The organism is Nocardia sp. NPDC051570, from assembly GCF_044454005.1.
In the GTDB taxonomy this organism is placed as follows: Bacteria; Actinomycetota; Actinomycetes; order Mycobacteriales; family Mycobacteriaceae; genus Nocardia.
The window spans coordinates 1-50,888 of record NZ_JBITDI010000033.1 but is presented as its reverse complement, the minus strand read 5'-3'; the positions used below and the strand labels follow the sequence as shown (position 1 = coordinate 50,888).

The window sequence follows — 50,888 nt, the reverse complement described above, 5'->3', positions numbered from 1 at the left end:
TGAACGACCGGCGCTTGCGAGGAGGCATAGCGACATCCTTCCAGCAGGACCTCCGGTCCTGCCAAATCAGTGTCCACTATCCGGGGGAAACCTCACCCGCCGCACGCAGATCCTCCGGTTGCGGGTCGTTGTAGACGGTCAGCGAGACCGCGGGGTCGTGGCCGTGCCAGGCCGCGACGATGTGGGGATGAATACCGCGGGCGAGCATGAGAGTCACCGAGGTGTTGCGCAGGCCCTTCAAATGGATGCGGCGCAATCCGAGTCGACGCCGCAACCGGTGGAACTCGTCGGAATACCATTCGGGCCGAACAGGAGTGCCGTCTTCGTGCACCGCGATCAGCCGGTCATCCGACCACGGAATGCCCAGGGCCAGGCACTCGGTCCTCTGCAGCCGCTTCAGGTTTCGCAACGCCGCGGTCACGTCTGCGGGTGGCGGGAGGTCCCGGCGGCTCCGTTTCGATTTGGGCCCGTTCTCTTCTGTCTGGGTGCCGACCGTCACTCGTCCCCGGCGTATCCGGATCAGCGTTGCGTCGATGCGGGTCCAACGCAGCCCGAGAACCTCCGACCTTCGCAGGCCGTAGCAGGACAGCAGCCAGCACGCATACAGCCGTTCGTGGCGTAATCCTTCACGGAAACGCTCGATCTCGGCTGGCGTCCAGGATTTGCTCGTCTCGAGCTCGTCCTCGTCGAGGGCCTCGTCGCCGGGCCGCTCCACGAGGGCAATCACGTTGGGTTCCAACAAGCCCTGGTCGACGTAGGACTGTACGACCATCCTGAAACGGGTCAGAGTCGACCGGACGGTGACGGCCTTGACACCTGGTTCCGCCGGGACGAGAGTCGCCGGGTCGATCGCCACGTAGAACGCCCGTTGGGGGCGTGTGATCCTGCTGGCGCGGAGGAGGCCGGACAGGCACGTGTGGACGTCCTCGCCCGGGAACTCCGCTCTGATCTCGGCTGCCGACACCCCGTGCGGATGCTCCAGGATGAAGCCGGCGACGCGGGACATGAGCGAATCTGCCCGGTAGTGGCGTGGATTGACGCGTCCGTTGCCGAGCATCCACTCCACCAGTTCGTCGCCATCGGCCTTGGTGAGCTGTGTCAGGTTCTTGTGGCCGAGGCGCCGCCTGGCCGGCTTCAGGTCGTTGCGGTAGCCCTCCAACGTGTCGTCGGATGCGGCGGCGGCCCTGCAGCCACGCTTCGCACGCCTCGTCCACGGTGACATCCAGCGGTCGCTGATACCGGCCTTCCGCGACTTCAACTGTGATTCGGCGGTATTCGCGTCGTGCGTGGGTGAGAGTGGTGTAGGTGAAGCGGGGGCGGTCGCGGGAACCATCGGGTTTCAGGCCGACATCGATCTGGAAGTGATACGACTTGGATCCGTTTTTGGCGATCCGTACGTCGATCGGCTCCGACCTGCGGCCCTTCGTGGCTTCAGTCGAAGCGGAGTCTCGTGGGCGTGACATACGTTTCGAACCTCCTGTTCTTACGAGGTGTGGGGTGACGCGACTGGGCCGGACTGCGGCGATAACGTGTCGTCACCGAGACAGCGCAGATCGAATGGGATTAGTAGGCAAGGGAGTTGGCGGCCGCTGCGTTCGGTCGCGAAACGTGATCAAGGAAGGTAGGCCGATGGTGAACGTGTGTGCGGCAGCCTGAGAGTGTTTGTGATCTACGAGGGTTGGTTGTCCGAGACGGGGTCCTCTGGGCTGTCGTCGACCTGAGGAACTCGACGGATCCAGCTGGAAGGGACCCGCACACTGCGGCGTATTCGAACCGCGGGTATCTCGCCGGCGGCGCCGTGGACGGGGCACGCGCGTGAGGCGTTCACTATCAGTCGGTGCGCTGGTACTGATTACCGCCGTGTGGTCGAGCATGGCGACCGCGCACGCCGACCCCGACACGGCAACCTGCGCACCGATGATGATCGACGTGACCGGCGGACAGGTGAGCGCGACTCTGTGCACACCCGCAATGCCCACGGACACGGTCGTTCTGCTGCAACCCGGCGCATCCGTGGACCAGTGGTATTGGGAGGCAACGGGGGTCGAGCCCCAGTACTCGTTCACGCGGGCCATGAACACCGCGGGCTTCGCCACGATGGTGATCGATCGCCTCGGCAACGGCGCCAGCAGTCGGCCACCGAGCTGGACACTGACCGCGTCGACCGCCGCGCAGCAGCTGCTCGACGTCGCCGACGGCCTCCGGCACGGAAAGTTCGGCACTGCCTCCTACCGCACCGTCGTCGCCGGGGGCGTCTCGCTCAGCTCGGGGGACTGCGCTGATCGCCGCCGCGTCCGACACCCGACACCTTTTCGACGGGCTCCTGCTCACCGCGTTCTCCCACTCCCTCAGCTACCCCGACGCGCTGAGCACCGCGGCAATCTCGTTCCGGCCCGCCGTCATGCTGGACCCCGTCCGATTCGCCGGATACGACCCGGGCTACCTGACCACCGCCCCCGGCACCCGCGCCGACGCATTCGCCACCCCCGACACCGATCCCGATGTCCTCGCCGCGGACGAAGCTCACAAGGACGTATTCTCCCCCACCGAATTCGCCACCGCGTTGACCAGCATGATCCTGCCACTGGCACGAGACGTACACGTGCCGGTACTCATCGCCAACGGCACCGAAGACCGACTGTGTGCCGCGGTATGTGCGAGCAGCGAATCGTTGCAGCAGGCGGAGGTTCCGTGGTTCTCACCGGATGCCCATCTGCGGGCCTTCGTTCTGCCCGATTCGGGTCACGCGATCAACTTCGCTCGCGGAGCAGCCACGTACCAGGCGTCGTATGTGACTGGATCAATACCGCAGTCCGGCAGTGACGCGAACGGGCCGGGAGACACGGGCGTTGGGCTCCGGGGCGCACACTTCCACTTGTTTCACCCCAAACGGATGAACTGCGAGAATAGCTGTGCCTGATGGCAACTGGTGCTCCGCGTCACGGCACGAAAATCGGATCCACTGGCCGTCAGAGTGATTGGCGTAACGTGGCCAGGAGAGTGTTGTAGGCATCAATGAATTCCGCCGCCGCTTTCTCCGACAGCCGGTGGCTCCAGCCTGTTTCAGGGCAATCAGAAGTTCGGTAAGAGCGCGTGGGCCAGGCGAACGGCCGTCGTCGAGCACCGCGTTCCGATTTCGCGTGCACCCCGGGACGAGTACCGAATGCCGGGCGGTGGCGGTGGAACGCGATTTGGTGCAACTGGCCCAGCTGGCGGGGTTCGTCGTGCGGAACCGCGAGCACGCTAGCGGCGTTGTCGGCGCATCGGTCTTGGACGAACTGGTCACTGAGGTCGAGCAGAAGCAGTGGCTCGGCGATCCTGTCGGCGTCAACGCCGCCGATACCTCTGAGCTGATCGAACTGGACCCAAGGCAGCTGGCGGCGCATCGGGACGAATTCGACCGGTTGCCCGACTATTCGCGCAGTCGCGAAATCATCGACGCATTGCGTTGCTATGCGGTGACATGCATCCCGTACCCGAAGCGGACGGAGGCCACGTTCTGGACCGTCAGTTGTCTGCCGAAGGCGAGCGTTCGGCTGCGTGTCGATGGTGAACTACCCAGCTATTCGCACGGCGGCTGCGTATTACAACCTGGACGTGATGCGTCGCCGACAGTCCGGCCACAAGAATTCACACTGCCGCCAGTTAGCCCAAGCCGCTCGCACCGCCGACATGACCGGTTGTCAACGAACTAGCCTGGAACATCAGCCAGCTTGCCTGAGTCCTGTTTCCAGCGTCCTGTTTCCGGCGCCCTGTAATAGCCGCATATCGCGCATTCACCCGCGAGCGCATTTTGTCGCTACAGATTTGCCGTAACGGCCAGATGGCTCCCGTCAACTGGCCGTCAGTGGGAGTTCCAACTGGTCACTGACAGCTTGGGCAATACGAGAGCAATAGGGCCGTTGTCAGGGGTGATGCGGTCCAGCCGTGCAGCGCACTCAGTGGAAGATCCACGGTGAGAAGCTTGTTGAGGAAGCATTTCGTGATGGACCTGTCCGATGAGCGGCGTAGCTACGTCGTCCCATATCAATGACCGCTGTTGCCCTTGGAGCGACACGGCATGGTTGGAAAGCTATGCTGCCCAACGACGCAGCGGCTGACACGACCGATACTGAGGGGACCTCGTGTATCAAAAACTGGGGCATGTCGGGCCGACGCGTACACATTGCGGGATGGATTGTTGTGGGGTGCCGACTGCCCGATCCGTAGGCATGAGGTCATTGGTTCACGGTCAGCCATTGCCATTCGGTGAAGTTGTCCCAACTATGGTCAGCTCCATAACGGGTGCCATTGCCGGATGCCCCGGTCCCACCGAAAGGCACGACTGCGTTGTCGCTGATGGTCTGGTCGTTTACGTGTACGATTCCGGCGTCGAGCTGCTCGGCTATCGCCAGACCGCGTGCGACCGAGCCCGTGTGCACAGCGGCTACCAAGCCGTACTCTGTTCGGTTGGCTAGCGTGACTGCCTCTTCGGCGTCGACTACGACGATTACCGGAGCGACGGGGCCGAATATCTCTTCGGTGAAGGCTGGCATGCTCGGCGTGATGTTGGCCAGCACAGTCGGCCGGTAGTACAGGCCATGGTCGTGCCCGCCTGTGCGAAGCTCGGCATTTGCGGCCACACTGTCGGCGACGATCCGATCTACCCGCTGGAGCTGGGCTTCGTTGATCAACGGTCCGAGCGATGCTTCCGTGGTCCACGGATCACCGAGCGTGAGTTTCTCGGCCCGTCGCGTAAGTTCGTTCACGTACTCGTCTGCGATGGACTCAACGACGATGTGCCGGCCCGACGCCATGCATACCTGGCCCTGATGGAAGAACGTGCCCATGGCACCTGCCGCGGCGGCCAGCTCCAGGTCGGCGTCCTCCAGTACGATCAGCGCGTTGTTGCCCCCGAGTTCCAGTGAGTGTCGTTTGAGCGCACGACCCGCAACTGCTCCCACCTTCCTGCCGACCTCGGTCGATCCGGTGAAGGCGATCATGTGGACGTCCGGGTTGGCGGTGACGGCCTCGCCGGTTTCCGCATCACCGGGAACGATGTGCAGCACGTCCTCAGGGAGTCCGGCCGATCTCAGAATCGCGGAGAGCAGGAACCCTCCAGATACCGGGGTGTTGATATCCGGTTTGAGCACAACAGCATTGCCCAGCGCGAGCGCCGGAGCCACCGCGCGCACACCCAGCAGCATGGGGAAATTCCATGGACTGATCACGCCAACAACGCCGACTGGAACCCGGCGCGCGATGCTTCTTCGCGCCGGTTCTGATGGGAGGAGCTTGCCGTGCGGCTGCATCGGCAATGCCGCGGCGGTCCACATCTCGTCCAGCACTGCGCTGATCTCGGCAGCGGCCTTCTGCCTGGTCGAGCCACCCTCACGGACCAGCCACCGAGTCGCCTCGTCGGTGTGCTCGGTCAACAGGGTCGCAGCGCGTCGGAACAACTCCGATCGCTCGAGGGCAGGGACAGACCTCCAGGAGCGCTGTGCGTGGTGCGCGCGTGCTGCGGCTGCGCGCACGTCGTCCGACGACGCAACGCCAACGGTAGCGAGCGTTGTGCCAGTGGCTGGTTCGAGCACTTCGACTGTGCCGCCGGAGCAGATCCGCCAGCCATCGCTGTAGATCTTGCCGGGTAGTTCGTTTGTATTCACCAGATCGGACATCTGTGCCCCTGAGATTCGCTGGATGGGTGTTCAGCTTTGTCGACCATGGCCGGTGATGGGCACGTCCACGAGGAGCGGAGCGTCCCGGTGGGCGGCCTTGGTGATCGCCTCGGCCAGTTCGGCCGTGTTGTCGACGCGAACTCCGTCGATGCCGAAGAACTCGGCGGCCTTGGTGAAGTTCAGGCGGGTGGGGCTGAGATCGAGCCCGAGGTACCGGCCGGTCCGAGTCGACCTGCTGTGCCAGGAATCGAGCGTTTCCTTGAGCGTCCGGTACTCGCCGTTGTTCATGACCACGAAGGTGACCGGTAAGCGGTCTCGCCCGGCGTTCCACAGGCCCTGTAAACCGAACATTGTGCAGCCGTCACCGAGCACGGCTATGACAGGACGTTCCGGATTTCCGAGCCTTGACCCGATCGCGGCGCCGATGCCGTGTCCGAGGCCGCCCCCGATAGTGTGCACGTAGGACAGTGGTTTGTCCTGGCGCAGCACGTCCCGCAGCAGCACACCGCTGGTGATCGCTTCTTCGACCACGACGGCGTTGTCGGGCAGGTTGGCGGCGATCGTGTGGACCGCGGCCAGCGGTTCCAATGGCGCTCGGCCGTATCCAGACCGTGCCGCGACTTCCCGGTCCGCGCGGTATCTTCTGTGTCGCTCGTCCGCGTCCGCGATCCGTTCCGCGGCCTGCGGAACCCGGTTTAGCAATGAGTCGGCGAGTGCAGACAGCGTTGGTGTGATGTCGCCGACGAGGCCGAGTCGGACCCCGAAATTCCGGCCGATCTCGTTCGGATCGGAGTCGAGCTGGATCACGGTTGTCGTCGGGGGAACGGCCGGTCCGGGTGTGTAGTGGTGGGGCATGAATGCATGACACCCCACGATGAATACGACGTCGTGCGCGGACAGCACCCGGTTGATCTCGGCATTCTTCGGGACGAGCGCACCGGCGAACAACGGGTGATTGCCCGGGAAGTTCACGCCGTCGTTCATCGGCTGGTGATAGACGACAGCGCCGATGCGTTCGGCGACGTCGACGAGTGCTGACATCGCCCCCTCCCGGCCGACGCCATCACCGGCGACGATTGCAGGACGAGCCGCGGCTGCGAGCAGATCTGCGGTATCGGAGATCCGAGCAGCGGGCCCCAACGGTGTCGCCACCGTCCGGCTCGGCAGATCCACGGCAACATCCTCGGCCAACAGATCCATCGGGATAGCCAATAAAACCGGACCCGCTGGTGGGCGCGTTGCCAGCGCGAACGCGCGGCGCAGCAGAATCGGCAGGTCGAACGCGTGCTGGACGTCGAACGCATGCTTGACCGCAGGACGGGCTAACCCGACCAGGTCGCCGGACAGCATAGGGTCCTGCACCAGGTGTCGGCGGTCCTGCTGTCCGGCGGTGACAACCAGCGGTGTGCGTGATCGCGAGGCGTTGAGAAGGCCCACCAGACCGTTGGCGAGACCTGCCGCTATGTGCAGGCTGACGAAGGCCGGGCGGCGCGTGGCTCGCGCATAGCCATCTGCCATCGCGACTACAGAACCCTCGTGGACGCCGAGGATGTACTCGATGTCCCCGGCTTCGACCAGGGCGTCCAGGAACGGTAATTCGGTGGTTCCGGGGTTGCCGAACACCTTGGTCACCCCCTCGTCGCGGAGGACCTGCAACAGCGCTTCCACTGGTCTCATAGCCACTTCCTGCGAGTTAGTCCGGTCGGCGCCGGGCGCCACAGCAGGGGGCCGGGCTCTGAAGGGGATGTGCGGTTCGTGCGCCCAACTCGACCCGATCCCTGAGTCGTTGTAGGGCGGAGTGATAGAGCCGTGCGATGTCGTCGGCGATCTGCTTCTCGTCGCCCGGATTTGCCGTATTTACTGTGGCCGTCCATCGCACCGTCGATGCCTCGTTGTCGCCGTCAACGGTCAGGGTGGACTCGATGTGGACGCTAGGTTGACGGAACTCGAAGGTGTAGTACTGTGCCTCGTCGTCGTACCGCAGGATCCGTTCGATGGCGGAACCGCCGCTCTCGAATTCGATGTGGCGTACGTCGCCGTCGAGGTGCGAGATGGTCAGACCGGGCACCCAGTCCGCGATGTTCCCGGCATCGCCTGCAGTTCGCCAGGTGATGACTGCGCCGACATTGATGTCGACATGAGCTTCGACGTTGTGCATGTTCGTGTACTCCTCAGCCGAACTGGAATCCACTAGTTCGCCGTGGTCGACAGCGGGTTCCCCGACAGTTGCAACGCACCGGCGAGCAATTCGAAGGACCGCAACCGGTCGGCGAGGTCGTAGGTCATTGTGGTGACCATCAGTTCGTCGGCGCCGCTGCGGTGGACCAGGGCGGCCAGTTCGTCCCGGACGTGGTCCGGGGTCCCGACGACTTGACTGCGGGTCCAGGGTTCCACCAAGGCACGGTCCTCTTGGGACCATGGGAACGCCGCAGCCTCGTCGGGGTGGGGGAAGGTGGCCGTGCCGCCCCGGCGCAGCCGTAGCTGAACCAGTGCGGAAGGGGCGGTCAATCGGTGGGCCTGCTCGCCGTCCTCGGCGCAGACCACCGACACGCACACCATGGCGCAGGGCTCGGCCAATGCCTCCGAGGGCCGGAACGTCGACCGATAGACGTCCAATGCCGGCTCGATCTTGCTGGCGTCGAAGTGTCCGGCGAAGGCGAACGGAAGTCCACGCTGGCCAGCTACCCGTGCGCTGATGTCGGACGAACCGAGCAACCACACCGGCACTTTGCATCCGCGACCGGGGATCGCGGTGATGCCGGCGAGGCTCTGTTGGTCCTGCGCCTTCTCGGACAGTAGCGCGAGCAGTTCGTCGAACTGGCGTGGGAAGAAAACCGGTGAGGCGGCCTCCGGAGGTCGATGCAATGCTCGACTGGTTGTCGCGTCGGCGCCAGGTGCCCGGCCGATCCCGAGGTCGATACGTCCGGGGTGGAATGCGGCGAGGGTGCCGAACTGCTCGGCAACCACAAGCGGGGCATGGTTGGTCAGCAGCACGCCTCCGGAGCCGACCCGGATCCGTTCGGTGTGTGCGGCGACCTGTCCGATCGTGATCACCGGTGCGGAACTGGCGATGCCGCTCATATTGTGGTGCTCGGCCAACCAGATCCGGTGGTAGCCCAGCCGGTCCACTAGCTTGGCGACCTCGAGCGTGGCCCGCAATGCCTGTTCCGGTGTGCCCCCACTGGGAATCTCGGCCAGTTCCAGAACGGACAGAGGGATGGACGACAGGTCGGTCATGGCGCTCCTCATGAAAAAGAGAACTAGTAGTACACTGGTTAACAATACGCTGCGGGCTCGCTCATCGACCAGTCCATCTCGGCTCGCGCCTCTCGGTGTAAGCACGCGGCCCTTCCACAGCGTCCTCGCTATGCATTCGACGCTCCTCCCAGGCATAACGAGTCACGAACGCCTGGTTCAGGGGCAGGTGCGCAGAGGCAGCTGCGGCCTCCTTGACCGCGCGCACGGCAAGCGGCGCACACCGCAGCACATCGTCGAGCCATTTCTGCGTGGAGAAGTCCAGCTGCTCCGCGGGCACGACCTCGTTGACGAGTCCCAGTTCGTAGGCGCGGGCAGCGGTCATTGTCCGGCCGGTGACCAGATGCCCCATCGCCGCCTTGTAGGGAATCTGGCGTGTGAGACGGAATACGCCACCAGCGCCGCTCATCAGCCCGAATCGCGCTTCGGGTAGACCGAAGGTGGCGCGATCGGCGGCGACGATGACGTCACAGGAGAGGGCGATCTCGAAGCCGCCACCCAGTGCATAACCATCGACTTTGGCGATAATCGGTTTGGCCATCTGGAAGCGCTCGGTCAGCCGCGGCCAGCCCGGCTTGTCCCGACTGCCGAACGTCGCGGGCCCTCCGTTACCCACGCGGTCGCGTGCGGCGAGTTCCTTCAGGTCCTGGCCTACCGAGAAGGCCCGGTCGCCCTCACCGGTGAGCACCACTGCCCACACCTCGTCATCGTCCTCGACGTCGTCCCACACCTCGGCGAGTTCCGTGTGCATGCGCAGGTTCATCGCGTTGAGCACCTCGGGCCGGTCCAGGGTGACGAACGCAGCATGCCCCTTCTTCTCGTAGCGCACCACAGGCTTCACGCTCACGGTTCGGGCGCCCCCTTCGTCGACTGTGCTTTCGTGCTGAACTCGCCGACCTTGTCGGCGACGTCCTGGCTGTACAGGCGTATCGCCTGGGTGAGCGCGAATTCGGCCATATAGGTGCGGAATTCGTCGAGCGGTTCGATGGCCAGGTTGAGCATCCGCCGGTTCGGAACGACGGATGGGACAGCCAGCTGTGTTGCGCTCCGGGTGATCTGCTCGTCGAGTGCCTCCGGCGCCAGGACCTCGTCGCAGAGCAGGCGCGCTTCCGGGTCGGTCGCTCGGATGACGCGGCCACCGAGAATCACTTGCTTGGCCAGGCGCTCGCCCAGAACCCGACTGAGCCGGAGATTGGCCGCCCCGGGCACGATTCCCTCCTGTGCAGCGGGCAGACTGAAGTACGCGTCGTCGGCGGTCAGAACCCGGTCGAGGACGAGCAGAAGCTGCATTCCACCGCCGATGGCGAAGGTGTCCACCGCTGCCAGCCACGGTTTCTCTACAACGCGTTCGGACGGTGAACCGTCAGGGGCTAGCAGGATTCCTCGGAGCAATTTGTTGATCAGGCCGATCTCGCGACCCATCAGGAAGTTCACATACGAGATCCGGCCCTGATGCAGGTGCTTGAGGTTGATCCCGGCACTGAAGACGCGACGACCCGCGTAACGTGGATGCGTCATGGGGGCGCCTCGCAGTACTCCGACGCGTGTACCTTCGTCCAGTAGCACCAGATCCACCACGGTCTCCAGATCAGCTACCAAGCGGTTGTCCTCGGCATTGAGGCTGTCCTCGTTGTGAATGGTGATGTGGCCGATCGCGTCTCGGCGTTCGAGGTGCGCCGAGGCAAGTTCGACGCATCCGGTCCGGGCGAACTCTGACTGCAGCCCAAGAGCCCACTCAGTGGGGCGTTGCATAGCCTCGATGATGCGGGTTCCGGGCTCTGGAAGTCGCAGCAGTTCCCGCAGTAAGATGCCCTGGTCGATCTCCCTGCCTTCCTTGTACGCCTGGAGCAACTGCGCCTCGGCCGCCATCTGTTGGGCGGTGGGCGCCAGGCCAGGGAACTCCTGTGAAGCGGCCTCGGTGAGTTCCGGCAGCCGCAGGCCGTCGGGAAGTCGTTCGTACACAGTTGCGGCATGGGCGCGGAGGAACGCTGTCCTGCCCTGACGGGCAACCCGGTGGAGTTCGGCGGCGCGGCGCTGTTGGCCCGGGGACCGGTCCGGTCTGGCGGGCAGGTCGCCGAGCAGATCCTCGATCCGAGCGGTATGGTCGCGCAGCGCAGCCGCGTCTGAGGTGAGCCGCCCGGTGACTGTTGGGTCTGGCGGAATCTGGTGCGTACCATGCGAAGTCGTGGTCATGGCGCAACCGGTTCCTGGTCTCGCGTGGCGCGACGCAGCGTTCGGTCGCAGGCGGAGAGGTGGGTGCCCAGCGACTCGTCGAACCCGGTCGAAGACGCTTCCAACAGCAGCCGTCGCCGGACCGCGACCTCCGATCCGGCTAATGATCCGCTCCACGACCACAACTCGGTCAGTGCCGCGTCGACGTCGTCGGTGACCGTGTCTACCAGTCCGATACGACCGGCTGCGGAGGCGGTGAGGGGGGTGCCGAACAGCACGGTCCGACGTACGTTCGCGGCCCCGACTTGAGTGGCCAGTCGATGGATCGCCGTTCCCGGCCATGGTGTGCCACCGACGATTGGCAGTGCGAACTCGGTGCAGGGACGCGCGATTCGGTAATCGCAGACCAACAGGGCCTCGAACGCGGGACCGGTGCAATTCTGCTCGGCCACCGCGACGGTCAATGCAGGAGATCTTTCGAGCCTGCGTAGTGCTCCCTCCCACTTTTTGACCTGGCGCACGCCCACCGAGGCATGATCCGGGGTGGGCATGGACGAGCCGACCCGGACCAGCACCGCGCCCATATCGACGGCGTCCTCGATCCGGTCGCAAAACCGCTCCACCTCGCTGGTCAAGTCAGCCGAGAACGGAGGCAGCGAATTATCAATCCGCAGGACGCGGTCATCGGGGATTCTCGGGGCGGATGTTTCGAACACGTTCTCACCACTCTCGATGGCAGGCAGGGGATTTCCGAGCACGGGTGATCCGGAGGTCAGTACCGGACGAGGGCGGTCTCGATGGTGGACCCAGGCCCCATCGTCATCAGTACTCCGAAATCGCCCGGCTGGACCGATTTCTCGCGAAGTAGGCGTTGCAGGGAGAACAGGAACGACCCGCTGGACAGGTTGCCGTAGTCGCGAAGCACCTGGGTGGTGTGGCGCACGTCGTACCGACTCAGTCCCAGGTTCACCATCACCGAGTCAATGACCTTCTTGCCTCCGGAGTGGATCACCCAGTGCTGAATATCACTGCGCCGCAGGCTGGTTCCGGCCAGCAGGCCATCGATCACCAGTTCCGCGTGCGCACCAACGGTGTAGGGCACGTCCCGGTCGAGGTAGAAGCTGAACTTACCGTGCTCGTCGTCCCAGTCGTAGCGCATCGCGTCGATAGCGTCGGAGATGACACAACTGTTGAACTTCAGGATCGCGGGTGCCGGGCCCGCGGGCACCAGGCCGTCGGTGCACAGATCGGCGTCCGCCATCACTGCAACCGCTGCCGCGCCGTCGCCGAATAGGCTGTTGACCACCGACGTTCGCATCGTATCGTCAAAGACATAGGCGGCCGAGCTCGCCTCTATGCAGATCATCACAGCAAGTTTGCCGGGGTTGGCGCGTGCCCAACCGGCCACCGCGTTGAGGCCGTTGAGGCCCGCATTGCAGCCCATGCCGACAACGTCGACTCGGCCGATGTCCTGGCGCAACCCGAGTTCCTTGACCAGCAGCGCACTGAACCCGGGCGTGAGGAAACCGGTCGAGGTGACGCAGGCGAGGTAACCGATGTCGGTCAGCGCGGCGCCAATCGAGGCGACACAGTCAAATAGTGCCCGCCCCCCCATATTGATGCCCTGTGTCCGGTGCTTGCTCAGCAGTTCTCCCTGCGACTCCGTCCTCGGTTCGCCGTCGACCACCGGGGGCAGCGTGAGAAAACGGCGCTCGATCGCGCTGTTGAAAAAGGTAGATCGAATGCGAGTGTCGTCGATACCGAAGTAGTCCAGGACTTCCTGTTGCGAATAGGAATTATCCGGAGTTGCAGTGCCGATGCCCAGAATCCTCGGTGGCAGTTGCGCGGCAGGGACCTCCAGGGACCGTTTTTCGCGGACCGGATAAGCCATGACCTGCGTCATCGTAGTGCCTTTCGACTGATCGAGCGCTAGGTGCGATTGATGATGGGTGGTTCGCCGATTACTGCAAAGTCTTCGGTGAATGTTTTCCGGTGTCAACCACGGTTGTTCGCGAAGGCCGGGTGAACTGGGGTACAGGGGTTTTCCGACAATTACAGATAATGGCCGGTTAGGGGTTCGGCTGGCGCCGAAAGGCTGAGTTCTACCGGGACCGGCCGTATTCGACCGAGTGAATCGGCGCACCCATGCGCCGACCTCGGGGAATCACGCGAAATACGCGCACCACGCCCCTCGAACCGATCGTCCAGGGGTCAGGTAGGGGTTGGCGGTGGGCCGGGACTTGAGTTCGGTTCTTGTTGGCACGCAACAGATCTCAAGAAAGGGCCTTGGCGCCGATGAGTTCTATGAGACCCCACAGCGAGACCGAACCGCGACGCACCAATCTGGTAGACCAGTCCCGGCGGTATCAGGTGATATGGGAGAAGGTCCCCGAGCCTGCACGCGGCCGTGCCGGGCGTTGGCTCGTGGTGCACCCCGGATCGGGAACGGCCGACGACGTGGTCCGGTGGTGGCCCGCTGAGCATCTGGTTCCCCTTCGCGTCGATGTCGACGACACCAATCGCACTGGCCTCGCCGAGCGATTGGCGGATGCGGTACACAACGAACCGACGCTGTGTGGCGTGGTGTCCCTGGTGGGATCGGAAAACGGTCTGCACCCGATGTTTTCAGCCGTCCCTAGGGGATTCGCCGCGATGCTGACCTTGCTGCAGGCGTACGGCGACGCCGGTCTCACCTTGCCGCTGTGGTGCCTGACCCGTGGCGCAGCCGACATCATCGTGGAGCCGAATCCGTTGCAGGCCGTACTGTTCGGACTGGGGCAGGTTGCGGCGCTCGAACTTCCGGCGTTCTGGGGCGGGCTGGTAGATCTTGCGGTTGAAACGGACAGCCTCGCGGTGTCGCAGCTGCCGGAACTGCTGTCGAGCCCGGACCGGGAGACAGAACTCGCTGTGCGCGGCTCCGCGGTGTATGTCCGCCGACTGCGCCGCATGCCACCCGTGACACCACGAAATGCCTGGCGTCCCAGGGGAAGTGCGCTCATCACCGGCGGCACAACCGGTACGGGGGCGGCGGTGGCCCGCTGGCTCGCCGAGAACGGCACCGAAGACATCGTACTGACCAGCCGCCGCGGTCCGGCGGCGCCGGGTGTCGACGCATTGCACGCCGATCTGCGGGCACGCGGGGCGACGGTGTCGGTGGCTGCCGTCGACGCGGGCGACCACGCTGCAGTTGTGCAGCTGCTGCATGACGCCCGCAGCAGGGGCTCGGTGTTCCGGACGGTGGTGCACGCGGCAGGGATTCCGCAAAGCACCCCGATCAAGGAGCTGTCGTTGGCGGAATGTTCGGCGGTGCTCGGGGCGAAACTCGCTGGTGCGGCGACACTCGACGAGTCGTTCGTCGATGCTGAGCTGGACGCGTTCGTGCTGTTCTCCTCGATCTACGCGACCTGGGGCGGTCCCGGCAGCGCCGCCTACACGGCCGGCAACGCCTATCTGGACGCGCTGGCCCGCAAGCGTCGGCGGCAGGGCGTGCCCATGACGTCGATGGCGTGGGGACCGTTGGGCTCGGGGATGCTCGCGCAGGCGCCACCGGAGATCAAAGAAGCGCTGCGGCAGCACGGATTCACCCCGCTGTCCGGGCAACAGGCCAGTGCGGAGATGGCGCGAGCAGTGGAAGACGGTCTTGCCGCAGTGACGATCGCGGATATCGACTGGGACCGGTTCCGTGCCGTGCGTGGCGGCCCGCTGTTCGCGCGGCTGTTTTCCACGTAGGGGACTGATAAGGGTTCAGCGCCACCGGTTCTCGCTTCTACCGTGAATCTCGGTCGTCGTTGATCACGCCGAGCGACCGCGATAGCAGACCAGCGGCACATCCGGCCGCGATCGCCCGATCTCCTCCATCGAAGTGGGCCTCACCGTCTTTCCGCCCTGAAAGGTCTGGAATGGCACATAAGTTCATCCGACCGCTGTCCGAAACCCTGGCTGAGCACGCGGATCGACGAGGCGACGTTGTGGCGTACGCGGACGCGCGCCGCAGCGTGACGTGGCGGGAGTTGGAGCGCGGTACCGGGCACATTGCCGGTCACCTGACGGCCGGTGGACTGGAACGTGGAGCCCGGGTCGCGATATGCCTCGGTGACCGCGTGGAGATGATCGAGGCCTACTTGGCGGCGCTGCGGGCCGGTGCGGTCGCGGTGCCGCTCAATCCGAATGCACCCGAAGGCGAACTCGCCTACCTGGCAAGAGATTCCGCAGCCCGTGTGGTGGTGACTGACCCGGCGCGGTACCCGAAGTGGCGGCGGATCGCGGACGAACACCGGGAACTGACCGTGGTGCTGACCGAGCCTCTCCCGGACGCTCCCGACGTGCGCTCCTTCCAGGAAATGCGCGAGCAACCCGCCATACCGCGTGACGATCTCGGGCTCGATGAGATCGCGTTCATGCTGTACACCTCGGGAACTACGGGACGCGCGAAGGGTGTGTTGTCCACGCAGCGAAGCTGTCTGTGGTCGGTCGACAACTGCTACTCAGCACTACTGGGGCTGTCCGAACAGGACAGTTTGCTCTGGCCGTTGCCGTTGTTCCACAGCCTCTCGCACATCGTCTGCGTCGTGGGGGCAATCGCGCTGGGAGCCCGCGTCCGCCTGATCGACGCTACGGCCACCGACGAGATCATCGACGAATTGCGGTCCGACGCCGTCAACTTCATTGCCGGGGTGCCGACGCTGTACCAACGCCTCCTGCGGGAGGCGGCGGAAATCTCGGCGCCTTCGTTGCGCATGGCGCTGGTCACTGGTTCGGCGAGCGCCAAATCTCTGGGGAAGCGGTTCGAGGCGGCGTTCGGCGTGCCGTTGCTCGACAGCTACGGCAGTACCGAAACCTGTGGCGCGATCACCATGAACCTGCCGGACGGGCCACGGGTCGTGGGTTCCTGCGGTCGGCCGGTGCCCGGGCTCGGTGTACGAATTGTGGACCGGGAGACAGGCGCAGATATTCCGGATGGTGTGGAGGGCGAGGTTCTAGTAAGCGGACCAAGCCTGATGATTGGCTACTACGACAAGGCCGAGGCGACCGAGGAAGCGCTTCGTGACGGTTGGTATCACACCGGAGACCTCGGGAGCCGCAACGCCGAGGGATTCCTGTTCCTCACCGGCAGAATCAAGGAGCTCATCATCCGCGGCGGGGAGAACATTCATCCCACCGAGGTGGAGACTGTGCTCCGGAAGATCCCGGGAATCGCCGATGCGGCGGTGGTCGGGCGTCCGCACGAGGAACTGGGTGAGGTGCCGGTCGCGTACTTGGTGACGGACGGCGACATCCATCCCGCGGAGCTGCGTCGGCGTAGTCGAGAAGAACTGGCGCCGTTCAAGGTGCCGGTGGCCTACTACGCGGTTGACGAGCTTACTCGGACCGGCACCGGAAAAGTGGCACGCCGAGCGCTCCTTGACCAACCGGCACGGCTGGTCGCGGTGACACAGCCTTATCATGATCACCTCGCGGCCACCGAGTGCGTTCCTATGTCGATGTCCCCTGCGGGCGAAGATCTGCACTGGGCGGCGCCCCGCGGTTCGGCGGGCGCTCAGTTGCTGCTTCAAGCTCGGATGTCGGTCACCGAGTACGACGGTCTTGACGACCTGGCTGTTACCGGGCCCGATGCCGTGCTGGTGGAGTTACCGCCGATACCGACCGATACCACGGAGGTAATCGACGCGGTGTTGCGGGCATCCTCGACGCTCGCCGAGCTGTCCGCGGATACGCGGCTCGGCCACGGACGGGTGCTTGCCGTGTGGCACGGTATTGCGCTCACCCCTGGTGTTCCGGCGGATACCGATCGCATCACGGTCCTCGAGGTCGAAATCCCGCTCACCGATGTCCCAGCGGAAGCTCTCATTGCCGCGGTGAGGTCCGACGAGACGCACTTGATCTTTCGGGAAGGCCAACTCTTCGCCGTCGTTGCTGCACCTGTATCGACCCACCACGACCGGTCGGCGGTGTCGCTCGACCGTGCCGGTGCGGTGGTGTACTGCGGTGACGACGGCGGAATCGGCCCGGAGCTGGTACGCCATCTCGTTCAGGCACACGGCCTGCGACGGGTCGTACGCCTGGTCGAGCCCGGCGCCGACATCGCACCGCTATCGGTATCCCCGGCCCAGGAGATCATCCGGGAATGCGCGCTCGATGACAGCGGCGCGCTCCGCGCCGTGCTCGGCGACATCTCCGTGGCGGTCGTTGTCCACTGTGGGCAACCCGAGGTGGCGGTCGCGCTGGACGTGGCAGTCCAGCATTCGACACTCGTGCTGGCTACTCCCGCCGTCGCCGACTGGCTGTCCGCCAGGCGGCGCGCGACCGTCGAGTTGCTCGCTCGGCGACGCTGGGCCTGCGGGCAGTCCGCACTGGCACTCACGTCCTCGGTGGACCCGTCCCGGACGGCTGCGGCATTCGACGCCGCTCTGTTGACGGGGCTCCCTGCGCTCGTCGTGGCCGAGCGTGCACCCGAACCGCGGCAGAGGACTCCGATCTCGGCGGACCTTGAGCACATCGTGCTCGTCGAGATCGCCGCCCTGTGCGGTCTTCCTGACCACACCGCGGTCGATCTCGACACGGTGTTCTCCGATCTCGGTATCACCTCGCAGCAGGCATTGCTGCTGCGCAATCGGCTTGCCGCGGCCACTGGGATCCGAGTGCCCTCCACCGTCGTCTTCGACTACCCCACACCGGCCGGACTGCTGCGCTGGTTTCGCGGCGAGACTGACACCGAACCAGGCGACGACGGGGATGTCTGGGTCGGTGACAGCGCGGAACCGGTGGCGATCGTGGGTATGGCCTGCCGATTCCCCGGGGGTGTGGCCGCACCCGAGGATCTGTGGCGACTTCTGGTGGACGAGGTGGACGCGATCTCGGACTTCCCGATTGACCGGGGTTGGGATCTCGCGGCACTCTTCGACGACAACCCGGATCGATCTGGCACGTGCTACTCGCGGCACGGCGGATTTCTCTACGACGCAGCGGAATTCGATGCGGGTTTCTTCGGGATCTCGCCACGGGAGGCATTGGCGATGGATCCGCAGCAGCGGTTGCTGATGGAAACGTCGTGGGAGCTCATGGAGCGGGCGGAGATCGACCCGACGATGTTGCGAGGCTCGCGCACCGGCGTTTTCGTGGGGACGATGTACCACGATTACGGGGCAGGAGCCGAGACCGGGGATCTGGAGGGCGTTCTCGGTACCGGGAGGGCCGCCAGTGTGGTGTCGGGTCGGGTGTCGTATACGTTCGGTTTCGAGGGTCCGGCGGTGACGGTGGATACGGCGTGTTCGTCGTCGTTGGTGGCGTTGCATCTGGCGTGCCAGTCGTTGCGGTCGGGGGAGTCTGTGCTCGCCGTGGCCGGCGGGGTGGCCGTGATGCACACTCCCGCTTCGTTCGTGGAGTTCTCTCGCCAGCGCGGGCTGGCTCGGAATGGTCGCTGCAAGTCGTTCGCCGACTCTGCTGATGGCACGGGTTGGTCCGAGGGTGTTGGAGTGTTGTTGCTGGAGCGGCTGTCGGATGCTCGGCGCAATGGTCATCGGGTGTTGGCGGTGGTGCGTGGTTCGGCGGTGAATCAGGATGGGGCGTCGAACGGGTTGACGGCGCCGAGTGGTCCGGCTCAGCAGCGGGTGATCCGGAACGCGCTGGCCGCTGCCGGTCTTGAGGCGTCCGATGTCGATGTCGTGGAGGCGCACGGTACGGGTACGGCATTGGGGGATCCGATTGAGGCGCAGGCGATTCTGGCGACTTATGGGCAGGGTCGTGTGCATCCGTTGTGGCTGGGTTCGTTGAAGTCGAATATCGGGCATACCCAGGCCGCCGCCGGTGTCGCGGGTGTGATGAAGATGGTGTTGGCGATGCAGCACGACCTGCTGCCGAAGACCTTGCATGTCGAAGCACCGTCGTCGCATGTGGATTGGGCGAGCGGATCGGTGGAACTGCTGACGGCGGCCTGCCCGTGGCCGCGGGCGCAGCGCCCACGGCGGGCCGGGGTGTCCTCCTTCGGTGTCAGCGGCACGAACGCCCACGTCATCCTGGAGGAGGCGCCCGCTGAACCGGATGCTGCGACACCGCCGGAGGCGCCCACTCCTGGCGGCCTGACACCGTGGGTGCTGTCCGCACGGAGCACCGCGGCGCTGCGCGCGCAGGCGGTGAATCTGGTCGGCCACCTCGAGGCACATCCCGACACAAACATCCGGGACATCGCGCATGCACTCGTCGGCACGCGCGCCGACCACGAGTATCGCACCGTTGTACTCGGCACAGACCGCGCCGCGCTGCTAGAGGGACTACGGGCGATTGACACAGGCACCGCCTCCACGGTGGTAAAGGGACGTGCGCTGCGTGGTGGACTCGCCGTTGTCTTCACTGGTCAGGGCAGCCAGCGCGTCGATATGGGACGTGCCCTGGCTGCCGCTCACCCGGTCTTCGCGGCCGCGCTGCGGGAAGTGTGCGACTATCTCGACCCGCTGCTCGAACAACCGCTGATCAGCGTGATGTGGGCCGAGCCGGGAACTGCGCAGGCCGCCTTGCTGGACCAGACTGGTTACACCCAACCCGCACTGTTCGCCATCGAAGTGGCGCTGTACCGGTTGTTCGAGTCTTGGGGTGTGGCACCGGACGCGTTGGTGGGACACTCCGTCGGCGAGATCGCCGCTGCGCACGTGGCCAATGTGCTGACGCTCTCGGACGCGTGCGCGCTTGTCGCGGCCCGCAGCAGATTGATGCAGAATCTGCCGGAAGGCGGTGCAATGCTGGCTGTTGCATTGCCCGAGGCGGATATCCAGCCTCTGCTGGCGGGGCTGCACGACGTGTCGGTTGCTGCGGTCAATGGACCCGAGTCGGTCGTGCTATCCGGGGCGGCAGCCTCGGTGCGCACACTCGCCGCCGAGCTTCGGTGTGCGGGACGCAAAACCAAGGAACTGGTGGTCAGCCAGGCGTTCCACTCGCCGCTGATGGAACCGATGCTCGCCGACTTCCGCGCGGCGGTCCGGGACCTGGCCTTCGTTGTGCCGACCATTCCGATCATTTCCGGTCTCACGGGCGCGACGGTGGAGGCGGTGCAGGCCTGGGATCCCGAATATTGGGTGCGGCACGTACGGGAACCGGTGCGGTTCCTAGATGCGATCCGGGAGCTACGCCGCCAGGGCGTCACGAAATTCCTGGAGGTGGGGCCAGATGCGGTGCTCACCACAATGATCAACGAATGCGTCGAGGAGGGTGCCGACGTCGCTGTCGTACCCACCCTGCGCGCCGGCCACGACGAGCCGACAGCCGCCCTTACCGGGTTGGCACAGCTTTATGTGAACGGCGGACGTGCCGACTGGACATCGCTGGCCCAAGGCAGAGTGGTGCCGCTGCCGGTGTACCCCTTCCAGCGGGACAGGTACTGGTTGGCGCCGACCGGCCGGCCCCATGGCGGCGGCTTGGACGCGGATTTCTGGGCGGTAGTCCGCACCGGAGATGCTGCCGCCGTGGCGCGGACGCTTGGGCTCCCGGCGGAGCGGATTGCCGCGCTCGACGCGGTGCTCCCCGCGGTGTGCTCTTGGGCGGATCGCCGCGCAGAAGAGGCGAGCGTCGACTTTCTGCGGTACCGGATCACCTGGCAGCACGTCGAATCGCCGTCCGATGTCCCCGATGGCGATTGGCTCGTGGTTGTGCCTGATGTACAGCACGCCGTGGAGTGGGCGGACAGCCTGGAAAATGGGCTGGTCGAATCGGGTGGGCGAGCCCGGCGGGTGACCATTGCCGCCGGAATGGACAGGGCGGCGATGACCGCACAGCTGACCGCCATGCACCCGACGGGCATCTTGTCGCTGCTCGCATTAGACGAACGGCCCCATCCGGATGCGCCCGAGGTGCCAGCGGGGTTGGCGAACAGCGTGCTTCTGCTGCAAGCACTCGGTGACGTACCACCGGTCCGGCTGTGGTGCCTCACCACCGGCGCGGTCGTCGCCGTCCCGTCCGATACGGCCGGTCATCCTAAACAGGCGCTGCTGTGGGGACTCGGCGGCGTCGCTCGGCTGGAACTTCCCGAACGGTGGGGCGGTTTGCTTGACGTGCCGGAAATTCCGGACAGCCACACCGTCCGAAAGATACTCGCGGCCTTGGCTGGCGACGAGTCGGAGGTGGCTGTGCGCCCCTCCGGCATCGTATGCCGGCGGCTGGAGCACGCGGCGGCGCGCCCGCAGGCCCGACACACCTGGCAGCCGTCGGGGACGACGTTGATCACCGGAGGCACTGGAGCCCTCGGCAGGCACGTCGCCCGATGGGTCGCCCTGAGGGGCGGGCAACGGCTGGTTTTGCTGAGTACCCGGGGACCGGAGGCGCCCGGCGCCGCCGAACTCCTCGATGAACTAACAAAGCTCGGTGCGGCGGCCACGATCGTTTCCTGCGACATCGGGGACCGGTCCGCAGTACAGCGCGCGTTGGCCGACATTCCGGCGGGACATCCGTTGACCACGGTCGTGCACACCGCAGCCGTCCTCGACGACGCCTTCGTGCCGTCGCTCACCGTGGCCCAGATGGAGCGGGCGTTGCGGGCGAAGATGTCCGGCGCGTGGAACCTGCACGAACTGACACAGGACGCGGATCTGTCCGCGTTCGTGCTGTTCTCGTCCATTGCCGGTGCCTACGGCAACCCGGGTCAGGGAAACTACGCGCCCGGCAACGCGTTCCTGGATGCGCTGGCGGTATACCGACGGGCCCGGGGCCTGCCCGCGACGTCCATCGCCTGGGGCCACTGGGAGGGCGACGGCATCGCGGGCGACCTGGTCAAGGATCAGCTACAGCGCACCGGCACCGTCGGCATGGACCCGCAGCGAGCCCTCGCGGCCCTCGGGGGAGCACTCGACCACGGCGAAACCTCCGAAATCATCTGCGCCTTCGACTGGGCAGCGGTGACGGAACCTGGTCCGCTACTGCGCGCCATCCCCGAACTAGCCGCTACAAGCACACTCGCGGAATCTGCCGCCGACGTTGAGCACCCTCTGCACCGCAAACTGGCTCAGATCGACGCAAGAGAACGGCAGCGCCTGCTGCTCCAGTTGGTGCGCGAGCAGACGGCGCAGGTTCTGGGGCACGGTGTGGCGTCGGACGTGGAGCCGACGTATGGATTTCGCGACCAGGGCTTCGACTCACTCGCAGCAGTGCGGCTGCGCAACCAGTTGAGCACCGAGACTGGGTTGTCGCTGCCGGCAACGGTCGTGTTCGACCACCCGACGCCGTCGGCGATGACCGACTTCCTGCTGTCCGAACTGAATCCTGGGACGGGCGGTGTCGCCACCATGATGGAACACCTGGACGCGCTTGAGGCGACGCTGTCCGACCCTGCCGTGCCGGAAGAGAACCGCCGCATCGTGGCGGCACGCCTGGCGGAATTGACCACCCGTTTCCGGCCGGGCCTCAGCGATGTCGCGGCCAGGCTGGCCGCGGCCGGGGACGACGACCTTATCGATTTCATTGGTACTGAACTGGGGATTTCTTGATCCCTCGCAAGGAGGCCCCGAATCATGAGCGAAGATCAGCTGCGCTATTACCTCAAGCGGGTCACTGCCGAGCTACACGACAGCCGCGAGCAGCTTCGCGGACTTAGGCATGCGGCCGTGGAGCCGGTTGCCATCATCGGGATGGCGTGCCGTTTTCCGGGTGGGGTTGCGTCGCCGGAGGATTTGTGGCGGCTGGTGGCCGACGGGGTGGATGCGATTTCTGGATTCCCGGATGACCGGGGCTGGGATACCGAGTCGTTGTACGACCCGGTGGGGGAGCGGCCGGGTACGAGTTACGTCCGCGAAGGCGGTTTTCTGCACAATGCGGGGGCGTTCGATGCCGAGTTCTTCGGGATTTCACCGCGGGAGGCGTTGGCCACTGATCCGCAGCAGCGTCTTGTCCTGGAGATCGCCTGGGAGGCGCTGGAACGTGCGGGCATCGATCCGATGACGTTGCGCGGCAGTCCGGTTGGCGTCTTCGCCGGATCCAACGGCAGTGCCTACGGAGTCGGTCTGTCGGAAGTTCCGGCCGAGCTGGAGGGCTATCTCGGTACCGGCGCCGCCGGGAGTGTGGTGTCGGGTCGGGTGTCGTATACGTTCGGTTTCGAGGGTCCGGCGGTGACGGTGGATACGGCGTGTTCGTCGTCGTTGGTGGCGCTGCATCTGGCGTGCCAGTCGTTGCGGTCGGGGGAGTCCACCCTGGTCCTGGCCGGCGGAGTCACGGTCATGGCGAATTCCTTTCCGTTCGTGGAGTTCTCTCGCCAGCGCGGCCTGTCCCGGCACGGTCGGTCGCGGGCGTTTGCGGATGCGGCCGATGGTTTTGCGTGGGGTGAGGGAGCAGGATTCGTTGTCTTGGAGCGGCTGTCGGATGCTCGGCGCAATGGTCATCGGGTGTTGGCGGTGGTGCGTGGTTCGGCGGTGAATCAGGATGGGGCGTCGAACGGGTTGACGGCGCCGAGTGGTCCGGCTCAGCAGCGGGTGATCCGGAACGCGCTGGCCGCTGCCGGTCTTGAGGCGTCCGATGTCGATGTCGTGGAGGCGCACGGTACGGGTACGGCATTGGGGGATCCGATTGAGGCGCAGGCGATTCTGGCGACTTATGGGCAGGGTCGTGTGCATCCGTTGTGGCTGGGTTCGTTGAAGTCGAATATCGGGCATACCCAGGCCGCCGCCGGTGTCGCGGGTGTGATGAAGATGGTGTTGGCGATGCAGCATGGGTTGTTGCCGCGGACGCTGCACGTAGACCGCCCAACGTCACATGTGGACTGGACGGCAGGTTCGGTGAGGTTGCTGACCGATGCGCGTCCGTGGGAGCGGGGTAATCGTCCACGGCGGGCGGGTGTGTCGTCGTTCGGTGTCAGCGGCACCAATGCTCATGTAATTGTCGAGGAGCCCGAGCCGGCGGTCGTCGTAGAGCCCGAGCCGGAGATTGTCGATCGGAAGTCTGTCACGCCGGTTCCCTGGGTGTTGTCGGCGCGTGGCGAGGATGCGTTGCGGGCGCAGGCCAAGCGGTTGTTAGCGCATCTGGATGCATGTCCTGGCCAGTCCGTACGCGATATCGCGCACTCCTTGGTGACGGCAAGACCCTCACTTTCAACCCGAGCCGTCGTGGTGGGGGCGGGTTTGGACGAATTCCGTAGTGGGCTTGCGGCTTTCGCTTCGGGTAAGCCTGCTCCTTCAGTGGTGGCCGATGGCGTAGCGCTGCGTGATGCGAAGACGGTTTTCGTGTTCCCAGGCCAGGGTTCGCAATGGCTGGGGATGGCAGTGCAGCTGCTGGGCGAGTCGCCGGTCTTCGCCGAGCGGTTGGCGGAGTGTTCGGCGGTGTTGCGGAGGTTCGTGGATTGGGACGTGGTGGCGGTGTTGCGGGGGCAGGATGTGGCGTCATTGGATCGGGTTGATGTGGTGCAGCCAGTGTTGTGGGCGGTGATGGTGTCGTTGGCTGCGGTATGGGAGGCGTTCGGTGTGAGACCGGATGCGGTGGTGGGGCATTCGCAGGGTGAGATCGCTGCGGTGTGTGTGGCGGGTGGTTTGTCGCTGGAGGACGGCGCGCGGGTTGTCGCGCTACGAAGTCGGGCTCTGGCCGTCTTGTCCGGCCGTGGAGGGATGGTGTCGGTCGGGTTGTCGGTGGATGAAGTGCGTAGCCGGCTCGCCGAGTGGAGTGGCGGTGTTTCGATCGCGGCAGTGAACGGCGCGAAGTCGGTGGTGATCTCGGGCGATCGGGAGACGCTGGATCGTGTCGTGGCCGATTGCGAGTCGCGACAGGTTCGTGTGCGGCGTATCGATGTTGATTACGCGTCGCATTCGTCGCATGTAGATGAGATCCGTGAAGAGTTGGCAAAGGTGCTGGGCCGGGTGCACCCGCGGTCGGGACGGGTGCCGATGTGGTCCACGGTGAGGGGCGAGTGGGTCGATACCGCAGGGCTGGATGCGGAGTACTGGTTCCAGAATCTACGGGCGACAGTGCTTTTCGAACAGGCCACACAGCGCCTGTTGAAGGAGGGTTTCGAGGCATTCGTCGAAGTGAGTCCGCACCCGGTGTTGGTGCCGGCGATCGAGCAAACCGCCGAGGACAACGATGCCAAGGCGGTAGCGACGGGGACGTTGCGGCGTGGTGAGGGTGGCCTGGACAGGTTCTTGTTGTCTGCTGCGGTTTTGCATGTCGCCGGTGTCGCAGTGGATTGGTCACCGACGTTGCCCGGAGGACGGATCGTCGACTTGCCTACGTATGCATTTCAACGACACCACTACTGGCTGACTTCTGCTTATCGACACTTTGAGGGCCCGGCCGCCTGTGGTCTCGGCAGTGCCGGACACGGATTGCTCGGGGCCACCGTATCCATCGCCAACTCGGATGGAACGCTTCTTACCGGTCGGCTATCTCTCGCGACGCACCCCTGGCTGGCGGACCACGTTGTGCGCGGGACCGTGCTGTTGCCGGGTACAGGCTTCGTCGAACTCGCGATGCGCGCTGGCGAGGAGGTCGGTTGCCACGTTGTCGACGAACTCGTTATCGAGCTGCCGCTGATGTTACGACCGGACGAACCGGTCCAGATCCAGGTCTCGGTAGAGGAAGCGGACCACTCCGGACGCCACCCGGTGTCGATCCACTCCCGCCGCGAGAACACTGACGCGGGGTGGACCACGCACGCTACCGGCGTCCTCGCTCCCGAGCGGGCAACCACGCCGTTCGCACTGACCTCCTGGCCGCCGTCGGAGGAGCAGGTCGACGTCAGCGATGCATATGATCGGCTCGCGGCGGCAGGCTTGGAATTCGGGCCGGCGTTCCAGGGCCTGCGCGCAGCATGGGAACGCGACGGCGAATTTTTCGCCGAGGTCGCTCTCCCCGAACCGCAGCATGGAGAGGCCACTCGGTTCGGAATCCACCCGGCGCTCCTCGACGCGGCACTCCACACGGTCGCGTTGCACGATGCCCGCGAGGGCATAGATCGAAGCAACCGTCTGCCATTCGAGTGGAGGGGAGTGCGGTTGTGGGCGTCCGGCGCCACCGCCCTCCGGGTGCGGCTGATGCGACACTCCGCGGATTCGTTGTCGTTGCAGCTCGCGGACTCCACCGGTGCGCCGGTCGCTTCCGTGGATTCCCTTGTGCTACGCGTCGGGTTGCCAACACCGGTCACTTCTCGAGAGCCCCTATTTGCCGTCGATTGGCGCGAGGTCGACACCGCAGGCTGCGTCGAACCCCGGATCGGGGTGGTTACCGAATATGCCGAGCAGGTGGAAGCCATTCTCGGCGACAGAGCATTCGGGCTCGTCGACCTGGACAACCCCGGCGACGACTTGCCCAACATCGTACTCAGTGCTCCCGCATCGCCTGGCGCGGATCCCGTCGCCGCTGCCTACGCCGCCACCGAGCAAACCTTGGCTCTCGTACAGCGCTGGCTCGCCGATAGCCGGTTCGACGGTTCCCGGCTCGTCGTCGTGACCCAGGGAGCGGTCCACGGGCCGGTGGATCTCGGCAGTGCCCCGGTGTGGGGGCTCGTGCGGTCCGTGCAGATTGAACAGCCGGGTCGATTTGTCCTCGTGGACCTCGACGATCGGCAGGAATCGCAACGGCGCATCCGCGCGGCTCTCGCCGTCGCGGTTGTGCGAGACGAGGATCAGCTAGCCCTTCACGACGGCGTTGTCTCGGTGCCCAGGCTCGGCCGCCTCATACCCGAGGACGGTGCGGCGCCGCCGCTGAATGTGCAAGGTACCGTGGTGCTGACCGGCGGCCTTGGCATGCTCGGCAAGCTCGTCGCCCGCTGGCTCGTGGCCGAGCACGGGGTGCGGCACTTGGTGCTGACCGGGCGGCGCGGGCCGGAGACACCTGGCGCCGCCGAGTTCATCGCGAAGCTCGCGACGGCTGGCGCAACCGCCTCGGCGGTCCGATGCGACGTGACCGACCGTGACGCAATAGCCGCGCTACTCGCCGCCATTCCCGCAGAACATCCACTGACCGCGGTCGTGCACGCGGCCGGAGCCCTTGACGACGGGGTCGTCGGGTCGTTGACCCCGGACCGGGTTCGTGCTGTGTTCGCGCCGAAGGTGGACGCCGCGTGGTACCTACACGAGCTCACTCGGCATCTCGATCTGGCCGGTTTCTGGCTGTTCTCCTCTGCCGCAGGCGTTTTCGGTGGCGCAGGGCAGGGGAACTACGCGGCCTCGAACGCCTTCTTGGACGCGCTCGCCCGCTACCGGCGCCAGCACGGCTTACCCGGCCAGTCCCTCGCCTGGGGACTGTGGCAGCGGGCCAGCGGCATGACCGCGCAACTGGACCGCACCGACCACATCCGGATGGCCCGCCACGGGACCGTGCCATTGAGCGAAGACGACGGCCTGGCCTTGTTCGAATCCGCGCTGCGTAGCGACCATGCCACCGTGGTTCCGGTCCGGCTGAACCTGACCCCACTGCATGGGCGCACCGAGTTCAGCCCAACTCTGCTGCGCGATCTCGTTCCGAGGCGTCGACCGACGGCCCGCGACGCCGGAACACCCGACACTTCCCTCCCCGCCCAGTTGGCTAGGCTTCCCGCTGCGGAGCAGCGCAGTCGACTGCTGGCCCTGATCCGGCGGGAGGCCGCTGCGGTGCTTGGCCACTCCGACACCGCGCGGATCGGTGACACCCAAGCCTTCACCGAGCTGGGCTTCGACTCGCTGACGGCGATTGAACTGCGCAACCGGCTGATTGGCACGACCGGGATCCGATTACCGGCGACGCTCGTGTTCGATCACCCGTCTCCAGCCGCTCTCGCGAACCTGCTTCGCACCGAAATCCTCGGCGCCACACCCGAACCGGAGGCAGCCACAGTGACCACCGCGGCCGCCGGGGAGCCGGTTGCCGTTATCGGGATGGCGTGCCGTTTCCCGGGTGGGGTTGCGTCGCCGGAGGATTTGTGGCGGCTGGTGGCCGATGAGGTGGATGCGATTTCTGGATTCCCGGATGACCGGGGCTGGGATACCGAGTCGTTGTACGACCCAGAGGGTGAGCGGCCCGGTTCGAGTTATATTCGTGAGGGCGGGTTCCTTTATGACGCAGGGGGTTTCGATGCCGAGTTCTTCGGGATCTCGCCGCGGGAGGCGTTGGCCACCGATCCGCAGCAGCGTCTTCTGCTGGAGACTTCATGGGAGCTGTTCGAAAGCGCGGGTATAGACCCAATCACCCTGCGCGGCAGTCAAACCGCGGTTTTTGCCGGTCACATGCACCACGATTACGGCTCCCGTGTCGAGGAGGTGCCTGCCGACCTGGAGGGTTATCTCGGCAATGGCAGTGCCGGGAGTGTGGTGTCGGGTCGGGTGTCGTATACGTTCGGTTTCGAGGGTCCGGCGGTGACGGTGGATACGGCGTGTTCGTCGTCGTTGGTGGCGTTGCATTTGGCGTGCCAGTCGTTGCGGTCCGGTGAGTCCACGCTCGCCCTGGCCGGCGGAGTCGCCGTAATGTTCACGCCGGAGCTGTTCGTGGAGTTTTCCCGCCAGCGTGGGCTGGCTCGGAATGGTCGCTGCAAGTCGTTTGCGGACGCGGCCGACGGGACCGTCTGGTCCGAGGGTGTGGGGTTGTTGTTGCTGGAGCGACTGTCGGATGCTCGCCGTAACGGTCATCGGGTGTTGGCGGTGGTGCGTGGTTCGGCGGTGAATCAGGATGGGGCGTCGAACGGGTTGACGGCGCCGAGTGGTCCGGCTCAGCAGCGGGTGATCCGGAACGCGCTGGCCGCTGCCGGTCTTGAGGCGTCCGATGTCGATGTCGTTGAAGCGCACGGCACTGGTACGGCATTGGGTGATCCGATCGAGGCACAGGCAATCCTGGCGACCTATGGGCAGGATCGTGAGCGCCCGCTGTGGCTGGGGTCGTTGAAGTCGAATATCGGGCACACCCAGGCCGCCGCAGGGGTGGCGGGCGTGATCAAGATGATTTTGGCGATGCGGCACGAGAGGTTGCCGAAGACTTTGCATGTGGATCATCCGTCGTCGCATGTGGATTGGGCGAGCGGATCGGTGGAACTGCTCACGGCTTCTCGGCGGTGGGAACGGAACGGTCGTTCACGACGAGCCGGGATTTCCTCGTTCGGTGTCAGCGGCACCAATGCCCACGTAATTGTCGAGGAGCCCGAAGCGCAGACCACCGATCGAAGGCCCGAAGCGGAGAAGATTGATGAGAAATCTGGCGGGGAGCTCGCCGGGCCAGCTGTATGGGTGTTGTCGGCGCGTGATAAGGACGCAATGCGAGGGCAGGCCGGGCGACTGCTGGAGCACCTGGACTCGCACCCGGACCTGTCCGTCCGCGATATCGCGCGTTCGCTGGCGACGAGGCCGTTGCTTGCGCGTCGCGCTGTGCTGGTGGGCACCGGACGGGCCGAATTGCGTTCCGGGCTTGCCGCTTTCGTGTCGGGTGAGCCTGCTCCGTCGGTGGTCGCCGACAATGTCACTCTGAGCGACGGGAAATCGGTGTTCGTGTTTCCAGGGCAGGGTTCGCAGTGGGTCGGGATGGCTGTGAAGCTGTTGGGTGAGTCGCCGGTCTTCGCCGAACGGCTGATGGAATGCTCGACGGCATTGCGATTGTTCGTGGATTGGGACGTCGTCGAGGTGCTGCGAGGGCAAGCGGATGCGCCGTCGTTGGACCGGGTTGACGTGGTACAGCCGGTGTTGTGGGCGGTGATGGTGTCGCTGGCGGCGGTCTGGGAGTCCTTTGGTGTGGTACCGGATGTGGTGGTGGGGCATTCCCAGGGGGAGATCGCCGCAGCGTGTGTGGCTGGGGGCTTGTCGCTGGAAGACGGAGCAAGGATCGTCGCACTGCGCGGTCGGGCGCTTGCTGGGCTGTCCGGCCGTGGGGGCATGGTGTCGGTCGCGCTTCCGGTGGGCGAGGCGCGGGATCGGCTGGCCAGGTGGGGAACCGGGGCGTCGATTGCTGTGGTCAACGGCGCGAGGTCGGTGGTGATCTCCGGTGATCGGGGAGTGCTGGATCGTGTCGTGGCGGATTGCGAGTCCCGGCAGATTCGTGTCCGGCGTATCGACGTCGATTTACCAGGACACTCACCGTACGTGGACGAGATAGGTGAGGGACTGACGCAGCTGCTTGCCGGAGTGCAACCCCAGTCGGGCCGGGTACCCATGTTGTCCACAGTGACCGGCGAGTGGATCGATACCGCGGAACTGGATGCAGGCTACTGGTTCCGGAATTTGCGTGAGACGGTGTTGTTCGAACCGGCCACCCGCCGCCTGCTGGGGGAGGGATTCGAGGCGTTCGTCGAAATCAGCCCACACCCGGTATTGGTGTCGGCAGTCGAGGAAACTGCCGAAGGCAGCAAAAACACCGTAGTGGCAACGGGCACGCTGCGGCGCGACGAGGGTGGCCTGGACAGATTCCTACGATCAGTCGCAGCTCTCCATGTGTCCGGAGTCGCAGTCGATTGGTCACCGATATATTCCGGAGCACGAGCCGTCGAACTACCCACCTACGCCTTCCAGCACCAGCACTATTGGCTACCGGCGAAACCGCGGAAAACCAGCGACGTGACACTCCTGCCGGTGCCGGACCAGTCAAAACTTGTGGAACGACTCGCTGGGCTGGCATCGCCCGACCAACAGGCGGTACTTCACGACCTCGTTCGTGCGGAGGTGGCCGCCGTTCTCGGCTGGAGCGAACCGGGGGCCCTGACCCCGATAAGGCCGTTCTCCGAACTCGGCTTCGACTCTCTGACCGCGATTGAACTGCGCAACCGACTCAACGTGGCCACGGGACTCCGGCTGCCCACGACCCTCGTATTCGACGAGCCGAATCTGACCGCCGTGGTGCGCCGCATCCACAGCGACCTAGGCAAAGCCGACACCTTGCGTAGCGCAGCGGACCTCGTGGCCGAGCTGGAGGCGCTGTCGGCGGAAGGGGCCGACGGTAACAGCGATCTCGCGGCTCGACTGCGGTCGATTTCCTCCCGCTGGGACCACGGTGACCAGGACAACGGCATCGACATCGAGTCGGCCACCGACGAGGAGCTGTTCGAGCTGATGGACCACGACCGGCCCGCCTGAACCCGGACCTGAGAAAGTGAGGTGAAAACCATGGCTGACGAAGAGAAACTGCGCAGCTATCTCAAACGCGCACTCACCGAGAACCGCGAGGCGCTCCGACGGATCCGCGAACTGGAATATGCGGCGACCGAGCCAGTTGCGGTGGTGGGTATGGCCTGCCGCCTACCGGGCGGTGTCGACTCACCGGATGCGCTCTGGGAGCTGCTGGTCGACGAGCGGGACGCGATCTCTGGCTTCCCCACCGACCGCGGCTGGGATATTTCGGAACTATACGACCCTTACCCTGGCAGAATTGGTAAGACCTACGTGGATAGCGGTGGGTTCCTCTACGACGCAACGGAATTCGACGCAGGCTTCTTCGGGATCTCGCCACGGGAGGCGTTGGCGATGGATCCGCAACAGCGGGTGCTGTTGGAAACCTCGTGGGAGGTTCTGGAACGGGCGGGGATCGATCCGGCGATATTGCGCGGTTCCCGTACTGGGATCTTCGTCGGATCGACCGGAACCGAGTACGCCACGGCCGCCAATGGCTGGCCCGCAGGGGTGGAGGGGTTCGTTGGTACCGGCAGCGCCGGGAGTGTGGTGTCGGGTCGGGTGTCGTATACGTTCGGTTTCGAGGGTCCGGCGGTGACGGTGGATACGGCGTGTTCGTCGTCGTTGGTGGCGTTGCATTTGGCGTGCCAGTCGTTGCGGTCGGGGGAGTCCACGCTGGCCTTGGCCGGCGGAATCGCCGTGATGGCGTCTCCGTTTCCGTTCGTCGACTTCTCGCGGCAGCGCGGCCTCGCGCCGGACGGTCGCTGCAAGTCGTTCGCCGAGTCTGCCGACGGCACGATCTGGGCAGAAGGGGCTGGTCTGCTGTTGCTGGAGCGGCTTTCCGATGCTCGTCGCAACGGACATCGGGTCTTTGCGCTCGTTCAGGGTTCGGCGGTCAATCAGGACGGTGCGTCCAACGGCCTTACCGCGCCCAACGGGCCATCCCAGCAGCGCGTCATCCGGGCTGCTTTGGCCAACGCCGGTATCGACCCGTCCGGTGTGGATGCGGTGGAGGCGCATGGTACGGGTACGACGTTGGGTGATCCGATTGAGGCGCAGGCGATTTTGGCGACCTACGGTAGGCGTTCGGCGGATCGGCCGTTGTGGTTGGGGTCGTTGAAGTCGAATATCGGGCATGCCCAGGCTGCGGCCGGGGTGGCGGGCGTGATCAAAATGATTTTGGCGATGCAGCACGAGATGCTGCCCAAGACTTTGCATGTGGATGCGCCGTCGTCGCATGTGGATTGGTCGAGTGGGTCGGTGGAGTTGCTGACGGAGTCTCGGACGTGGCCGCGGAATGGTCATCCGCGCCGCGCCGGGGTGTCCTCGTTCGGTGTCAGTGGCACCAACTCGCACGTCATCGTGGAAGAGGCGCCCCTCGAAACGGAGAACGTGTCGGAGGAGAGGAAACGGGAACTGTCCGTCGTTCCCTGGGTGTTGTCAGCGCGGGGCGATGCTGCACTGCGGGCGCAGGCACAGAAGCTCGCCGACCACCTCGACAGCAATCCTGAACAAAACCCGGCGGATATCGGCTACTCGCTGCTCACCACACGCACCACGCACAATAACCGCGCCGTTGTCTTGATCGAGAAGACCGGTCCCGAGATGCTGCGAACGTTTGCATGGGGCAGACCGGTCGCCGACGTCATTTCCGGATCACCCAGCCCTGGACCTCTCGGATTCCTGTTCACTGGGCAGGGTGCTCAGCGGATCGGAATGGGACGACAGCTCTACCGCGAGTTCCCCACGTACGTCACGGCTTTCGACGCGATCTGCGCCGAGTTCGCTGGGCGCCTGGAGCTGCCGTTGCTCGATGTCGTCCTCGGACAGTCCACCGAGGTCGATTCACTGAACCACACCGAATATGCCCAGGCGGGATTGTTCGCATTCGAGGTCGCGCTGGTGCGGCTGCTGGAGTCCTGGGGACTGCGCCCGGACGTGCTAGCGGGTCATTCGATCGGCGAAATCGCCGCCGCGCATGTGGCCGGGGTGTTTTCACTGCCCGACGCTGCCGCACTCGTCGCGGCGCGAGGAAGGCTGATGCAGCAGCTGCCCTCCGGCGGCGTCATGGTCGCAGTAGAGGCCATTGAGTCGGACGTGCGGCCGCTGGTGGACGAGTACCCAGACGACGTCGACTTGGCTGCGGTCAACGGTCCGGCGGCGGTCGTGGTGTCCGGGGCCGCGCGGCCGGTCGATCGGATCGTGGACCGGCTGCGCAGCGCAGGTCACCGAATCAGGTGGCTGACTGTCTCACACGCCTTCCACTCGCCGCTTGTCGAGCCCATGCTCGAGGAGTTCCGGACTGTAGCGAGGTCGCTGACCTATCGGGAACCGGAGCGCAGCGTGGTATCGGCAGTGACTGGGGAACTGGCGACCGGTGAACTCCTCTGTGACCCGGACTACTGGGTCCGGCACGCCAGGGCCACGGTACGGTTCGCTGACGTCGTCCAGACCCTCGACCAACAAGGGGTGCGGACCCTGATCGAGGTGGGTCCAGACGGCGTACTGTCCGCGCTCGTCCGTAACGGCACATCCCGCCCCGGCGCGGTCGCCGCCGTCCCGGCGGTGCGCAGCGATCGCGACGAGGTTCGCGGTGTATTGGCCGCGGCAGCCCAGGCGTACGTCCGCGGCAGCGAAATCGACTGGTCAGCGCTGTTCGCCGGAACCAGTGCGAGTCGGATCGACTTGCCCACCTACGCATTCCAGCGTTCCCGCTTCTGGCTGGACCCTGCGATTATCCGGGGCGAGGCGGACACGGTGCCACCCAACGCCGGGGTCCGTGATGCGACACCGCATTTGGCTAGGCAAGTCGCCCAGCTCGACGGCGAGGCCCGCCGCGACACCCTGCGGCGGGCGGTCGCCGAACGCGTCGCGGGGGTACTCGGCTCCACCGCTGACGCGGTAGGAGTCGAAACACCGCTCCTGGAACTGGGAATGACATCATTGACCGCCGTAGAGCTGTTCACCGCGCTCGCCGCCGACACCGGACTAGACCTGCCCACGACCCTCGTAATCGACCAGCCCACGTCCGCCGCCATCGCCGACTACCTCGGTGTGCTGCTCACCGACCCGCCGTCTACGCCTGAGATCCTGTCCGACGACCCACTCGCCAGCGTCTACATCGGACTGTGCCGGAACGAGGAATACGCCGCAGCGTCTGCGGTGCTGACCGCCGCGGCGATGGCCCGGCGTCGGTTCGGCGCGGCGGAGTTCGCCGACCATGCGATCGCGCCGGTGCGGTTGGCGACCGGTCCGGCCGACCCCATCGTGTGTTTCATGCCGACCAGCGCAATGTCGACCCCTTACGAATACTCTCGGTTCGGACGGTGCTTTGCCGGGGAACGCGAGGTAATCATCATACCTGCGCCCGGCTTCCGCGACGACGAACAGCTTCCCGACACCGCGGACGCCCTGCTCGACGTGTATGCGCGGACCGTGCTCGACACGGTCGGCGGGCGACCGTTCGCCTTGCTCGGCCGGTCGATGGGTGGCTGCATCTCTCATGCTGTCACCGCTCGGCTGGAGGAGCTCGGTGCCAGGCCCCACGGTTTGGTGCTGATCGACACCTTCCCGGTCGACACCCCGGGGGTGCCGGGCATGGACTGGTGGCTGCCTGCGATGGTGCAGGGCATGCTCGACCGCCTGGACCGCTTCGACTTTCCCCTTGACGGCACCAGGCTCACCGCGGTCGGCGCGTACTCCGCGATGTTCGAGTCCTGGCAGCCGGGCCCGGTCGCCACGCCCACCCTGCTGGTGCGTGCGGCGGAACCACTGCCGCAGGCGGGCGAACGTTGGCAGGCATTCTGGCCGCTGCCGCACGACGTGGTCGACGTGCCCGGCGACCACTTCACCGTCCTGGAACAGCATTCGAACAGCACGGCCGACGCAGTGCGGGCCTGGCTGCGCCCCTTGGGACGAGGGTGATGAGAGCCGAGACGGATACCCGCGGGGATGGGGTCGTGGTCGGCGCCGCGGAGCGACCGCTTTCTATACCGTTCCCGAAAGCCGAGATCGAACGCACTCTCCTCGAGCGAACTCGCGAACTCGGCGTGCGGCTGTACCGCAGCGGCCCGCCGGTGGAAGCCAGCATCGGCCGCACGCCGCCGGGTTTGCACTGTTCTGCGGGAAGAGGCTCCGGCACCCACGCGTGACGAGTGCGAGCAGCAGCTATGATAATAGAAATAGACTACCGTTAGTTCACTGGTTAACGATATGCGGGACGGTCATCCATGCAACCCCTACCGGAGTGCACTCGTGAGCAGTGGCAGCGCGCAAGGCCGGAGCTGGACACATCCTCGATGGATATCCTCGGTCCGCTCAAACGTGCACATGCGGTACTCGCGCTCGCGGTGGAACCGGTGTTCGACGGTGCGGAGATAACCTCACCCGAGCTTGACGTAATGTTGATCCTGCGTTATGCGGACCGGCCGGTTATCGCGCGGCAATTAGCCGAGCAGACCCACCGATCCCGCGCCGCCACCAGCAAGATTCTGGCGAAGCTCGAACGCCGCGCACTGCTCAGCCGCCGTCCCAGCACGTCCGATCGGCGTGCTTCGCTGGTCCAACTCACCGACCAGGGCCGGCAGGTGGTGGACGAACTGTTCCCCCGTCAGCTCGCGGTGGAGGCGCGGCTTCTGGGCGGGCTCGACGCCGAGCGGCGGGCGAAGATCGTCGAGGGACTGATGGAACTAGTCGCCGAGCTGGAGCGGATGAGCGCCGATCGATGGTCCTTCACTGCGGCACCAGTCGCCGCAGTAGGAGTCGACGCAGCCGGTGTTGTTCCGCAACGGTCCTCTGCCGCACGATAAAACCGTCAGCTCCGCACAGGGTCAGACGCGTTCATCGGTGGATCGCTCGGTTATGTCGATATCACTGGCCCAGCGCTGTCCTGGAATGGCATCGACCAGCTCCGCGGTGTAGGGGTGCTGGGGGTGCTCGAGGACGTCCTCGGTCGCACCGGTCTCAACCAGCCGACCGCGCCGCAACACCGCGATCCGATCACTGATCTGCCGCGCGACGGCGAGATCGTGGGTGATGAACAGGCAGCCGAGCCCGAACTCGGACTGCAACCGTGCGAGCAGCTCCAGGATGTGCGCCTGCACCGTGACGTCGAGCGCCGACACAGGCTCGTCGCACACAAGCAGGTCGGGTCGGAGCGCCAGCGCCCGAGCGATCACCACCCGCTGCCGCTGCCCGCCGGAGAGTTCCGCAGGTCTGCGGGACATTACATCGCAGGACAACTGCACGTGGTCGAGGAGTTCGGCGACCCGTTCCCGGCGCTCGCCCCGGGTTCCGACGCGGAACGCGCGCAAAGGCTCCGCCACAATGTCCGCAATGGACATCCGCGGATCCAGTGCGGCGCGAGCGTCCTGATAAACCAATTGCATCCGTCGCCGCAGAGTACGCCGCCGGCGGCCAGGTAGATCATCGACTCGCTCCCCATCCACCGCGATCACGCCGGACGTCGGTCGCTCCAGGCCGAGCACCAGTCGGCCAGTGGTGGACTTGCCCGACCCGGATTCGCCGACGAGGGCGAGGGTTTCGCCGCGGCAGAGGGAAAGGTCTATGCCGTCGACGACCCGCTGAAGACCGCCGCCGGGCAGCGGGAACTCCTTGACGAGGCCGTCCACGCGCAGGAGTTCCACCGCGTCGGCAGGTAGCGACGGCTCGCGCAACCGGGTGCTCGTCATGCCTGGGACGCTTGCGACGAGTACCCGGGTGTAGTGCTCGCGGGGAGCGGTCAGAACTTCTGCAGCAGATCCCTGCTCGACGACCCGTCCCGCCGACAACACGACGATCCGGTCCGCGCGATCCGCGGCGACGGCCAGATCGTGGGTCACCAACAGTACCGCGGTGCCCCGCGTACGGGTCAGTTCGCCGATCCGGTCCAGCACGAGACGTTGCGTGATCACGTCCAGCGCACTGGTCGGCTCGTCGGCTACGAGCAGTCGGGGGCGTGCGGCCATCGCGATGGCCAGCAGGACTCGTTGATGCATTCCGGCGGAGAGTTGGTGTGGGAACCGACGCGCCAGCACCAGGGGATCGGGCAGCCCGGTTTCGGCGAGCAGTTCCACCGCCCGGCCGGCCGCGGCTCGGCTGGGTACCACGTCATGGATCCGCAACACTTCTGCTACCTGGTCGCCGATGCGCTGCACGGGGTTCAACGACATCGACGCATCCTGCGGGACCAGCCCCAGGCGTAGACCACGAAGATCCCGCATGCGCTCGTTGGAGAGCGCCGTCAGCTCCGTGCCGGCGAAGGAGAGTTCCGCCGTCCGGACCGAGGCTGTCGGCGGCAACAGTCCCAGCGTGGAGAGGGCTATGGTGCTCTTCCCGGACCCGGATTCACCGACCAGCGCGACAACCTCGCCCGGCGCGACGATCAGGTCGACCCCGCGTACCGCCTGCGTCGTGCGCCAACCAGCGCCGTAATCGACGTGCAGATCTCGGATCGTCAGCAGGGTCTCGGTAGGCATTCTCACCCGGACGTACCTCGCGTTCGCTCCAGGGCTTGGGCGGTGCGGTTGACCGACAGCACCACGGCGGCGATCGTCAGCCCAGGCAGCGCACTCAACCACCAGCCCGATATCAGGTAGTCACGGCCGTCGGCGACGAGCGAACCCCACTCCGGCGTCGGCGGAGGGGCACCGAAGCCGAGGAAGCTCAACGCAGAAATCTGCAGCATGACGGCGCCGAACTCCAACACGGCCAGCACGAGCACCGGCCCCGCGGCATTGGGCACCACATGGCGGGCGAGCACTCCGGGCATGCGCATACCGGACACCCACGCGGCCTCCACGTAGGTCGAACCGCAGACCCGCAGAACCTCGGCGCGCATTACCCGTGCCAGCCGAACAACCATCGCGACGCCCACCGCAATCGCGATATTCGTGCCGCCGAATCCCAGGACAGTCACGACCCCCAACGAGAGCAGCATCGACGGTACCGCCAACAGCACGTCGACCAGCCGCATGAGCACGCGGTCGAGGAAGCCCCCGACGAAACCGGCGACCGCACCCACAACCGCACCGCACGCGGTCGCCAGCACCACTGAAAGGATCGTGGTGCGCATCGACAACGAAGCGCCGTAGACAATACGGGAGTACATGTCGCGGCCGAGCTGGTCGGTACCGAACACGTGCTCGCCGCCTGGTGGCCGAAGCCGTTCAGTGAGGTTGATCGCCAGCGGATCTTGGGCCGCGAACAGGCTGGGCGCAAAGGCCCAACCGAGCACGAGCAGAACGACCAATCCGGAGATCACGAGGCCAGGGCTGTTCGCCACGCTGCGCAGCACTGCCCGATACCGCGGTTCCGCGAACACGGCCTCGCTCACGCTTCCATCTCCCTCAGCCTGGAGCGGCTGACCACGCGCGGGTCGACCAGCGGGTGGACGAGGTCGACCAAGAGGTTGACCAGGACGAACACGAATGCCGCGAAGAGCACGACACCCAGCACCACTGGGACGTCCTGGTTGGCCACCGCCGTCGCTGTTAGCCGACCGATGCCGGCGCGGGAGAACACCGTTTCCACGGTGACCGTCTCGACGAGCAGGCTCCCGGCGATGAGACCGGTGGTCGTTATGGCTGGCATGGTCGCGTTGCGGAACGCATGTCGGAGCACAACCCGAGCCCGGCTGGCCCCTTTGGCCCGGGCGGTGTCCGCATAGGGCGCCGCCATCGCGGTCCGCAGGCTCCGCCCAAGAACCTGTGCTATCACTGCGGCGGTTGGCACCGCGATGGTGATCGCGGGCAACACGACGCTGCGTAAACCCTGGTCGCCGAACGCGGGCAGCACGCGCCACCGGAACGACACCAGGTGGATGAGCATGAGACCCAGCCAGAATGGAGGAACCGAGATCGCCATGGCGGGCGTTTGAAGCAGCGCCCGGCGCAGCGGCTTCCACTCGGCGTAGGCGGCGGCTAGCGCCAACGCCGTGCCGAACACCACCGCAAGTACCAAGCCCGCGACCGCGATCGAAGCAGTGTTCGGCAGAGCATGTCCGACCATATCCGCCACCGGAGCGCCGGTCTGGACGGAGATGCCGAGATTACCGTGGAGCGCGTGCCACAGTAGCCGGAGGTATTGCTGCCACCACGGGCCGTCGAGGCCGAACTGTGCACGTAACTGCTGCACCTCAATGGGGTCCACTGTTGCATGTTCCAGACCTTGCACCTTGATCGCCACGGCGTCGCTTGGAAGGACGTACAGCAGGCCGAAGCTTGCGGTGAACGCCGCCCATAGCACGAAGAGTGCGGAGAGGATCTTCTCTAGCAGGTAACGCAACATGTCAACCCTCCCTGGTGGCGGTCCACGTGTCGTAGAGCTTGAGTCGGGACGAGCCGTCGAAGGCAGGTTGGTGGGTAGTGTTGCTGAACGCCACTACCTGGTTCAACTCGCACACTGGAATCGAGGCCGCCTGACCGACGATATCGTCGAGCGCCGCACGGACGGCGGCCTGCCGCCTGACTGGATCGATGGCGGTGGCCTGCGCTTCGAGTAGGTCATCCAATGGTCCCGGCCGCAACCGGCCGGGGTTGCGTGAGCGAGTGGAGAAGGTCATGCGCAGCACGTCCGGATCAGCGCGCGTCAGGTTCACCAGGGTGAGGTCGAAATCGCCTGACGCCTGCGCTGCGATGGCCCCCCCGACGGTGAGCTGCCGTAGGCGCAGCTCTACACCGATGCCTCGCAACTGCTGCTGGATGAGCAGAAGGATGTTCTGGCTCGACACGATGTCCGCGGTGAAGATCACGTCGATCGACAGCCGGTGACCGTCCTTGACACGAATCCCGTCCGGGCCTCGACGCCATCCCGCCGCTTCTAGTAATTGCTGCGCCGTTGTGGGGTCGTGACGAAGCTGCCCGTTCTCAGACACGAAGAACGGTGTCGAGGCGGCGAGCACCCCCGTGGCCGGGTGATAGCGGGGGCTGAGGAGAGCATCGACGATCTGCTGACGATCGAGTCCGTGCTGGATGGCTCGACGGACCGCGGCCTCACTCAGCACCGGACGCGCCATATTGGGGAGCAGGGTGATCGGGATTCCGGGATTGGAGCGAGTCATCAGGTGGAAGCCGTTGCCGTCGAACACCGCTTCGTCTTGCGGTGGGATGTCGGTAGCGAGGTCGAGTTCTCCGGAGACCAGGGCGCCCGAACGGACACCGGACTCAGAGATGACGGGAAATCGGATCCGATCGAGATATGCGGGTCCGATATGCCGTGCAAGCATGGACGGCCAGTCGTAGTGGTCCCGCCTGCGTAGCGTCACCTCCTGGTCGGGGGTGTAGCTCTGGAGAACGAACGGGCCCGACCCGATCAGCCGGGTGCCCTGACAGCGTTGTTCCGGGCTGGCGGCGAACGCCGCAGGGGCTAGCAGGCCAAGAGTCGGGGTGGATGTGGCCTGGAGAAACTGCGCCGTCGGGGCGGCGAAATCAACTCGAACCGTGGTCGGGTCGAGCACGGTCGCGCCGGTATAGTCGGCCAGATAAGTGGCGCCGACCTGGGATTTTGCCCCCAGCGCGGCGATTGCGTAAAGGTTCGTTCGGACTGCAGCGGCGTCGAGCGGGGTTCCATCGCTGAACGTGACGCCGGGGCGGAGGTGGAAGGTGAAGCTGCGTGCATCCGGACTGACCTCCCAGTGGCTCGCGAGCCACGGGTGCAGCGCCCCGGTGACCGGGTCCTGGTCAGTCAGTGAGTCGACCAGCTGACGGCCGACGGTCAGGCTGGCCGCGGTCCCACTTTGCTGCGGGTCAAGGCAGTCGGGATTGCCTGAGAGCCCGACCCGCAAAGTCCCGCCCGGCTGCAGAGGCCCCGCGGCCACTTCGGGCGTCATGGAGGTGCTGCCGCAGACAGCTAGAAATGCCGCGACGATTGCCAGCGCGCCGAGACACCCGCTCGCTCCGCGACCAGGGATAGCGCTGTTCCGCTTACCTAGCAAGGTCTCTCCCTTTTTGAAGGATGGTCACGTATCTCGCCGCGGGAGCTACTGCTGTCCGTAAGTTCGGAGGGCGGTATTTATCCAATATGAGGCGTCTGGCAGGGGTCGTAGGGGTTCGCTGGGCAATGGTTGGCTGGGCCGAGGAGGCGCGCACGCCGCAGCGACGGTCATGCAGCAGATCCGCCCCCGATTCAGCGGGTGCGCCGGTAGCTGACGGCACTTCCGGTGGGAATCAACCGGCCAGGTCGGCTCGGGAGAGCCGCAGTTGTTTCGGTAGGTCCCGTCGGCCCCGCACGCCGAGCTTCCGATAGGCGTGGGTTAGGTGTTGCTCGACAGTACTGACCGTTATGAACAGCCTCCTGGCGATGTGGTGGTTGGTGTGTCCTCGAGCGGCCAGCGCGGCGACCCGTAACTCGGCCTGACTGAGCGTGTCGAGGCGCCCGGCCTGCGGCTGGATCACCGGTGCCGAGGCTGTTCCTTGCATCTGACGAGTCGATGTTTCGATCTCGACGAGGGTATGTAGGGGAGCCTGGCCCGTCTGTGCGACGGGACCGAGCCGACGCGTATCGTTGAGTTGACTTATCGCAGCAGACAACTCGTGACGTACTCTGGTTTGGCGCAGTAGTGCGACCGCCTCCTCGATTATCGGCAAGCGGTCGGACCGCGTCCGAGTTGTCGCGAGTAATCGAAGCGCGATGCCGCGCAGGCCGCGGAACCGGGGCGCGGTCATCGCGAGTTGTTCCTCGAGGAACTTCTCGGCCTCGGCATGTTCTCCCATACGCAGGTAGGCGCGAGCAAGGTCGGCCCGCCAGGGCAGAACCTGTGGCGAGTCCAGCCGCCACCGCACCATGCGATCACCACAAGCCCGAAAGTCGTCAATAGCCAGCTGCGGGCGGTCCCTGGCGAGGTAATAGTGCCCTCGAGCGTGCCAGTAATACAGTCCGTATCGACATTGGAACATCACGTCTGGAACCGGTTGGCGCAGTAGGTCGGCGGCTTGTTCATACTCGCCGAGTGCCGTGGCGGCCAGCACGAAGGTCGCCATCGGGCGCCCGATGGTCACGCCCCACCCTAGAGCGGGCAGGCGTTCGAGCGCCGCGGAGGCGCTTTTCAGCGCACCAGCGAAGTCCCCCTCGCTGAGCGAAATTTCCGCGCTGATGTTGTGCAGCGCGGCGATCCACGTGGTGACCCCGAGCTCGGAGGCCCTCGCAAGCAACCTGTCGCACCATACGCGGGCCAGGTCCGTGCGGTCCGCTTGGATCAGGGTGCTCAGGGCCGTGCTCAGTGGGGAAAAGGTCGAGCTACGCAGATCCCAGTTCTCCAGAAGCCGTTCCGCACCGCCAACCAGGTCCGCGTCGTCACCGTAGAGCAACGCGGAGGTCAGCAACGCGGCCTGCACTCCCGGGCTGGCGGTGATCTCGGCCGAGGTGATCTGGGCGTCGTCGCAGGCCAGTAGCGATGGATCAGCTTCCAGCAGGACGGGGTAGGTGTATTTCACCCACATCTCGAGCACGTGGTGTTCGAGGTTGCGACCCTCATCGAGGTGCTTCGGGCATGTGTCCCAGTAACTGAGCAACCTCTGCGTATCGGCATAGCGCCCGCACCACAACAGCCTGCCGACGATCCGCGCGAGTTCCTGTCGACGCAGGTGCCCGTTGGCAGCGAGGTCGACGAGTTCGGTGAGCCGACGCATCGCAGTGGGAGGATCGATTTGCCACTCCGCATCGGCCAACAAGGCCAGCATCATCGCCCCCTGCCGTTCGTGGGTCGACTCGCGGTGGGCCACAGTGAGCACGGTAACCGCTTCTTCGGGCCGACCGGAGTCCAGTTCCTGCACGCCCGCCTCGTGCAGGATCGGAACCGCCCATGCTGGGAGCGGGGAATCGGCTAACAGCAGATGTTTTGCCACGACATCGCACGTCGCGCCGGAGTCGTGCAGGCATTCGGCGACGCGCAGATGTAGTTCGGCCCGCTGCTCGGTCGAAACAGCGTGCAGCACGGTCGCTTTCGCGACCGGATCACGGAAACGGAATCCGTACAGCAGGCCCGTCTGGTCGAGCACGGACAAGTTCGGGATTGCTGGCGAGGCTTCGCTGCGCAGTAGCGACTCAATTAGATGCGATGGCATATCCGCACCGACAGTAGCCAGCAGGCGTGCCGTGTCGATGACTTGCTGCTCACATCGGTACAGGCATGTCAGTACCGCGTCTGCGAACGCTTCATTCGGATTTGTCGCGAACATGGCGCGTGTAGTCGAGTTGCGGGCGCGCTTGTGGTCTTCCAGCAAGGCGGTCAGCAGCAATGGATTTCCACCACTGCGGCTCCACAACTGCTCGGTGATCTCGTCGTCGACGATGTCGAAGGTTGCTGCCAGCTGGACGGCTCCGGAAATGTTCAGTGGGCCGACCCGAGTCCGGTGACAGTTCGGCAAACTCAGTAGTTCGGTGCTCAGCCGTGGATGCGCGATGCGGAGGTGAGGCTGGTTTCCAAGAACCATAACGACACGTGCTCTGGAAAGGCGCCGTGCCAGGAAAGACAGACACTGTGCCGACTGCTCGTCGGCGTACTGGACGTCGTCGACGAGTATGACGATGGTGCGATGGGCGGCCAGCCCGGAAATCCAGTTCCATAATCGCCGAGCTACGGTTGCATACCCGGTGGTTTCGTATTGAGACGAGGCATGGCCGGAGGTCGAGAGACAATGAAGGTCAGAATTCTCAGGGTGTCCCGTCTCCGCCGACGTCCACAGCTGAGCCACCAGCTCGAACGGCAGGTCTCGCTCGCTCTCCGAGCCGAAAGTGCGCAGGACGATCGCACCGGCAGCCGCGACCCGAGTGGCGACCTCCTGTAACAGTGTGGTGACCCCACACCCGGCGGGGCCATTGACTAGCACGAGACTGCCCCGGTCGGTACCGGAATCTTGAATTAATCGCTCGATAAGACCAAGTTGTTCATCCCGCTGGACCAATGCCACATCCGCCCCCTTTTGCTGACCGTTGATGCTAATCGGCTATGGCCGTTGACGCGGTGCCTATCCGCTACCCTCGCCGATCGAACTAGTTCCAAACAGAACTTACTACAAGTTGTCCTTATGTCGATAGAAAATTCTGTCTCGCGTGGCCGATTTTCGCTAAGTACCTGATGGAAGGCGGGCTCACTCCCAACTGTTCCGACAGTTTTCTGAGCTGCATCGCAGCATCCTCGTCTTCATGCTGTCGTGCGATACGTCGATGACAGCGAGTGCAACAGTTTCATCTGATCATGGAGTGATCCTGTGCCGATATTCTCGCCGACCGGATATGCGCTCAACAAAAGCAGGGCATCCTGGCACTCGATCACTCGACGGTATTTCCGATACGAGATGTCGATGCGATCCCGTAGCCCGTGCAGTCCGCGCTCCGGCGGCAGTACAACCTGCGGAAACTCTGTGGTGAGCGATTTCCAGACCGGCCCAAGGCGTCGGAAATTCTGCAGATCGTCGTACGACCGTCGAATCGCCGCCGAAATGCGCCACAGGGTCGTGAAATGCAGGCCGAGCACGAAGGTGAGCAACGCCGTTTGGGTGAAAATGAAATTGAGCTTGCCATACCAGATGAACCAGCCACTTGGCGTGTGCTGTACGGCCACGAGAACCAGGCGATTGATGCAGGTGACGGCGTACACGGCCATTCCGATCGCACCCACGCCGAGACTGATTGCGACGTGACCGTGCACAATTCGTGTGATTCGCATACAGGCGATCGCGGATGCCGTCGAGCAGCAGAGAAAGAATAGATTTCCGATAATATAGATGCTGACGATCTTCCAATTACCGGTGTATTGTTCCTGCAGCGGGTTGGTGCGCTGTGTGGGCGGTGTCGTCGCCATCAGCACGGCCAGGAGGGCGCTGACCACGCATGCGGACGCGAAGAGTCGACTGCGCCACCATGGATCGGCGCGACTGTGCCGCAGTGGTCGCCATAGATACTCGGCAAGTAGTGCCAGGCTGATGGACGCACCGGTATCCATCGTGATCGTTGCCACGCCGGGAATGTTCTCGAACGGAATCGTCTGGCGGAGAGGGGGGATGCCCGCCAGGGTGGCGACAGTGAAGCTGCTCAACGAGGCCATCAACATTGTCGTGCGTTGGTTGCGCTGCGGTCTCAAGCGCAATTCGACGATCTTCACCACCAGGGCGACGCAGAAAAATCCGGACAGATAATACTGGAGGATGGCGGCCATGTCGGATCAGCTCCCGGCGAAGTATCTGTGCACGTCCCACTCGATCCGTGGTTCGAGGAGGTCGTCGGTCAGTTGCTCGGCGAAAGCGACGGCAAGCAGCTCGGCCTCCCGCTCCGAGGTGGTGTCGTAGGCCGATCGGAAGCGTAGGGTCGCACCCTCGGTGGCGACGCCGTTGAGTACGGGGAGCTCCGGTTCGTAGCCCGGCAGCGTTTCTCCTTCGTGCTCGCACAGAATATGGGCAAGTTCATGCAGCACGATGTGATCGCGGTGGCTGCGGGTAGCCAGCTCCTGCACGACCACGACGTCGTCGCACTCGCGGGCGATCCAGACTCCCATGGGGCCCGGAATCGGTAGTCGCCATTCAACGACGCGAATTGGCCGGGCCCGCAGCGAACTCATCTGGTCGCACAGTTCGTAGGCGCTCGCATACGGCTCGAGCCGCAGCGAGCGGACGTATCTTCGGCATGTCTGCATATTCGGGAATCGAGCGATGGTCATTTCTTTCCGTCCATCATGTCGAGAATCGCGATGAGCTGGCTCCGTAATTCCGGCGTCATTTTTCCGGCACGCATCGCAATCTGCCGAACCTGCTGGTCCGCCAACGGCGAGAGCTCTTTGTTTGCGAGCGTCGAATCCTTCGGCCCGGGAACGCCCGACGCGAGCCAATCAACACTGATTTCCGGATATCCCTCGGGCCGACGGTCGTTGAAGAACCGAACGAGTGCGATGACCACGGCTATGGACGGGTTCGAGTAGCGTCCGGACCGGAGCATCCCGAGGTAGCTGCGGGACAGCTTGACGTGGTATGTGTCGTCGGACTGGCTGATCAGGTCAGCGACCTCGCCGGTGCTGAAATTGCGCCACCGGTTCTGAGCATCGTGGTAACCCGCTATCGAGAATAGGTAGTCGAGCCGATCCGCAAAGGTTTCACCACCGCCATTCGATTCCACTCAATCGCTCCGTTCGCCGAGGCCTTCGATGGTGGGCAGTTGCCGATTCGGACCGCCGGCAGGCGTAGGTCGTAGCTGGCACCGAGTGTACGAATGGTCAACTGCCGCCAGTATACTAGCAGGCATGGGTTGTCGTTCGGCCTGGGAGCTCTGGACTGACTGTGCGTACCTGGCCGCGTCGGCCGGTCTGAGCGTCCCCGGCAGTCCCGCAGTCGTGTTGTCACCGAAGTGTTCTCGGCGAGAGGTCGCCGCCAGCGCCGAAGTAACCTGGGGCCGCGCGAGCGCACAGCGCAGCAGGGCCCCGCTCCGCATTGTGCAGCCGAGCTCGCGCAGCCTTTCGGTCGACGGCGACGCGAGCAGCTCGCCCTCACCGAACGGGCGCATAACCGGCACGCCAATGCCGCGTGAAGAACGCGAACGACAGGCATGAAACGCGGATGACCATCGACGACTTCCTTCCGAGTTGCCCGGCGCGAACGGGTAGTAGGGATTGACGTCGTTGTCAGGTCATGTCGTGCGTCGTGGAACCCACCCGGGTACGCAAGGAACCGAAGCGTCCTGTGTGATCCACGGGCACTGTAGGACCCTACATCGAACGTCGGCGCGAGATGTGGTGTGGCGCATTCGATCTGGGGATGATCTGAAGGCTAGTGCCCATCCGTGGAGTGCGGGATGGTTTCAGGCCGCCCTCGGTGATGCAGATCACATGGAGTTACCTCCTGCCGGTATCGGCTCAGTGCCAGTATGCTGTCAGCAAGACTAGTAAACGCTTCACTTCTGAGGGTGGGCCCATGGGTGATCTTCCTTTGGACAGCTCGGCTCCTGGTCCCGCCATGGCGCTGTTGACGAATCTACGTTGGGCTGAGCAGCTTTCGTCGGGTTCCCGGGCGGCGATACGACATGCAGCTGTGGGTCACGGTGCTCAAATTGCTGCTCGCGCAAAGATTTTAGGTGAGCGGCTGTGGATCGGCGACGGTGCCTGGATCGGTGTCGGTCCGCGCATCGCGCCCGGAGTCGGCAAAGCGAACTCGCCATCGCGGGCGCTGGCTCCGAGGTGCGCGATCATGTTGCGGCACAGTCGATCAGCTACAGGCGGCCCGCCGCAGCCAGGAGCGGATCGCGACGCGATTCGAGAACGGTGATGGCATGCGAGAGCATGCTGGCGATCGTACGAAAGTGTGAGCAACACGATACGACAAGGCTGCTAAACGGACCACCGGCCGATGCGGACGGTTATTTTGATTGCATGGCAACGTCCGGCGTGGACGTGACTTAATCGGACGTATCTACTTCACGGATAGCTACACGAGTAGGAGTAACAGAATGCGGTTTCGCATGCTTGGTAACTTGGAAGTGCATTCAGTAGTCGAGGGTTTGAGGCCATGTCGAAATGGAGTAGCCACGACCGGAACCGGTATGCCTCCAGGAGTCGAGTTGGTTCGGTCGTCATCGCCGGATCCTCGCATATTCGGCTACGTGGGTGCGCTGGGCGGGTGGCGATAACCGGAGGTGTCCCTTCGCATTTGAACCATGCGGTAGCTCGTATCGCCATACTGTATGCAGCCCATTAAGCCAGACTTGTGAACGAGCTCGATGGTGGCTGGGGTATGTGAAATGGTTTGCATGCATCTGCCGGCGGAGATTCCGGCGATGAAACTTGCGTATCGGCTGCGTGTTTGATCCACCTTATTCTCGGCTTTTTGAATGATAGCTTTAGGTATATCGATCAATGTGCGTGAAATCTGGGGGAATGATGCCACTGTTAGAGCGGCGCGAGCATCTGAAACAACTACGCAGAATATTGGCGGAATGCTCGAAGGGATACGGCCGCCTCGTCCTACTCGGTGGTTGTCCCGGCACCGGAAAAACCGGGCTGTTGCATGAGTTCTGCCGTGAGGTCGCGCAGCAAGACGTCCGATTGCTGTTCGCAGCGGGATCGGAGACCGAACGGGCGCGACCGCTGATGTCGGCCCGGCAGTTGCTGCGAGATGTCGAGGCGGCTCTGCCGTTACTGGACAGGCTGGGTGAGGGGCCTGATGACGCCCCGATACTGCACGATATCTGGGCGGCAATCGTGGAATTCGCGGAGGAGTCACCGGTCGTTATCGTCGTCGATGACCTCCACCTGATCGACGACCGATCGGCGTCGGTGGTTGAATTCCTGGTCCGCCGCGCCAGTACTCATCCGGTGATGATCGTGGCCACCGGGCGTGAACCGCAGCGGCAGCCACACGACCGTATACAGCTGGCACCGTTGTCGGAAGGCGGTGTGGCAGAACTGCTCTCGTGGATCACCGGCCGCGAGGTAAGCCCGGAAGTGGCCGTAGCATATCACCGGACGACCGGTGGCAATCCGATGATGATCCACGCCCTGTTCGCCGACGATCACTTCGGTGGTGCGGGGGACGGCTGTGTTCCCACGGCCGGTGCGACCTACCGCCAGGCGATACTGACCTATGTGCATCGCGCGGAACCACAGCAGGCACGGGTGGCCCGTGCGATCGCGGTCCTCGGCGAACTCGCCTCGGTCCGTCGCGTGGCTGCGCTGGTCGGAATGCCGCCCGCTGCGGTCGAGTCCGCGGTCGACGAACTGACCGCGGGCGGACTCGTCGAGAATCTCCGCTTCCGCGATTCGACGGCGGTGTCCGCCCTGTGCGGTGATCTGGAACCCGTCGAGCGAACGTCTCTGCACGGTCGGGCCGCGCGTCTGTTGTTTCTCGAGGGGCGAGAATCCACGGAAATAGCCGAGCATCTCTGCAGCGCCGACGATGTAGCGCAGAAGTGGGGACTGGCGGCCTTGCGGCAGGCAGCCGCCGACGCCGCAGTCGTTGATGACGTGGATCGGGCGATGAGGTACCTGAATCTCGCTCTGCGCTACTGTGACGACGAGCAGGTGCGTCATGAGATCAGCCTGGCCATCGCTCGAGTGGAGTGGCGAGGTAACCCGGCGGCGGCCCTACGCCAGATTGGCCTGCTGGCTATCGATGTGCGGTCCGGTGGGCTTGATGGCCGTGATACCGCCACTGTCATCGCTCACCTGATGTGGCAGGGCGATCTGGCCGCTGCGTCAGAATGTCTTGCCGCCATGCCGCTTTCATGGTTGGCGGCTAATCCGCGCGTTGTCGCGGAGCTCACGTTCGTTCGGCATTGGTTTTACGGAGTCGTCAGCGCACCCCCCAAACACTTCCCGAAGAACTCGGCAGCCGCAGGGCTGGCCAGGCTTGTCGCCGACGGGCTGTGGCCCAAGACGGTTGCACTGGTGGGCGGGGTCGCCACCGAGGAGACCGTGACCGATCTTGCCCACGTGCTCCGCAGCAGTCGACTCGATGAGATGTCGCTGGAAATCGCCGCAACGGCGCTGCTCGTCCTGACCGTCGTCGATCACGGAGACATCTCGGCCGAACTGTGCAACGAACTCGTCGCCGAAGCCGAACGCCGGAGGTTCACCACTTGGCAGGCTCTGCTGAGCAGCATCCGCGGTGAGATCGCGCTCCTGCAGGGCGATGTCGCACTCGCTGAGGAGAAAGCCGTTGCGGCGCTGGATATGATGAGTGCCGAGAGCTGGGGCGTGCTGATCGGCTTGCCGCTGTCCACCGCGATCCACGCCCGCGCCGCGCTGGGCAGGTACACCGCGGCCGCGGCGCTGCTGAACAGGCGGGTTCCCGAGTCGATGTTCCGGACCGTATTCGGCGCCAGGTACCTGCGCGCCAGGGGCGATCTTTTCCTCACGACTGACCGAGCATCGGCCGCGGTCAACGATTTCGAGACGTGCGGCCAGCTGATGCGGGACAAGAACCCGGCGATGCAGACACTGGTGCCGTGGCGGATCGATCTCGCGTACGCCCACATTGTCATGGGCAGAGCCGATCAGGCGAAGAAGCTGGCCGAGAAGCAATTGGAGCTGACGAACGGGCTTGGCTCGCAGCTCAAGGCGGCGTCGCTGCGGGCGTTGGCGGCGTCGTTGACCGGTCAGCCCCGAAGCAGCGCCGCGGCACTGCGCGAGGCCATCCAGTTGTTTGAAGCATCCGGCGACAACCTGGGAATGGCCAGGGCGCTGGCGGACCTGTCGATGGTGTACCACGAACTGGGTGAGTTCGATCAGGCGCGGCTGGTGGCGGAGCAGTGTGCCGAGAAGGCCGAACAGTGCCGGATCGACATACCGACGGCCTATCGTTCGGTCGGATCGACCTCGATCGACACCGAGAATCTCGACGCCGGTCAGGTGCTCAGTGATGCGGAGAAACGCGTTGCTGCACTGGCCGCGATCGGTTATACGAATCGCGAGATCAGTGAGCGGCTTCACCTCACCGTCAGCACGGTCGAACAACATCTCACTCGCAGCTACAAAAAGCTCGGGGTGTCCCGGCGTTCGGAATTGCCGGCGAAAGTCCGCCAACACCAAATTCCGATACTGACCGACGCGCGCAGCAGGGCGGCGCGGCATCGGGACACCGACGGAGTCGGGACGTTGCAGGCGGTCGGCGATTCTGCGCGTCGCGTGTGGTCTCGTGTGTGACCCACAGTTATGAGTGGCCCGAACCTCGGCCGGGTTCACGGTCAGTGTGCGCCGACGAATTCATACACGTCGCGTCTTACAGAGACTGAATTCGTGATGTCGCCGGGCTTGACGCTGTTGCGGGCTGGGTGGAGTACACCTGTTGGATGAGGTATCCGCAAGGCGGTGGAT

25 protein-coding genes and 3 pseudogenes are annotated in these 50,888 nt (G+C 64.9%); 10 read left to right on the top strand and 18 right to left on the bottom strand.

The features are described 5' to 3' along the window. Positions 1-76: 76 nt before the first annotated feature. Positions 77-1,222, bottom strand: a complete 1,146-nt coding sequence (locus ACIA76_RS41755; protein WP_397160825.1) for a tyrosine-type recombinase/integrase — start codon at positions 1,220-1,222, stop codon at positions 77-79. Between the two features lie 1,179 nt (positions 1,223-2,401). On the opposite strand from ACIA76_RS41755, the gene ACIA76_RS41750 reads away from it, so the two are divergent. Both ACIA76_RS41750 and ACIA76_RS41745 read left to right on the top strand, forming a co-directional pair. Beyond that, complete coding sequence (locus ACIA76_RS41750; protein ID WP_397160823.1) at positions 2,402-2,920, top strand: alpha/beta fold hydrolase; 519 nt, start codon at positions 2,402-2,404, stop codon at positions 2,918-2,920. Positions 2,921-3,173: 253 nt separating this feature from the next. Continuing rightward, the gene (locus ACIA76_RS41745) at positions 3,174-3,695 is read left to right on the top strand and encodes a hypothetical protein (protein WP_397160821.1); all 522 of its coding nucleotides are present in this window, start codon (positions 3,174-3,176) and stop codon (positions 3,693-3,695) included. Between the two features lie 522 nt (positions 3,696-4,217). Here the strand turns inward: ACIA76_RS41745 and ACIA76_RS41740 are convergent. From ACIA76_RS41740 to dpgA, 8 genes are all read right to left on the bottom strand, one after another. Further along, complete coding sequence (locus ACIA76_RS41740; RefSeq protein WP_397160819.1) at positions 4,218-5,657, bottom strand: aldehyde dehydrogenase family protein; 1,440 nt, start codon at positions 5,655-5,657, stop codon at positions 4,218-4,220. 30 nt (positions 5,658-5,687) lie between these two features. After that, positions 5,688-7,376, bottom strand: coding sequence for a thiamine pyrophosphate-binding protein (locus ACIA76_RS41735; protein WP_397160817.1), 1,689 nt, complete (start codon positions 7,374-7,376; stop codon positions 5,688-5,690). Continuing rightward, positions 7,351-7,815 carry an SRPBCC family protein gene (locus ACIA76_RS41730; protein WP_397160815.1) on the bottom strand — a complete coding sequence of 155 codons (465 nt, stop codon included), beginning with the start codon at positions 7,813-7,815 and terminating at the stop codon, positions 7,351-7,353. Before ACIA76_RS41730 ends, ACIA76_RS41735 begins: the two co-directional genes overlap by 26 nt. Positions 7,816-7,847: 32 nt before the next feature. After that, positions 7,848-8,894 (bottom strand): LLM class flavin-dependent oxidoreductase, encoded by a 1,047-nt coding sequence (locus tag ACIA76_RS41725; protein WP_397160813.1) that lies wholly within the window; start codon positions 8,892-8,894, stop codon positions 7,848-7,850. A gap of 61 nt (positions 8,895-8,955) precedes the next feature. Further along, positions 8,956-9,759 (bottom strand): enoyl-CoA-hydratase DpgD, encoded by an 804-nt coding sequence (gene dpgD, locus ACIA76_RS41720; protein ID WP_397160811.1) that lies wholly within the window; start codon positions 9,757-9,759, stop codon positions 8,956-8,958. Beyond that, on the bottom strand, positions 9,756-11,105 hold the full coding sequence (gene dpgC, locus ACIA76_RS41715) for a (3,5-dihydroxyphenyl)acetyl-CoA 1,2-dioxygenase DpgC (RefSeq protein WP_397160809.1): 1,350 nt from the start codon (positions 11,103-11,105) through the stop codon (positions 9,756-9,758). Before dpgC ends, dpgD begins: the two co-directional genes overlap by 4 nt. Further along, the gene (gene dpgB, locus ACIA76_RS41710) at positions 11,102-11,800 is read right to left on the bottom strand and encodes an enoyl-CoA-hydratase DpgB (protein WP_397160807.1); all 699 of its coding nucleotides are present in this window, start codon (positions 11,798-11,800) and stop codon (positions 11,102-11,104) included. Before dpgB ends, dpgC begins: the two co-directional genes overlap by 4 nt. Positions 11,801-11,856: 56 nt before the next feature. Beyond that, a complete protein-coding gene (dpgA, locus tag ACIA76_RS41705) occupies positions 11,857-12,987 on the bottom strand; it encodes a 3,5-dihydroxyphenylacetyl-CoA synthase DpgA (RefSeq protein ID WP_397160805.1) in 1,131 nt (376 codons plus the stop codon). Between the two features lie 401 nt (positions 12,988-13,388). Between dpgA and ACIA76_RS41700 the strand changes: the two genes are divergently transcribed. From ACIA76_RS41700 to ACIA76_RS41675, 6 genes and pseudogenes are all read left to right on the top strand, one after another. Beyond that, on the top strand, positions 13,389-14,813 hold the full coding sequence (locus ACIA76_RS41700; RefSeq protein WP_397160803.1) for a beta-ketoacyl reductase: 1,425 nt from the start codon (positions 13,389-13,391) through the stop codon (positions 14,811-14,813). 170 nt (positions 14,814-14,983) lie between these two features. Further along, positions 14,984-17,764, top strand: a pseudogene (locus tag ACIA76_RS41695) (AMP-binding protein); the annotation flags it as partial. 69 nt (positions 17,765-17,833) lie between these two features. Continuing rightward, positions 17,834-25,210: pseudogene (locus tag ACIA76_RS41690) on the top strand (type I polyketide synthase); the annotation flags it as partial. A gap of 12 nt (positions 25,211-25,222) precedes the next feature. Next, positions 25,223-31,066, top strand: coding sequence for a type I polyketide synthase (locus ACIA76_RS41685; protein WP_397160831.1), 5,844 nt, complete (start codon positions 25,223-25,225; stop codon positions 31,064-31,066). 30 nt (positions 31,067-31,096) lie between these two features. Then, positions 31,097-35,023 carry a type I polyketide synthase gene (locus tag ACIA76_RS41680; protein ID WP_397160802.1) on the top strand — a complete coding sequence of 1,309 codons (3,927 nt, stop codon included), beginning with the start codon at positions 31,097-31,099 and terminating at the stop codon, positions 35,021-35,023. Positions 35,024-35,457: 434 nt separating this feature from the next. Then, positions 35,458-35,907: a MarR family winged helix-turn-helix transcriptional regulator gene (locus ACIA76_RS41675; protein WP_397160800.1), complete on the top strand. Its 450-nt coding sequence runs from the start codon at positions 35,458-35,460 to the stop codon at positions 35,905-35,907. Between the two features lie 21 nt (positions 35,908-35,928). Here ACIA76_RS41675 and nikE read toward each other — a convergent pair whose 3' ends face one another. The 8 genes from nikE to ACIA76_RS41635 all read right to left on the bottom strand — a co-directional run bounded on the left by nikE (position 35,929) and on the right by ACIA76_RS41635 (position 46,201). Further along, a complete protein-coding gene (gene nikE, locus ACIA76_RS41670) occupies positions 35,929-37,575 on the bottom strand; it encodes a nickel ABC transporter ATP-binding protein NikE (RefSeq protein WP_397160829.1) in 1,647 nt (548 codons plus the stop codon). Between the two features lie 2 nt (positions 37,576-37,577). Beyond that, the gene (locus tag ACIA76_RS41665; protein ID WP_397160798.1) at positions 37,578-38,393 is read right to left on the bottom strand and encodes an ABC transporter permease; all 816 of its coding nucleotides are present in this window, start codon (positions 38,391-38,393) and stop codon (positions 37,578-37,580) included. Positions 38,394-38,428: 35 nt separating this feature from the next. Then, the gene (locus tag ACIA76_RS41660; protein WP_397160796.1) at positions 38,429-39,385 is read right to left on the bottom strand and encodes an ABC transporter permease; all 957 of its coding nucleotides are present in this window, start codon (positions 39,383-39,385) and stop codon (positions 38,429-38,431) included. Position 39,386: 1 nt separating this feature from the next. After that, positions 39,387-40,925 (bottom strand): ABC transporter substrate-binding protein, encoded by a 1,539-nt coding sequence (locus tag ACIA76_RS41655; protein ID WP_397160794.1) that lies wholly within the window; start codon positions 40,923-40,925, stop codon positions 39,387-39,389. A 337-nt stretch (positions 40,926-41,262) separates the two neighbouring features. Beyond that, positions 41,263-44,004, bottom strand: coding sequence for an ATP-binding protein (locus ACIA76_RS41650; RefSeq protein ID WP_397160792.1), 2,742 nt, complete (start codon positions 44,002-44,004; stop codon positions 41,263-41,265). Between the two features lie 233 nt (positions 44,005-44,237). Then, positions 44,238-45,251 carry an MAB_1171c family putative transporter gene (locus ACIA76_RS41645; protein WP_397160790.1) on the bottom strand — a complete coding sequence of 338 codons (1,014 nt, stop codon included), beginning with the start codon at positions 45,249-45,251 and terminating at the stop codon, positions 44,238-44,240. Positions 45,252-45,257: 6 nt separating this feature from the next. Next, positions 45,258-45,749 (bottom strand): hypothetical protein, encoded by a 492-nt coding sequence (locus ACIA76_RS41640; protein ID WP_397160788.1) that lies wholly within the window; start codon positions 45,747-45,749, stop codon positions 45,258-45,260. After that, positions 45,746-46,201 carry a hypothetical protein gene (locus ACIA76_RS41635; protein ID WP_397160786.1) on the bottom strand — a complete coding sequence of 152 codons (456 nt, stop codon included), beginning with the start codon at positions 46,199-46,201 and terminating at the stop codon, positions 45,746-45,748. The genes ACIA76_RS41640 and ACIA76_RS41635 overlap by 4 nt, the downstream gene beginning before the upstream one ends. A gap of 1,729 nt (positions 46,202-47,930) precedes the next feature. Between ACIA76_RS41635 and ACIA76_RS41630 the strand changes: the two are divergent. Beyond that, positions 47,931-48,353, top strand: a pseudogene (locus ACIA76_RS41630) (ATP-binding protein); the annotation flags it as partial. Here the strand turns inward: ACIA76_RS41630 and ACIA76_RS41625 are convergent. Continuing rightward, positions 48,294-48,665 (bottom strand): hypothetical protein, encoded by a 372-nt coding sequence (locus tag ACIA76_RS41625; protein WP_397160832.1) that lies wholly within the window; start codon positions 48,663-48,665, stop codon positions 48,294-48,296. The pseudogene ACIA76_RS41630 and the gene ACIA76_RS41625 overlap by 60 nt on opposite strands. A 24-nt stretch (positions 48,666-48,689) precedes the next feature. Between ACIA76_RS41625 and ACIA76_RS41620 the strand changes: the two genes are divergently transcribed. After that, a complete protein-coding gene (locus ACIA76_RS41620; protein ID WP_397160827.1) occupies positions 48,690-50,717 on the top strand; it encodes a LuxR C-terminal-related transcriptional regulator in 2,028 nt (675 codons plus the stop codon). Positions 50,718-50,888: the final 171 nt, after the last annotated feature.

Bases quoted from the DNA above. Each gene is read 5' to 3' on its own strand.
- ACIA76_RS41755 (WP_397160825.1), bottom strand. From the start codon at position 1,222: ATGTCACCGTGGACGAGGCGTGCGAAGCGTGGCTGCAGGGCCGCCGCC.
- ACIA76_RS41750 (WP_397160823.1), top strand. From the start codon at position 2,402: ATGCTGGACCCCGTCCGATTCGCCGGATACGACCCGGGCTACCTGACC.
- ACIA76_RS41740 (WP_397160819.1), bottom strand. From the start codon at position 5,657: ATGTCCGATCTGGTGAATACAAACGAACTACCCGGCAAGATCTACAGC.
- ACIA76_RS41730 (WP_397160815.1), bottom strand. From the start codon at position 7,815: ATGCACAACGTCGAAGCTCATGTCGACATCAATGTCGGCGCAGTCATC.
- ACIA76_RS41725 (WP_397160813.1), bottom strand. From the start codon at position 8,894: ATGACCGACCTGTCGTCCATCCCTCTGTCCGTTCTGGAACTGGCCGAG.
- dpgC (WP_397160809.1), bottom strand. From the start codon at position 11,105: ATGACCACGACTTCGCATGGTACGCACCAGATTCCGCCAGACCCAACA.
- dpgA (WP_397160805.1), bottom strand. From the start codon at position 12,987: ATGACGCAGGTCATGGCTTATCCGGTCCGCGAAAAACGGTCCCTGGAG.
- ACIA76_RS41700 (WP_397160803.1), top strand. From the start codon at position 13,389: ATGAGACCCCACAGCGAGACCGAACCGCGACGCACCAATCTGGTAGAC.
- ACIA76_RS41680 (WP_397160802.1), top strand. From the start codon at position 31,097: ATGGCTGACGAAGAGAAACTGCGCAGCTATCTCAAACGCGCACTCACC.
- nikE (WP_397160829.1), bottom strand. From the start codon at position 37,575: ATGCCTACCGAGACCCTGCTGACGATCCGAGATCTGCACGTCGATTAC.
- ACIA76_RS41660 (WP_397160796.1), bottom strand. From the start codon at position 39,385: ATGTTGCGTTACCTGCTAGAGAAGATCCTCTCCGCACTCTTCGTGCTA.
- ACIA76_RS41655 (WP_397160794.1), bottom strand. From the start codon at position 40,925: ATGACGCCCGAAGTGGCCGCGGGGCCTCTGCAGCCGGGCGGGACTTTG.
- ACIA76_RS41645 (WP_397160790.1), bottom strand. From the start codon at position 45,251: ATGGCCGCCATCCTCCAGTATTATCTGTCCGGATTTTTCTGCGTCGCC.
- ACIA76_RS41640 (WP_397160788.1), bottom strand. From the start codon at position 45,749: ATGACCATCGCTCGATTCCCGAATATGCAGACATGCCGAAGATACGTC.
- ACIA76_RS41625 (WP_397160832.1), bottom strand. From the start codon at position 48,665: ATGCACATAGGTCAGTATCGCCTGGCGGTAGGTCGCACCGGCCGTGGG.